Source organism: Pseudomonas sp. Pseusp3, assembly GCF_047304225.1.
In the GTDB taxonomy this organism is placed as follows: domain Bacteria; phylum Pseudomonadota; class Gammaproteobacteria; order Pseudomonadales; family Pseudomonadaceae; genus Aquipseudomonas; species Aquipseudomonas fluorescens_CD.
Genome location: NZ_JBGLYV010000022.1, coordinates 1 through 57,671, shown reverse-complemented (window position 1 = coordinate 57,671; position 57,671 = coordinate 1). Strand labels below are relative to the sequence as shown.

Genomic DNA, 57,671 nt, shown 5'->3' with positions numbered 1-57,671 from the left:
GGCCCTGGCGGCCAACGGCTTGAACCTGTCGGATGTGCGCACGCTGATCGGCGCGTCCAACGTCAACCAGCCCAAAGGCAACTTCGACGGCCCGACCCGGGTCTCGATGCTCGATGCCAACGATCAGCTGACGTCGCCCAAGGACTACGCCAACCTGATTCTGGCCTACGCCAACGGCGCGCCGTTGCGGCTCAAGGACGTCGCGGAAATCGTCGACGGCGCCGAGAACGAGCGGCTCGCTGCGTGGGCCAACGAGAACCAGGCGGTACTGCTGAACATCCAGCGTCAGCCCGGCGCCAACGTGATCGAGGTGGTGGACCGGATCAAGGCCCTGCTGCCGAGCATCACCGATAACCTGCCGGCCGGCCTCGATGTGGTGGTGCTGACCGACCGTACCCAGACCATCCGCGCCTCGGTCAAGGACGTGCAGCACGAGTTGCTGATCGCCATCGCCCTGGTGGTCATGGTCACCTTCCTGTTCCTGCGTCGCGCCAGCGCCACGATCATTCCGTCGGTGGCCGTGCCGCTGTCGCTGATCGGTACGTTCGGCGTGATGTACCTGGCAGGGTTCTCGGTCAATAACCTGACCCTGATGGCCCTGACCATCGCCACCGGTTTCGTGGTGGACGATGCGATCGTCATGCTGGAGAACATTGCGCGTTATATCGAGGAGGGCGACAGTCCGCTGAACGCGGCGCTCAAGGGCGCCAAGCAGATCGGTTTCACCTTGATCTCCCTGACGTTGTCATTGATTGCGGTGCTGATCCCGCTGCTGTTCATGGCGGATGTGGTCGGGCGGTTGTTCCGCGAGTTCGCCATCACACTCGCGGTGGCAATCCTGATTTCCCTGGTGGTTTCCCTGACCCTGACGCCGATGATGTGCGCGCGGTTGCTCAAGCGTGAACCTGAAGAAGCCGAGCAGGGCCGTTTCTACCGTGCCAGCGGTGCGTTCATCGACTGGATGATCGCCGCCTACGGGCGCAAGTTGCAGTGGGTGCTCAAGCACCAGCCGCTGACCTTGATGGTGGCCGTTGGCACTTTGGTGCTGACGGTACTCCTGTACCTGGCGGTGCCCAAGGGGTTCTTCCCGGTGCAGGACACCGGCGTTATCCAGGGCATTTCCGAAGCCCCGCAATCGATTTCCTTCGCGGCCATGAGCGAGCGCCAGCAGGAACTGGCCAAGGTCATTCTGGCCGACCCGGCCGTCGAGAGCCTGTCCTCCTACATTGGCGTGGATGGCGACAATTCGACCCTCAACAGCGGTCGGTTGCTGATCAACCTCAAGTCGCACCACGACCGCGACCTGAGCGCAACGCAAGTGATTGCCCGCTTGCAACCGGAGCTGGACAAACTGGTGGGCATCCGCCTGTTCATGCAGCCGGTGCAGGACCTGACCATTGAAGACCGGGTCAGCCGCACGCAGTACCAGTTCAGCATGTCGTCGCCGGATTCGGAGTTGCTGAGCCTGTGGAGCGGGCGTCTGGTCGAAGCCTTGGCCGACCGGCCCGAACTGACCGACGTTGCCAGCGATTTGCAGGACAAGGGCTTGCAGGTCTATCTGGTGATCGACCGCGATGCGGCGTCGCGGGTCGGGGTGTCGGTGTCGAATATCACCGATGCCTTGTACGACGCCTTCGGCCAACGGCAGATATCCACCATCTACACCCAGGCCAGCCAGTACCGCGTGGTGCTGCAATCGCAGTCCGGCGAGAAGATCGGCCCGGATGCGTTGAACCAGATTCACGTCAAGACCACCGATGGCGGTCAGGTGCGGTTGTCCAGCCTGGCGCATATCGAGGAGCGCCAGGCGCAACTGGCGATCACCCACATCGGCCAGTTCCCGGCGGTGATGATGTCGTTCAACCTGGCACCCGGCGTGGCGCTGGGGCATGCGGTGCAGATCATCGAGCAGGTGCAGAGGGACATCGGCATGCCGATTGGCGTGCAGACCCAGTTCCAGGGCGCGGCGCAGGCGTTCCAGGCCTCGTTGTCGAGCACGCTTTTGCTGATTCTGGCGGCGGTGGTGACCATGTACATCGTGCTGGGGGTGCTCTATGAGAGCTACATCCACCCGATCACCATTCTGTCGACCTTGCCTTCGGCAGCGGTGGGCGCCTTGCTGGCGTTGATCCTGAGCGGCAATGACCTGGGCATGATCGCGATCATCGGCATCATTCTGCTGATCGGCATCGTGAAGAAGAACGCGATCATGATGATCGACTTCGCCCTCGACGCCGAGCGCAATCAGGGCATGGACCCGCAGACGGCGATCTACCAGGCGGCTTTGCTGCGTTTCCGGCCGATCCTGATGACCACCCTGGCAGCCTTGTTCGGTGCCGTGCCGTTGATGCTGGCCACCGGATCCGGCGCGGAACTGCGCCAGCCGCTGGGTCTGGTGATGGTCGGCGGCCTGTTGCTCAGCCAGGTTCTGACGCTGTTCACCACGCCTGTGATCTACCTGTACTTCGACCGTCTCGGTCGGCGCTTTGGCAAGACGGGCGCTCAGGAGACGGCGGTATGACGGCATGCATGATCTGTGGGAGCGGGCTTGCTCGCGAAGGCGTCCGGTCAGTCGACAGGGATGTTGAATGCAAGGCTCTCTTCGCGAGCAAGCCCGCTCCCACAGGGGGGCAGCAGGGCTCGTGGGTTGGTGCCGGGGGCAATCATCGATGAATCTTTCCGGACCTTTCATCAAGCGCCCGGTCGCGACCATGCTGCTGAGCCTGGCGATCATGTTGCTGGGCGGCGTGAGTTTCGGCCTGTTGCCCGTGTCGCCGTTGCCACAGATGGACTTTCCGGTGATCGTGGTCCAGGCCAGCCTGCCCGGGGCCAGCCCCGAGGTGATGGCGTCGACGGTGGCCACGCCGCTGGAACGCTCTTTCGGCGTCATCGCCGGGGTCAACACCATGAGCAGCCGTTCCAGCCAGGGTTCGACCCGGGTGATCCTGCAATTCGACCTGGACCGCGACATCAACGGCGCGGCGCGGGAAGTGCAGGCGGCCATCAACGCCTCGCGCAACCTGCTGCCGAGCGGGATGCGCAGCATGCCCACCTACAAGAAGGTCAACCCGTCCCAGGCGCCAATCATGGTGCTGTCGCTGACCTCGGATGTGCTGGAAAAGGGCCAGCTCTATGACCTGGCCTCGACGATTTTGTCCCAGAGCCTGTCCCAGGTGCAGGGCGTCGGCGAGGTGCAGATCGGCGGCAGTTCCCTGCCGGCAGTACGTATCGAGCTCGAACCGCAGTCGCTGAACCAGTACGGCGTGGCCCTGGACGATGTGCGCAACACCATCGCCAATGCCAATGTGCGCCGGCCCAAGGGCTCGGTGGAAGACGATCAACGACTGTGGCAGGTCCAGGCCAACGACCAGTTGGAAAAAGCCAAGGACTACGAATCGCTGATCATCCACTACAACGGCGGCGCGGCCCTGCGCCTGAAGGATGTGGCGAAGGTCAGCGATGGCGTCGAGGACCGCTACAACAGCGGTTTCTTCAACGACGATGCGGCCGTGCTGCTGGTGATCAACCGGCAGGCCGGCGCCAACATCATCGAGACGGTCAACGAGATCAAGGCTCAGTTGCCGGCGTTGCAGGCGGTGCTGCCGGCCAGCGTCAAGCTGAACCTGGCCATGGACCGCTCGCCCGTCATCAAGGCCACGCTGCACGAAGCGGAAATGACCCTGCTGATCGCCGTGGCGCTGGTGATTCTGGTGGTGTTCCTGTTCCTCGGTAACTTCCGCGCCTCGTTGATCCCGACCCTGGCTGTGCCGGTGTCGCTGGTCGGCACCTTTGCGGTGATGTACCTCTACGGGTTTTCGCTGAACAACCTGTCGCTGATGGCGCTGATTCTGGCCACCGGGCTGGTGGTGGACGATGCCATCGTGGTGCTGGAGAACATCTCCCGGCACATCGACAAAGGCGTACGACCGATGAGGGCCGCGTACCTCGGTGCCCAGGAAGTCGGTTTTACCTTGTTGTCGATGAACGTATCGCTGGTGGCGGTGTTCCTGTCGATCCTGTTCATGGGCGGGATCATTGAAAGCCTGTTCCGCGAATTCTCCATCACCCTGGCGGCGGCCATCGTGGTCTCGCTGCTGGTCTCGCTGACCCTGACCCCGATGCTCTGCGCACGCTGGCTCAAGCCACATACGCCCGGGCAAGAGAACCGCCTGCAACGCTGGAGCCAGCGAAGCAACGACTGGATGGTCGGCAAATACGCCACCAGCCTCGACTGGGTGCTGCGCCACAAGCGTCTGACCTTGCTCAGTCTATTCGTGACAATTGGTGTGAACATTGCGCTGTATATTGTTGTTCCTAAAACGTTTTTACCGCAACAAGATACCGGCCAACTGATCGGTTTCGTGCGCGGCGACGACGGCCTGTCGTTCAGTGTGATGCAGCCGAAGATGGAGATTTTCCGCCGGGCCGTGTTGAAGGATGAGGCGGTAGAAAGCGTCGCCGGGTTCATCGGCGGCACCAACGGCACCAACAACGCCTTCATGCTGGTGCGCCTGAAGCCGATCAAGGAACGCAACATTTCCGCGCAGAAAGTCATCGAACGCCTGCGCAAGGAAATGCCCAAGGTCCCCGGTGCACAACTGATGCTCATGGCGGACCAGGACCTGCAATTCGGTGGCGGTCGTGAACAGACCACCTCGCAATACTCGTACATCCTGCAAAGCGGGGATCTCGGGGCGTTGCGCGAGTGGTATCCGAAAGTCGTCACCGCGCTCAGGGCCTTGCCGGAGCTGACGGCGATCGATGCACGGGAAGGCCGGGGCGCCCGGCAGGTGACCCTGATCGTCGACCGTGACCAGGCCAAGCGCCTCGGTGTCGACATGGAGATGGTCACGGCGGTGCTGAACAACGCCTACAGCCAGCGGCAGATTTCGACCATCTACGACAGCCTCAACCAGTATCAGGTGGTGATGGAGGTCAACCCGAAGTACGCCCAGGACCCGATCACCCTCAAGCAGGTCCAGGTGATCACCGCTGACGGCGCGCGGATCCCGCTGTCGACCATCGCGCATTACGAGAACAGTCTGGAAAACGACCGGGTCAGCCATGAAGGCCAGTTTGCTTCGGAAAGCATTGCCTTCGACATGGCCGAAGGCGTGACCGTGGAGCAGGGCGGTGCCGCCATCGAGCGGGCGATTGCCAAGGTCGGCCTGCCGGAAGACGTGATCGCGAAAATGGCCGGCACCGCCGACGCTTTCGCAGCGACTCAGAAAAGTCAGCCGTGGATGATTCTGGGGGCGCTGGTGGCGGTGTATCTGGTGCTGGGTGTGCTGTACGAAAGCTACATTCATCCGCTGACCATCCTGTCCACGTTGCCGTCGGCCGGGGTCGGCGCGTTGCTGTCGATCTATGCGCTGGGCGGCGAGTTCAGCCTGATTTCCTTGCTCGGGCTGTTTCTGTTGATCGGCGTGGTGAAGAAAAACGCCATTTTGATGATTGACCTGGCGTTGCAACTGGAGCGTCAACAGGGCATGGCGCCGCTGGAGTCGATTCGCAACGCCTGCCTGCAACGTTTGCGACCTATCCTGATGACCACCCTGGCGGCGATCCTCGGTGCCTTGCCGTTGTTGCTGAGCCGCGCCGAAGGGGCGGAAATGCGCCAGCCGCTGGGCCTGACCATCATTGGCGGGCTGATCTTCAGCCAGGTGCTGACGCTTTACACCACCCCGGTGGTTTACCTCTATCTCGACAAACTGCGCCATCGCTTCAATAAATGGCGTGGGGTGCGTACCGATGCCGCTCTGGAAACTCCGCTATGACTGAACGTTCGCTTTTCAACCTGGCTGCACCGCTGATCACGGCCCGGGGCTCGCGTCTGTTGAGCCTGTCACTGTGTGTGGCGATGCTCAGTGCCTGCGCCATCGGCCCGGATTACCAGCGCCCGCAAACCGCTGAGCCGGCGCAGTACAAGGCTGCAGAGGGCTGGCGCCAGGCCAACCCGAGCGATGCCCTGGCGCGCGGCGCGTGGTGGGAGTTGTATGGCGACCGGCAGCTCAATGACCTGATCGAAAAACTCAACAGTTCCAACCAGACCGTCGCCCAGTCCGAAGCGCAGTACCGGCAGGCCCAGGCCTTGGTACGCAGCGCTCGCGGGGCGTTTTTCCCGACGGTCGACCTGAACGTCAGCAAGAACCGTTCAAGCCAGGGCACCGGCAGCAGCAGCTCCAGTCTGAGCAGTTCATCCAGCGGTATTCGCAACACCTACTCGGCGCAGGTGGGTGTCAGTTGGGAGGCCGATGTATGGGGCAAGCTGCGCCGCGGCCTCGAAGCCGATACCGCGAATGCCCAGGCCAGCTTTGCCGATCTGGCGGCGATGCGCCTGAGCCAGCAGTCGGAACTGGTGCAGAACTACCTGCAATTGCGCGTGATCGATGGCCAGAAGCGCCTGCTCCAGGACACGGTCGAGGCTTATCAGCGATCGCTGAAGATGACCGAGAACCAGTACCGTGCCGGCGTATCCGGCAAGGACGCGGTGGCCCAGGCCCAGACGCAGCTCAAGAGCACCGAAGCGGATATGGTCGACCTGATCTGGCAACGCGCCCAGTTCGAGAACGCCATCGCCGTGTTGATCGGCTTGCCGCCAGCGGAGTTCAGCCTGGCGGAAAGCCAGGACATTCCGCAGTTGCCGCAAGTACCGCCAGCGCTGCCTTCGCAGTTGCTGGAGCGTCGCCCGGACATCGCTTCCGCCGAGCGCTCGGTGATGGCCGCCAATGCCAACATCGGTGTGGCCAAGGCCGCCTATTACCCTGACCTGACATTGAACATGAACGGAGGTTACAGCAGCAGTACCTATGCCAACTGGATCAGCCTGCCGAACCGTTTCTGGTCGGTTGGGCCGCAGTTGGCCATGACCCTGTTCGACGGCGGACAGCGCTCGGCAGAGGTCGACCGCAGTGAGGCGGCCTATGACGAAACGGTGGCCAAGTACCGCCAGACCGTGCTGGATGGATTCCGCGAAGTGGAAAACTTCCTGGTGCAGCTCAAGGTGCTTCAGGACGAAGCCGTGGTGCGCCAACAGGCACTGGACGCCGCCCGTGAATCGCTGCGCCTGACCCAGAACCAGTACAAGGCCGGTTTGATCGCATACATCGATGTGGTGGTGACCCAGGCGGCGGCGCTGAGCAATGAGCGCAGCAACCTGGACCTGTTGCAAAGCCGCCTGATTGCCAGCGTGCAATTGATTGCCGCGTTGGGGGGTGGTTGGGACGGGCAGCTTCAGGTGAGCGATAGCCAGTAGCGTCGTCGTTGAACGCTGCAATCCCTGTAGGAGCTGGCTTGCCAGCGAAGGCAGTGTGTCAGGCGACAACAATGCTGGACCTGATGACCTCTTCGCTGGCAAGCCAGCTCCTACAGGGTTTTTCGCTCGATTAGAGTTAATGTTTAACCTTAAAACAAGCGTTTCATCGGGCTGATGGCCTTTTGCTAATTTTGTGAGTGCGTTCTCAATCGGAATCAGTACAATCGCCGCATTTGCCCCCCAGCGAGAATCAATACCATTAAAGGGGGCATTCGCGAGAAGTCCCCATGCTCATCGGTAGCTATTCCCCCACCCTGGTCATCATTTCCCTCTGCGTAGCGATTCTCGCCTCATACACCGCACTCGACCTGACCGGACGCATTGCCACGGCCAAAGGCCGCGCCGTGCATTTGTGGACCGCAGGCGGGGCCGTTGCCATGGGCATCGGCATCTGGTCGATGCACTTTATCGGCATGCTCGCGTTCAAGTTGCCGATCGACCTGGGGTACGACGGCGCGATCACCCTGTTGTCGCTGCTGATCGGAGTACTCTCCAGTGGTTTTGCGCTGTGGCTGGTCAGCCAACCGCAATTGCCGGCCTGGCAACTGGCCTTTGGCGCGTTGGTCATGGGCGCCGGCATCAGCGCGATGCACTACACCGGCATGGCCGCCATGCGCATGCAACCGGGCATCGACTACGATCCGACGCTATTTGGCGCCTCGCTTCTGATCGCGGTCGGTGCATCGGGCGCGGCATTGTGGATCGCATTCCATTTGCGCCAGCACACGCCTTATGTCCGACTGATCCGTGGCGGGGCCGCCGTGATCATGGGTGTCGCCATCGTCGGCATGCACTACACCGGGATGGCCGCCGCACGCTTTGCCGATGGCAGTTTTTGCGGGGCGGCAGTCAATGGCCTGACCGGCAATGGCCTGGACAACCTGGTGCTGGTCACCACGCTGGCGGTGCTGAGCATTGCCTTGCTGACCTCGATCCTCGATGCTCGCCTGGAAGCCCGCACCGCGAGCCTGGCGCAGTCGCTGACGGAGGCCAACCGGGAACTGACCCAACTGGCCCTGCACGACACCCTGACCGGGTTGCCGAACCGGATGCTGCTCGCCGATCGAATCGATCAGGCGATGTCGCGAGTCCGGGAAGAGGGTGGCTGCTTTGCCCTGATGTTCATCGATCTGGACGGCTTCAAACCGGTCAACGATGCCTTTGGCCACCACATGGGTGATCTGCTGTTGCGCGAAGTGGCCCAGCGCCTGCGCGAAGACTTGCGCAGCCAGGACACCCTGGCGCGGATCGGCGGCGACGAGTTCGTGTTGCTGGTGCAATTGAGCGAGCAGATCGACGCCCTGAACCTCGCGGCCCGTCAGGTTGGGTTGATTGCGGGTGTGTTCCGGGTTGCCGAACATGATTTGCACATTTCAGCCAGCGTCGGCATTGCGCTCTACCCGGGTAACGGGCAGTCCGCCGACGAATTGCTGATGAACGCCGACGCGGCGATGTATCACGCCAAGGGGGCGGGCAAAAACGGCTACAGCTTTTTCGATGTCTCGATGAACAGCAATGCCCGCAAACAGCTGCAATTGCTGCAGGACTTGCGCAACGCCGTGGAACATCAGGAGTTCAGCCTGCATTACCAGCCCAAGTTCGACGCTGCCAATGGCCGGCCGGTGGGCGCCGAAGCCTTGCTGCGCTGGGAGCATCCGACGCACGGGATGCTGTTGCCGGACAAATTCATCGAGCTGGCGGAAAAGACCGGGCTGATCATTCCGATCGGCGAGTGGGTGCTCAATGAAGCGTGCCGGCAGATGCGCGAGTGGTACGTGCTGGGCTACACCGATTGGCGCATCGCGGTGAACCTATCGGCCATTCAGTTCTGTCATTCCGGGCTGGTCCAGAGTGTCGCCAAGGCCCTGGCGACTCATCATTTGCCGGCCAATAGCCTGACCCTGGAAATCACTGAAACCACCGCCATGAGTGATGCCGATGCGAGCATGACGGTGCTTCAGGAGCTGTCGGAAATGGGCGTCGACCTGTCCATCGACGATTTTGGCACTGGCTATTCGAGCCTGATGTACCTCAAGCGCCTGCCGGCCAACGAGCTGAAGATCGACCGCGGTTTTGTCCGCGACCTGGAGCGCGACAGCGATGACGCCGCCATCGTTTCGGCCATCGTGGCCCTTGGCCAGGCGCTGGGGCTGCGCATCGTCGCTGAAGGTGTGGAGACGGGTGTGCAGCAGGATTTCCTGACGCAACTCGGTTGCGATTCGTTGCAGGGTTACCTGCTGGGGCATCCGCTGCCGGCTGCAGGTTTCATGGTGGAAATCCATCGCGGGGAGCAATTGGTCGAGCAGTTGAAAGCCGGTGCCGAGCGCCAGATGTCGTTGACATGACAGCTGATGTGTAGCCATGCAAAAACCGCCAATGGCGGTTATTCTTGCCCCGACCGCTTAAGCTTTGAATTGGGGGAAAGCTCGCATGGACAAAGTCATCGTCATCACTGGCGGCAGCCGCGGCATTGGTGCCGCCACCGCCCTGTTGGCCGCCGCGCAGGGCTATCGGATCTGCATCAACTACCAGGCTGATGAACAGGCTGCACTCGGCGTGCTGGAGCAAGTCCGCGCCCTCGGTGCGCAAGCCATTGCAGTTCGGGCCGACGTCAGCATCGAAGACGAAGTCATCGCGCTGTTCAATCGGGTAGACAGTGAACTGGGCCGGGTCACCGCGCTGGTGAACAACGCCGGCACCGTCGGACAAAAGTCCCGGGTCGACGAAATGTCCGAGTTCCGCATTCTCAAAATCATGAAAACCAACGTTCTGGCGCCGATCCTCTGTGCCAAGCACGCGATCCTGCGCATGTCGCCCAAACATGGCGGGCAGGGCGGCAGCATCGTCAACGTGTCCTCGGTGGCCGCGCGTCTGGGCTCACCCAACGAGTATGTCGACTACGCCGCCTCCAAAGGCGCGCTGGACACCTTCACCATCGGCCTGTCCAAGGAAGTGGCGGGCGAGGGGATTCGCGTCAACGCCGTGCGCCCCGGCTACATCCATACCGATTTCCATGCCTTGAGCGGTGACCCGGATCGGGTCAGCAAACTGGAATCGGCGATTCCGATGGCGCGGGGCGGGCGGCCGGATGAAGTGGCGGAGGCGATTGTGTGGTTGCTGTCGGACAAGGCTTCTTATGCGACGGGGACGTTTGTCGATCTAGGTGGTGGGCGTTGACCTGAGGTTTGCGTTGTCGGTTCTGGCCTCTTCGCGAGCAAGCCCGCTCCCACATGGACAATGCAATACCTGTGGGAGCGGGCTTGCTCGCGAAGGCAATAGTGCAGGCAACATCCAACTATCAAAACGACCGCACAATCCGCCCCAACGTCTCCATCGCCTTTTCCGCAGCCTCATCCCACGGGCTGCCGTAATTCAACCGAATACAATTCCGGAACCGCTGCGCCGGGGAAAAGATCGGCCCCGGTGCAATGCTGATGCCTTGCGCCAGTGCCATCTGAAACAACTTCAGCGAATCCATCTGCTCCGGCAATTCCAGCCATAAATAGTACCCGCCTGCCGGCTGGCTGACCCGTGTCTGTGCCGGGAAATACCGGGCTATGGCGGCGAGCATGGCGCTTTGCTGGTCTTCCAGCGCGTGACGCGGTTTGCGCAGAAGCCGGTCGTAGCTCCCGTGTTACAGGTAGTCGGCAATAGCTCCATCGATCGGGACGTTTGTTGATTCAGGCGGTGGGCGCTTATCCCCGAGAGCAGTCAACAGTTGTTCCCACGTGGTGGGAACAACTGTTGACTGCCGTTCGTTTTACAACTTGTAGATGGTGATGTTGTCGAATTTTGCTCTTCCTACACCATCTGGGTACGTGCCGTTTACTAGAATATGTAGCTTGTTCAGGTCTGGTTTCTCAGCCTTCAAGGTTTTTTTACATGCAATCCATTTTCCAGTAGTTACTTTTTCGTTAGGGATTTCATTTTGCCCGAATAGCCATACATTTAGACTTGGATTTTTTATATCGCTGGAAATGAATAGCTTAAATGTGATTTCATATGTGCCTGCAAAATCCTGGTCATATTGTTTGGTGATTTGAAGATTTTGCTGCGCCGGAAACAAAAGATTAGTAATGAAAAAATTGGAGCCCTCGGACTCAAGTACTTTGTTGCCTTGCGCAAACGACCATCCATTGTACTGTTCGTCCTGAAAGTCGGTTTTGTCAATTAGTGTCTTGCGTGCTTTGCTCATTTTTTAGCCCCTGATTGTAACTGGCTGAGATGCAGAACTAGTTATGCTAACTTGACGTTAAGTTGTAGCGTTCTGAGTGTCGTCATCAGTAAATAATCAAAAAGCCAGTGCGTCTACTGTCATATATGACAGGTTTGGCTGTCATTCGTCTGGTTCAACATCTGTTGAAACTTGATCCCCAACTAAACTCATCAAAACGACCGCACAATCCGCCCCAACGTCTCCATCGCCTTCTCTGAGTCTTCAGTCCACGGGCTCCCGTAGTTCAACCGAATACAATTCCTGAACCGCTGCGCCGGGGAAAAGATCGGCCCCGGAGCGATGCTGATGCCTTGTGCCAGAGCCATCTGAAACAACTTCAGCGAATCCATCTGCTCCGGCAATTCCAGCCATAAGAAATACCCGCCCGCTGGCTGGCTTACCCGCGTTTGTGCCGGGAAATACCGGGCGATGGCGGCGAGCATGGCACTCTGTTGGTCTTCCAGCGCGTGGCGCAGTTTGCGCAGGTGCCGGTCGTAGCCCCCGTGTTGCAGGTAATCGGCGATTGCCGCCTGTGCCGGCATCGACGCGCACAGCGAGGTCATGAGTTTCAGCCGTTCGATTTTCTGCGCATAACGCCCGGCGGCGACCCAGCCAATGCGGTAACCGGGGGCCAGGCTCTTGGCGAACGAGCCGCAATGCATCACCAGGCCTTCGGTATCAAAGGCCTTGGCTGGCTTCGGAGCTTGTTGACCGTAATAGAGCTCAGCGTAGACATCATCTTCGATCAGCGGCACTTGATGGCGGCGCAGCAGTTCCACCAACTGCTGTTTCTTTGCCTCGGGCATGGTTGCGCCCATGGGGTTCTGGAAGCTGGTCATGCACCAGCAGGCCTTGATCGAGTGGCGCTCCAGGGTTTGTTCGAGCACGCCCAAGTCGATGCCATCGCGCGGGTGCACGGGGATTTCCACGGCTTTGAGCTTCAGCCGTTCAAGCACTTGCAGGCAGGCATAGAACGCCGGGGCTTCGATGGCCACCAGATCGCCAGGCTCCGTCACCGCTTGCAGACACAGGTTGAGGGCTTCCAGCGCGCCGTTGGTGATCAGCAGTTCTTCCATGGGCAGCATCAGCCCGCCGACCATGTAGCGCAGGGCGATTTGCCGACGCAGCTGCGGGTTGCCCGGCGACATGTCGGTGACGACCATGCGAGGGTCCATTTCGCGGCTGGCGCTGGCCAGGGAGCGCGACAGGCGTTGCAGGGGAAACAGTGTCGGGCTGGGGAACGCCGAGCCGAAGGGCACGGTGTTCGGGTCCTTGATCGAGTCGAGTACCGAGAACACCAGTTCGCTGACGTCGACTTCGGTGGACTCGTTGACCTGATTGCTGATCTCCGGTTCGGAAAACGGCCGTGGTGCATGGGCATTGACGAAGTAGCCGGAGCGCGGACGGGCGCGGATCAGCCCGCGACGTTCCAGCAGGTAGTAGGCCTGGAACACCGTCGACGGGCTGACACCGTAGGTCTGGCTGGCGTAGCGCACCGACGGCACACGCTGGCCCGGGCCGAGGACGCCGGTGCGGATCAGTTCTGCAATGTCGTCGGCGAATTTTTCGTAGCGTTTCATCGTTAGCCCGGATTGGTGTCATTCAGAAAAAACGAGGTGACTTCTTCGCGAGCAAGTCGAATCGTCGCACCGCCGCTCCCACATTGGATTTGTGAACACTGGAGATCCAATGTGGGAGCGGGCTTGCTCGCGAATGGCGCACCGCAGTCTAAAGCCTTAACGATTCATCGGCGCAACAAACCGGCTCTTCGCCACGCTGTAGACATCAGGCTCATCGCTGTCGACCACCTTGAAGCCAAGGCTCTGCGAACTGCTGGCCGGACGCTCCGTGAGCATCACCACCGACACCGGCACATCGACGATCTCGCCCGCTGCCAGGCTCAACCCGTTCTTGCCCTGCAACTCGAAACCGTCGGCATCGACCAGTTGCAATTGATAGTCCTGACGCTGCTGGGTCTTGTTGATCACCTTCAGACTGTAGATGTTTTCGATCTGCCCCTGGCTGTTCTCGCGGAACAGACCGCGGTCCTTGCTGACGTCGAGCGACACCATCGGCCGCTCCACCAGCGCCACCACCAGCGCGGCGATCATTACCACAAGCACGGCGGTGTAGCCGATCAGGCGCGGGCGTAGCAGGTGTGTCTTGCCACCCTGCAACTGGTGCTCGGAGGTATAGCTGATCAACCCTCGGGCGTAGCCCATCTTGTCCATGATCGAGTCGCAGGCGTCGATGCAGGCGGCGCAACCGATGCACTCCATCTGCAAGCCATCGCGAATGTCGATGCCGGTCGGGCAGACCTGTACGCACAGCTGGCAATCGATGCAATCGCCCAGGCCGACTTCGGCGGGCTTGACCTCGCGTTTGCGCGGGCCACGGTTTTCGCCTCGGGCCACGTCGTAGGAAATGGTCAGGGTGTCCTTGTCGAACATCACGCTCTGGAACCGTGCGTAGGGGCACATGTGCATGCACACCGCTTCACGCAGCCAGCCGGCATTGATGTACGTGGCGCCGGTAAAGAACAGCACCCAGAACAGGCTGACACCGCTCATTTGAAAGGTCAGCAGCTCTTCGGCCAACGGCCTGATCGGCGTGAAGTAGCCGACGAAGGTCAGGCCGGTCAGCAGGCTGATGGCCAGCCACAAGGTGTGCTTGGCCGCTCGACGCATCAGTTTGTTCAGGCCCCAGGGCGCGGCTTGCAACTTGATCCGCTGGTTGCGTTCGCCCTCGGTGATCTTCTCGCACCACATGAAGATCCAGGTCCACGAACTTTGCGGGCAGGTGTAGCCGCACCAGACCCGCCCCGCGAACACGGTGATCGCAAACAGACCGAACGCGGCAATGATCAACAGCGCCGACAGCAAGATGAAATCCTGTGGCCAGAAGGTCGCACCGAAGATGTGGAATTTACTTTCGGAAAGATCCCAGAGCACCGCCTGGCGACCGCCCCAGTTCAACCACACGGTGCCGAAGAACAGCAAAAACAGAAAACCCGCGCCGCTGATGCGCAGGTTGCGGAACAGCCCTGTGAAGCTACGGGTGTGGATCAGGTTGTCGCTGGTTTTGGCCTTCGTCTTTGGACGCGAAGGCTCGAATGTTTCTACGGTTCGGACGGGGATTCTCTCGCTCATGGTCTTTCGCTCATCAGCCTCCATCAGGCATGAGCACTATGAGCGGTGATCTGTTTGCATAACAGACTCAGGTATTGGATTAAAAAGCGGATCAGATGAAGGTGTTTGCCCGGCCTGCGACAACTTGAAGCACCTGCCGCAGCCGGGCCCGAGGGCCTGACAGAAACAGCGACGACAGGTGTTGATCAATCCCGGTCAAATCACCGAATCACTGTTGGTGGCCTTCAAGTGCCGGCGTCCATCCACCGCGCCTGCGACGGTCACGTCGGGACACAGACGAATCTGTTCGCCATTGGCGGTGGTGAAAAAGCAGGTCTGGTTCTTGATGCGCAGGTCATGGCGGAATCCTTTTTCAGTGGAAACTTAAGTTTCAGGCCGCAATCGCCGGTCATCGTTCTGTGTAACTGATTAATGGTCACGGAAGGGCTGGGGCGGGGCGATCACCGGCGGCATAGTCGTCGGTGGCTCTTTCCGTGGTGGTGGGGTGGTAGGCTTATATCTGTAGCAGTTACTGTCTGCGTTACATATCAAGCTTCATTTATCCAGGATGCTCCGCAAATATCGGCTCGGACACAGCGCGGATAAATGCTTCATCTACCGTTTTGGCCCGATAGCGTTGAATGAACTCTGACCCGCTGGCAAAGCGATGAAAGCGTTGCTGACTGATCATGTAGAAATAAGTACAGTTGTTTACTATTTCATCGACGTTATGTGATGACACCAGGATCGCCATACCATCATTAGCCGCGCCATGAAGGCACTCCCAGATATAATGGCGAAATTCAGGGTCTACACCGGCAGTAGGCTCATCGAGAATAATGAAGTCAGTGGAAATTGATAGAAGAGAAAGGGCAAAGAACCAGCGTGTCTCTCCATAGCTGCACAATGACGATTTTTTGTTCCATATGTCTTTGTATCGACTAACGATAGAGGGGCTCCAGTTACTTAGCTTTTCCAGAGCTCGTGACTGTGTCATTTTTTTATCAGAGGATAGTGCGATGACCATTTTGAAGATATCACGCATGCGCAGAGTCGGAGGGGTTGTGATTATTTGAGACAGGTAAGAGAAGTCGGGGAAGTCATTTTCAATATAACCGGATTTTATTTTTTTCAGTTCGCAGACGATATCGAAAAACGTGGTCTTTCCTGATCCATTCGGGCCTAGAATGCCTACGATGGAGCCCTGAGGAATCTCAAGAGATGCTCGGGTTAAAATCGCTTTATCGTCATAGGAAAAATCAATGAATTTTGCACTAAATCGACGCATTAGTATCTGCTCCAAACCGGGTTGATTCTTAAGTGCTTTAGTAGCGCTAAAGCCGATGCAATAGCGAATAATGCTATTATGGCGACCGTTGGCTTATTATGATTCAAGTCATTTGTCATTAAATTGGTTGCAGTTGTGAGCGGGTTTGCAAGGTTTATGATGTCCACGATGTCATTTGTTTTGCTAGCCCCAAGTACTCCCAGGATAAGCATGAAAAACGAACAAATTGACAGTAGTGTATTTGAGTTTTGAAAGTTGATTGGAAGCAGCGTAAATGCGGCGCCAAGGCTGCAAAACATGACAAAGCAAGTATAAAAGCGTAGAGTGATCCTCAGTAGCTCTTCGAGATCATAGCTACCAAATGGGATCTTTGTTGCCAAGTAAAAAATGGAGCAGTACGCAATTGAAATTAATGAGTAAGCAAAAAAGTGCGAATACAAAAATATGATTTTTGACTGTTTTGAGTAAATGAATGATCGAATAAATCCACTTTCTCTTCTTCCGATTATATAAAACGCAAATCCAAATAGCGCTACGCTTGATGAAACGTATGCATAAAACCATGCTGATGCCTCAATATACTCACTTTGAAAATAGTTGGCGTCTTGCTTTGTAGCTGCGAAGAAATAGAAAAGTGCGCAGGGGGAAAGCATTATCCAAAACAACGCAATAGGTTCTTTGAATTGCTCTTTTATGAAAATGCCTGTTAAGGTGAAGATTCTCGAATGTAAGTTATTTTTCATGATTGATAACCTTAAGGGAATGGAACCATTTGTTCTTTTCGGGCTTTATCAATTGATGTTGAAAAACGTGCCGAGTAATCGTTGATCAGATTTATGTTTTTTGAATTGTCCATGTGCATAAATAAAGACGGGGAAACGGATTTGCAAAATGTATAGCCGGTGTTTCCTATTTTGGTCGTTTTAATATATAGATATGCTTCAATATTTTGTGATTTTAAAGCCTGTATCAATCCTTGTGTGTCGAACCCGAAAGCTGTCTGTTTATTGGAGGTGGGGTTCGAAGGTTTTATGTTTGATGTTATCTCCTTAAATGTTTTGTAGGTATCACATTTCATAAAGTGACGAATATATGGGTCCTGTAGAGAATCTGGGGTTTGTCGAAAAATTCTGAACAAGTTCATGAATCTAAACGTTTGCCACAACTCTAAAATGGATTTTTCCAGTGCGGCGGTTTGGTTTATTGCATAGGACATTCCTGCGCAATAATGAACATTTCTACTCGGATTATCGCTGCCGTAAACGGTGAGTAAACATACGCCAGGAAAGCTGTCGTCGGAAATATCAATTATTGCGAGCTTTCCAGACTTCAGGAGGGCGTTATATAAGCCATATGCGGATGTTGCCTTTATTGTTTTTGATATTTGATCGGGAGTTACTAATCCAATGCATTGTTTGGTTAGCCAGAACCGAGTCAGAAACTGTCGCTCCAATAATTCTTTGATGGAGCCAAAAATGGCAGATTCGTAGCTTTTATGAAAACTACACCCACAAGTGTCTCTGCTCGGATAAATGCTATTGTCGTCCTCATTGCCGTGATGAGACAGTGAAATGCAGATGGTGGGTATGGCGCATTTTGAAAAGTCAGAAATGCGAACTACAGAGCTCATATTAAATTTTCTGCACGCCAGGTTACTCAGGTCCGCTTCCGATGAAGCAGTTTGGTCAAAGGCTTTTATGAATTTTTTTACCTCGGCAGGTCTCAAGCATTTTTCCAGGCTGGATGAGCAATCACGTAATACCTCCAAATAAAAATGACGACGTTCAAAATACTCTCCCAAGGCAGTTGTTATTGATCCTGAGCTATTACCAACTCCTGACCCAACGGTTTGCCATTGATCTCCAACCTCAACACAAAAAGGGAAATTAAATACGCAGGGGGGTTGAATAAAAATTTCTCCTGGCAGCGCCGAATTCGTATCTTTACTGAAGATATTCATTTTGTGCCTCCTATCAGCTGTACGCATGAAGGATAGAAAAGAGTAGGGTTCACCCCCATTGCCTTGCACACCATAGTGTCGGTGTATCCTGACCATTGACGGGTTTTTAGTTTTAACGTTTTGCACTGAAGGTCGATTAACATATACATTGACCCGGTTTCCATTAAGGCTAATCTGTAACCACGATAGCGATACTTGAATAACGTCTTCGGCAAATACATCATGTAAATTATGGCGTGACTAGGGTTGCCTATATTGTTTCCGGTTGGCAATATTGCTTCTATCAGGGGGTTGATGTCATGGCTGTCTTGCAGTATTTCAAGCTTTCTAGAGTTAGGAAGAAGATGCAATATTTTTTCGCGACTTGGCCATATATTTGACGTCGATAAAGAGCAAATAAAAACTTCTACAGGGTACAGGGCGCCTGCGCTTGGGTAGCCACGTTTATGGTTTTTTTTATCCTTGCTTAACAACGGACTTATAAGCTTCTTTATTGATTCAAATGTGGCGGCGCCGCCATCAAAAAAATCGCATGAAGATTCTCTATGTAGCTGGCTTGTAACGTCCAGAGCTTCTAGCGGTGGTCCGTCGACTGTAATATCCATATCTGGGTATAGTTGTAGTTCGTTGCCTGTCAAGTCGGCAAGTAGCTTTGATTGCAAATTGTGCAGGCGGGAAATATTTTTAACGCAATCATGGATGATGAAATTACCCTTGTTATGGAATTCCAATGTATCCTCGTACACTCGCGGGTCGAGAAATTTCATATAATGGTCATGCGGTATATTTTTCATTTTTTGATCTCAGGCAGTTACAGGAGTGCCAATGTGGGCTCGGTTCCTCGGTAATGGATCCTTTAATTAAGTCTACTGTCGTCGAAGTGAATACATTGTCTTGGTATCTGAATTCACTGCCATGCTCAGTGTGAAGTTTTATTTTTTTAACTATTGCACCAATCGCCATGCTTCTTTGCAATGCACTTAGTTTCTGCGACGGTAGAGTGACGTTGCGTTCTATGCAGAATCTCAAGAGCGTCGTCCAGGAGTTTTGAGAGTTGATGCATTTTTCGTAGTTTAATTGTCGATCTATCATGCAAAAGTGACAGGGGTTTCCAATGCTGGGAACGTACGGCTGGTCGATATGGAAAATATTCCCATTTAAATATGCTAGAGAGATTGCGCTACATGGAGCCGCGTCTGCCAGACTGAAATACAGTTTCTTCAACTTGATGTAGTCATACTGCATACACATTATGATGATGAAATACGAGTTGCCCTTAGCTTGCTCTGTCAGGCTTTCAATGTTCTCGCTTATTATGTACTCGCATGTTAGCTCTTGGTTTATTGTTGTTTTGAACTCTTCGATCTCTATGCAGTCATGTGCTATTAGTGCTTTTTTGAAGTATATTTCTGAAGGTTCAGGCTTTAGTCCTATCGCATTTTGTAAGAATAGGTGTGCCGCTTTTTTTTGTAGTTTTTGCTTTGAGATTGTATCATTGAGTAGTGTCTCTGTTATGGATGTTTTATTCTGTTTTTTTAACTCTTGCAGGACGCTTAATAATTTCGTTGAGGCTGTTTTGGAAACTCCGTAGCTTGATATGATCAGCGACTCGTTGGGAAGGTTTATAATGTCGTATTCTGAATAAATAAGATTCATTAAATTTCTCCTGAAGGATCTTCCATTTTTGGAAGATCCTTTCTGCCTGAAAGACAGACGGTTTAATATCACGGTGAATTACATCGCCCTGCAGCCGCCTGTTCCGCCACCACCTGTCCCTCCCGCGCCTCCACAACCACCATTACCTCCACCGCTCCCGCCACTGCAACCACCACCACCGCCACACCCTCCACTGCCACCACAACCTCCTTGTCCCCCAGATCCACCAGCCATCTGTGGATGGGTGTTTGAGCCAAATTCATTTCTGAAGTTAAAAAGCACTTCGCCAAGTTTTTCGTTTTTCATTTGTTTTTACTCGTCGTAGTTGCCGCTCGGAATTGAGTGGCGTTGTTAGATTTAGAAGGTTGTAGCCGTTACTGCAAGTCTGCGAGCAATTGCATGTAGGAATAGTCGCTCGCGTGTCAAAGAACGGTCTTACAAGCTTTTTGGAAGTTTCTTTTGGTTGTTTAATTTCTGAGAGAGGGCGCAGCTAAATCATGTCTAGAATTTTCTATTAGAAAACTTTGCTTTAGTTTTTGTAAATGTCACATGTATGAGTCTGTGGTAGGCAAACTCGTCTGTAGGACTAAACATGCGAGAATTTTTGTGGCGGGGAAATTTTTCTGAAAAAAGGCGACAGGCGGTAGTCGAAATAATGAGACTGATCAGCTGGAGCACCCCTTCAATGAAGATGCCTACCCTGAATTTATTGCCAAGGTTGCCTATAACCTTGACCGGAGGTTCTTGACTCGTAGGGGGATCCAGCCTTTCGTTGACCCCGAACTGCGTTAGGGGCCTGTTTCGGTTCCGGATCCTGTGGGTAGCAGAGTTGGATTGTCGAATTCCGGATAGGGAGCTTTTCCTGGTAATGAATTGGTCATTGGTCCAGTCGACAGTGGCACATGGCGTGAGTCGTGCTTAAGTTGGTTGATCCCAGCACGGGGGATTTGATTCCAGCCAATTGCTCTGAACTTTGCCGATGTCCATCGCTCGGAACCTAAGTGAGTTCATTCGGCGAGGGATCTACCGATGTGGATGGCAACCCGACACAAGCGCGTCCATGGGGCGTAAAGGAGAGAGGCTCGATGACGGCTGAAAAACCGACTGAGTTGAGCTACAACCCGCACATGCCGCTGTCGCAGGCGCTGTTGCTGCCGCGTATTGTCATAGAAAACATCATGCCGACCCTTGAAGGCGGGCAGTTCGCGGTCAAAGCCGTGGTGGGGCAGGACGTGGTGGTGACGGCCAAGGTCTTCGCCGACGGGCATGACAAGTTGGCGGTTCGCGTGCGCTGGCGGGCCGACGACGAGGACGTCTGGCAAAGCGCTGTCATGCTCGACCTGGGCAACAACGGTTGGCAAGGGCAGTTCCGTGTCGACAGCCAGGGCCGGTATCTGTTCTGTATCGAAGCCTGGATCGATCAGTTTGCCAGTTTTCGTTATGAGCTGGAAAAGAAGCATGCGGCTGCCGTTCCGGTAAGCCTGGAACTGCAGGAAGGGCGGATTCATGTGCAACAAGCCGCCGAACGCAGCGAAGGGCAACTCAGTGAGCAACTGGCAGCCTTGCACCATGAACTGTCAGGACTGCTTGAAGCCGAGCAGGTCGCACTGTTTTTGCACCAACGTAGTGCCGACCTCATGGCCCGCGTCGAACACCGTGCGTATTTGAGCCTGAGCCCGGAGTGCCCGGTGGATGTGGAACGCGAGCTGGCGCAGTTCGCCAGTTGGTATGAGTTGTTCCCGCGTTCGATCACCGACGATCCTGCACGCCATGGCACTTTCAATGACGTGCATTCACGGCTGGCGATGATCCAGGACATGGGCTTCGATGTGCTGTATTTCCCGCCGATCCATCCGATCGGGCGCAGTTACCGCAAAGGCCCGAACAACGCCCTGACAGCGGGGCCCGATGATCCGGGCAGCCCTTATGCGATCGGCAGCGAGGAGGGCGGGCATGAGGCGATTCATTCGCAGTTGGGTACCCGCGACGACTTCCGGCGACTGGTGGCGGCCGCTGCCGCCCATGGCCTGGAAATCGCCCTCGATTTCGCCATCCAGTGTTCCCAGGACCATCCGTGGCTCAAGCAACACCCTGGCTGGTTCAACTGGCGGCCTGACGGCACGATCAAGTACGCGGAGAATCCGCCGAAGAAGTACCAGGACATCGTCAACGTCGACTTCTATACCCCCGAGGCGATTCCGAGCCTGTGGGTGGAGTTGCGCGATATCGTGGTGGGCTGGGTCGAGGAGGGCGTGAAGATCTTCCGCGTCGATAACCCGCACACCAAGCCGTTGCCGTTCTGGCAATGGTTGATCGCCGATGTACGGGCGTTGTACCCCGAGGTGATCTTCCTCGCCGAAGCCTTTACCACCCCGGCAATGATGGCGCGCCTGGGCAAGGTCGGTTATTCCCAGAGTTACACCTATTTCACCTGGCGCAACACCAAGGCCGAACTGGCGAGCTACTTCAGCGAACTCAACGAATCGCCCTGGCGCGAGTGCTACCGGCCGAATTTTTTCGTCAATACACCGGACATCAACCCCGCGTTCCTGCATGAGTCCGGGCGTCCCGGATTCCTCATTCGCGCTGTGCTGGCGACCATGGGCTCGGGCTTGTGGGGCATGTATTCGGGGTTCGAGCTGTGCGAGTCGGCGCCGGTGCCGGGCAAGGAAGAGTACCTCGACTCCGAGAAGTACGAAATCCGCCCCAGGGACTTCAATGCGCCGGGCAACATCATTGCCGAGATCGCCCAGCTCAACCGCATTCGCCGACAGAACCCGGCGTTGCACACGCATCTGGGCCTGAAGGTCTACAACGCCTGGAACGACAACATCCTGTATTTCGGTAAACGCAGCTTTGACGGCAGCAACTTTATCCTGGTGGCGGTCAGTCTCGATCCGCACAACGTGCAGGAAGCGAACTTCGAGTTGCCGCTATGGGAATTGGGCCTGCCCGACGACGCCAGCACCCAGGGCGAAGACTTGATGAATGGCCATCGCTGGACCTGGCACGGCAAAAACCAGTTCATGCGCATCGACCCGGCGTATCAGCCGTTCGGTATCTGGAGAATCACCGCATAGACCAGAAGGCTCCCTCGCCACAGAGAGTCTCATCCTGTGGCCAAGTCGAATTGACCAGGAGTTTCAAATGGCGAAGAAACCCAAGGCAGCCACGTTCATCAAGGACCCGCTCTGGTACAAGGACGCGGTGATCTATCAAGTTCACGTCAAATCGTATTTCGACTCCAACAACGACGGGATCGGCGACTTTCCCGGCCTCATCGCCAAGCTCGACTACATCGCCGACCTGGGCGTCAACACCATCTGGCTGTTGCCGTTCTATCCCTCGCCACGGCGTGACGACGGTTATGACATCGCCGAGTACCGCGGCGTGCACAGTGACTACGGCTCCATGGCCGATGCCCGGCGTTTCATTGCCGAGGCGCACAAGCGCGGCCTGCGGGTGATCACCGAGCTGGTCATCAACCACACGTCCGACCAGCACCCGTGGTTCCAGCGCGCACGCAAGGCCAAGCCCGGTTCGGCCGCGCGGGACTTCTACGTGTGGTCCGATGACGATCAGAAATACGACGGCACCCGCATCATTTTCCTCGACACGGAAAAGTCCAACTGGACCTGGGACCCCGTCGCCGGCCAATACTTCTGGCACCGTTTCTACTCCCACCAGCCGGACCTGAATTTCGATAACCCGCAAGTCATGAAAGCGGTGCTGTCGGTGATGCGTTACTGGCTCGACATGGGCATCGACGGCTTGCGTCTGGACGCGATTCCCTACCTGATCGAGCGCGACGGCACCAACAACGAGAACTTGCCGGAAACCCATGACGTCCTGAAAAGGATCCGCGCGGAAATCGACGCCAACTACCCCGACCGCATGCTGCTGGCCGAGGCCAATCAGTGGCCGGAGGACACCCGGTTGTACTTCGGCGAAACCGATAAGAAAGGCCTGAACGGCGACGAATGCCATATGGCTTTTCACTTCCCGTTGATGCCGCGCATGTACATGGCGCTGGCCCAGGAAGATCGCTTCCCGATCACCGATATTCTGCGCCAGACCCCGGATATTCCCGCCAACTGTCAGTGGGCAATCTTCCTGCGCAACCACGATGAGCTGACCCTGGAAATGGTCACCGACAAGGAACGCGACTACCTGTGGAATTACTATGCCGCCGACCGTCGCGCGCGGATCAATCTGGGGATTCGCCGTCGTCTGGCGCCATTGGTGGAGCGCGATCGCCGTCGGGTCGAGCTGCTCAACAGCCTGCTGCTGTCCATGCCCGGCACGCCGACCCTGTATTACGGCGACGAAATCGGCATGGGCGACAACATCTACCTCGGCGACCGCGACGGCGTGCGTACGCCGATGCAATGGTCCATCGACCGCAACGGCGGATTCTCCCGCGCCGACCCGGCCAGCCTGGTGCTGCCGCCGATCATGGACCCGCAATATGGCTACCTGTCGGTCAACGTCGAAACCCAGGCCGGCGACCCGCATTCGCTGTTGAACTGGACCCGGCGCCTGCTCGCCGTGCGCAAGCAATCCAAGGTTTTCGGGCGCGGTACGTTGAAGATGCTTTCGCCCAGCAACCGGCGGATTCTGGCCTACACCCGTGAATACACCGGGGTGGACGGCAAGCACGAAGTCATTCTGTGCGTGGCCAACGTATCGCGCAGTGCCCAGGCCGCCGAGCTGGATTTGTCGGCCTACGTCGGCATGGTGCCGGTGGAAATGCTCGGGGGTAACGCGTTCCCGCCCATCGGCCAGCTGAATTTCCTCCTGACGCTGGCACCTTACGGCTTTTACTGGTTCGGCCTCGCCGCGGAAAACCAGATGCCGAGCTGGCACGTGGAGCCCGCGCAAAGCCTGCCGGACTTCACTACGCTGGTGCTGAAAAAGCGCATGGAAGAACTGCTCGAAGCACCGTCAAGGACCACGCTGGAGCAAAGCATCCTGCCGAACTGGTTGCAGAACAGACGCTGGTTTGCGGGCAAGGACGCTGCCATCGAACAGGTCGATCTGGCCTATGGCGTGCGTTTCGGCGATCCGCAGCACCCGGTGCTGTTCAGTGAGATCAATGTCACCAGTGGTGGCCAGAGCAGTCGCTACCAGTTGCCGTTCGGCTTTATCCCGGAAGACCAGGTCGGTACGCCGCTGCCGCAGCAATTGGCGCTATCGCGGGTACGGCGCGGACGCCAGGTCGGCCTGATCACCGATGCCTTCAGCCTGGAAGCTTTTGTGCATGCCGTATTGCAGGGCATTCAGGCCGGCACCGTATTGGCTTCCAGCGATGGCGACATCCGCTTCGAGCCCACCGCCGAGCTGGAAAAACTCGGCCTCAATGCCGAGTCGCCGGTGCGCTACCTGTCCGCGGAGCAGTCCAACAGCTCAGTGGTGATCGGCAACAGCCTGGTGCTGAAGTTGATCCGCAAGGTCGCTTCCGGGGTGCATCCTGAACTGGAAATGAGTGCGTATCTGACTGAAGCCGGGTTCGGCAATGTTTCGCCATTGCTGGGGGCCGTGGTGCGTCGGGATGCAGCGGGTCAAGACAACTTGCTGATGATTGCCCAAGGCTACCTGAGTAATCAGGGTGATGCCTGGGAGTGGACCCAGAACAATCTCGAACGGGCGCTTCGCGATGAGTTGGCTGACGCGGTGTCCGAGCAGGAGCAACATTACAACGCGCTCGGCGAACTGAAAGATTTCGCCGCTATGCTCGGTCAGCGCCTGGGGGAAATGCATCAGGTACTGGCAGCGCCGGGTACCCCCCCGGATTTCTTGCCGCAGGTCACTACACAGAAGGAAGCGCTGGCCTCGGCCAAGGATGTCGCGGCGCAAATCGAGCATGCGCTGAACTTGCTCAAGCAACATGAAAATCAACTGAATACGGCGGACCAGACTCTGGTCAGCCATTTGCTGGACAACAAAAAAACCATTCTTGGTCATGTGCAAGAGTTGGGCAAAAAGACCGCGGGCGGATTGCGCATTCGTGTGCACGGCGACCTGCATTTGGGGCAGGTGCTGGTGATCAAGGGCGATGCCTATCTGATCGACTTTGAAGGTGAACCGGCACGACCGTTGCAAGAACGACGGGGCAAGCACAGCCCGTACAAGGATGTCAGTGGCGTGCTGCGCTCCTTCGACTATGCGGCGGCGATGGCGATCAACGTGCAGAGCATCGACAACACGGCTGCGGCCGCTGCTGCGCGTTTGCGGGTCACCGAGCGCTACTTGAGCGAAGCGCGGCAAGCATTTGTCGACGCTTATCGGCTGGCGGCAGCTAGTCTTGCCCATGCATGGCAAGATCCCGAAGGCGAGGACGCCGCGCTGGCGTTGTTCGGTCTGGAGAAGGCGGCGTATGAAGTGGCCTATGAGGCGGAAAATCGCCCCACCTGGTTGCCCGTGCCGTTGCACGGTTTATATGGATTATTGAGTGGGCTAAAACCCTTTTCCGATCTTGGTGGAGAGTAGTCATGAGTGTCTCGAACAAGGAACAGGGTCATCACAAAGAAGCGCTACTGCCCAGCGCGCGGGATATCGATGCATTGGTGCGTGCCGAGCATATCGATCCTTTCGCCATTCTCGGCCCACACGGCGATGGCGCCGGCGGGCTGTTCATTCGTGCTTATCTGCCGGGCGCCCTGAGTGTAGAAGTGCTGGCCAGGGATTCGGGCGAAGAGCTTGGAAAGCTTGAAGCCACAGAGACGCCGGGGTTGTTTGTCGGGCATTTCGACCGTGCGCAAGGGTACCTGCTGCGCACCCGTTGGGCCGGCGGCGAGCAAACGGCCGAAGACCCTTACAGCTTCGGCCCGTTGCTGGGCGAAATGGACTTGTACCTGTTTGCCGAAGGCAATCACCGTGACCTCAGCGCATGCCTTGGCGCACAACTCAAGACCGTGGACAGCGTCGACGGTGTGCGTTTCGCTGTGTGGGCGCCGAATGCCCGGCGGGTGTCGGTGGTCGGTGATTTCAACGTCTGGGACGGACGCCGGCATCCGATGCGCCTGCGTCATCCCACCGGTGTCTGGGAGTTGTTCATCCCGCGCCTGCAAGCGGGCGACGCCTACAAATACGAGATTCTCGGCGCCCACGGCATTCTGCCGTTGAAGGCTGATCCCATGGCGCTGGCCACCAGCCTGCCACCGGACACCGCTTCGAAAGTCGCTTCCCCCTTGAAAGTCGACTGGCAGGATCAGGACTGGATGATGGGCCGGGGCGATCGCCAGCGGGTGACCGCGCCATTGTCGATCTACGAATTGCACGCCGGCTCGTGGCAATGCGAGCTGGACGACCTGGGCGAAGTGGCTCGCCAGTACACCTGGCCCGAACTGACCGAGCGGCTGATTCCCTATGTAAAAGACCTCGGCTTCACCCACATCGAACTGATGCCGATCATGGAGCACCCGTTTGGCGGCTCGTGGGGTTATCAGTTGCTGTCGCAATTCGCGCCGAGTGCGCGATATGGCACGCCGGACGAGTTCGCCGCGTTCGTCAACGCCTGCCATGTGGCCGGGCTCGGGGTGATTCTTGACTGGGTACCGGCGCATTTCCCCACCGATACCCACGGCCTGGCCCAGTTCGACGGCACGGCGCTGTACGAGTATGGCAACCCGCAGGAGGGCTTCCACCAGGATTGGGACACGCTGATCTACAACCTGGGACGCACCGAAGTGCACGGCTACATGCTGGCGTCGGCGCTGCACTGGCTCAAGCATTTCCATGTCGACGGCCTGCGGGTCGACGCGGTGGCCTCGATGCTGTACCGCGACTACTCGCGCAAGGCCGGCGAGTGGGTGCCGAACCGCCATGGCGGGCGGGAGAACCTCGAAGCCATCGACTTCCTGCGCCACCTCAACGATGTGGTGGCCCTGGAAGCGCCTGGTGCACTGGTCATCGCCGAAGAATCCACTGCATGGCCGGGCGTCAGCCAGGGTACGCAACAGGGCGGCCTGGGTTTCGCCTATAAATGGAACATGGGCTGGATGCACGATTCGCTGCATTACATCCAGCAGGACCCGGTCTACCGCGCCCATCACCACAACGAGTTGAGTTTCGGCCTGGTGTACGCCTGGTCCGAGCGCTTCATCCTGCCGATCTCCCATGACGAAGTGGTGCACGGCAAGCACTCGCTGATCGACAAGATGCCCGGCGACCGCTGGCAGAAATTCGCCAACCTGCGGGCCTACCTGAGTTTCATGTGGGCACATCCGGGCAAGAAACTGCTGTTCATGGGCTGCGAGTTCGGCCAGTGGCGCGAGTGGAACCATGACCAGCAACTGGACTGGTACCTGTTGCAATACTCCGAGCACAAGGGCGTGCAGAAACTGGTGGCCGACCTCAACCGCCTGTACCGCGAAGAGCCGGCGCTGCATGAGCAGGACGATGTGCCGCAGGGTTTCCAATGGCTGATCGGCGATGACGCGATCAACAGCGTTTATGCGTGGCTGCGCTGGAGCAAGGACGGCAAGCCGCTGCTGGTGGTGGCCAACTTTACGCCGGTGCCGCGTGAGGCTTATCGGGTTGGCGTGCCGTTTGCCGGGCAGTGGAACGAGGTGCTCAACAGCGATTCGTCGATCTATGCCGGTTCCAACTACGGCAATAGCGGCGGGGCGGTGGCCGAGGAGACGCCGAGCCATGGGCAGGCGTTGTCGTTGGTGTTGAATTTGCCGCCGTTGGCGGTTTTGATGTTGAGGCTGGAGGAATAACAGACGCCTGACTGAAAAGGCGGTGATGTATGACGAACGTGTCGCACTGAGGCTGTGAAGCCTGATACTTACGTTTTATCGTCATAATCAGTGCCCTTTCGGCTGTTTTAATGAGGCATGACAGTTCGACTGCCAGTGTGACCCCGGGCTTCTTTGAGTCTAATCACAAATTGATTGTTGTTGGTTTCTCTTCTGCTGACCGCGGTTACCGTAAAGTCTGCATGAGGAGTGAATAAATAACCCTGTACCTCTGACGCGGAATAGCTTGAAATCACGCTTGAGGCACTAAATCCTTCTATGATGAAAAGAGCCGAGTTTTCTTTGCGCATAAAATCTTCGGCGCCTTTTTTTCTTTCAGTACCGAAAGAAAGCTCTTCGAGTAAATTACGGATCCGTCATTCCGGGCCGCGATGAACGCCTGTAATCCTGACTCGGTTATGCTCTGGCCTCGATAGTAGGTTTGCATTGATTTGTTATTTTGTTGATAGAGTTGGTAGCTTACCTGCATAGCGCGTTCTGTATCGAAGACGGAAGCAGAGGTCTGAATGTTTTTTTTCTTTTCTTTTCCGTCTCTACCTGAAAATAGCTGATCTCCGTGGGTGTCTTCTAGCTGTCTGATTACTTTTTTTTCATTAATGGATATTTCTTTTCCGGTTCTCATTGCAGTGTTAATTGCGTTAGAGGCCTCGGTTGTTGCGTAAAAAGCTTTGAATTCACGCATGTACTTATATTCTTGGGGTGGTTTGTCAATTGCTTTTTTAGGTGTTGCGATTGCTAAGTTGCTTATCTGTGTCGTTGCTTCTTCAAGCGGTGAGTCCATTTTCATTCGAATTCTTTCTATAGCTTTTTTAATAATCCTTTCGGAAAGTCCACGCGTCTTAGCAACATGTGCCACGAATTCCAGAACCCTTTCAGGATTTGCTGGGTACTCTTTATGAAAACTTTCGGATCTCAATGTTTCTCGCGCCAGATCCCCTTCTGGTGACAAACCATTTGAATCATATAGCGCAATGGGATTATTCCTGACCATCCGATAGAAGTTTATGCCATCAATCGCCCCCGCGGGATCCGGATTAATCCACCGCTGCAACCACGGTGCGTAATACCGGAACCCGTAATAATAAAGCCCCGTCGCATCCCGCTCCTTGCCCGAATATCGCACAGTCTTGTATCGGGCTTCTGTGGCCGAGCGTGCTGCGAAACAAGCCGTCCCCCCAAACGGGTAATACCATTCCTGGCTGATCAGGTCGGCGTTCTGGTCCAGTTCCAGTGCGCTGGAATTCAGGTGGTCGTTGAGGCTGTAACGCACCTGGTCGTTGGCGATGTCATCCGGCTTTCGGGTGACCCAGTGCAGCACCTGGACGCTGTTGCTGCCGGCGCTGGCATTGATCACGTGAAGGATTTCGCCCGTGCCGTCGTGACGACGGATTTCCACACCGGGCAGGTAGCGCACTTCGCTGATCAGGGTGCGGGCGTTGGTCTGGCTAGAGCGCAGTTTGCGCAGCCGTTGCCCGCCACCGTCGTAGAGGTAGTGTTCATAGTCATCACTGCCATCGTCGCGGACCACCGGACGCACGCTGGACAGTTGATTGCGCAGGTCCCAGCCGAGCGATTGGCCCGCTTGCAACTCACGCAAATTTCCGTTGGCGTCGAAACCGGCGACCAGTTCGGCTTCAGTCGGCGGCCGGCCGTTGCGTTCGGGCAGGCAGCGGTTGCTGTAACGGGCGCGGGTCAAGGTGCGGCCATGGGCCTGAGAGCCGACGTGCACCAAATCCAGGAGATTGCCGCCGGCGTCGTAGTGAAAGGTCTGGCTGTACCGGGCGACCTGGTTGGGGTCGAGGGGCAAGGGTTGCAGGTCGGGCAGGGCAGGACCGCCATGGCCGGTCTTGGCTTCCCATCCTGTGGCTTCGATCAGTTGATCGAGGGTGTCGTAGTGATAGGTCTTGATCGGTTCGATGCGCTGGTTGTTGAAGTAGCGGATCGGCTGGGCAGCATCTTCCAGGCTCAGTACGTTGCCGACCGCGTCGTAGCTATATTTCAGGTCCTGCAGTGGCGTGCCGTTGGCCTTGTGTGCGCTCAGGCCGATGAGGCGGCCATCCGCCGGATCGTAGCGGTGACGGGTGAGGACGCCGTTGCCGGCGGTTTCCGACTCGATCTGACCGGAGGCGCTGTAGTGAAGATCGCTGACCAGCGTCAGCTCTTTTTGATCGTCACCGGCCAGGGTCAGGTGCGTGCCCTTCAATTCGCCGGCGACGGTATAGGCAAAACGTTGACGATTGCCCAGCGCGTCGATTTGGCTGAGCAGTTCACCGCTGGCGGCATGGTGCAGCGCGGTGGTGGCGCCCTCAGCGGGCTCAAGCAACGCATCGCGAGCGGCCACGCTGTCGGGCCAGTTCACCGGCAAGGTATCCAATAAAAAATGCCGGGTCTGTTGCAGCGCGGCGCCAGCGATCCCGAGTTCGCGCAGGTGCAAGGTGCCGGCCGGGTCGTCATGGCGAATCAATTGACCGCACAGATTGCGCGAGGCCGCGTCGGCATCGACGCTCGCATACGTAAATCGCTCGAGGACGTGCGCGGCGACATCTTCACCACGTTCATGTACGGCCACCGGCCGCAGCAGTTCATCGAACTCAGTCCGGGAATGGCTGCCACGGCCGTCCCAAGCCTCGACGCGTTGCCCGGCAGCACTGTGCAACGCCACCCGCCAACCCGCGTCCACGCTGTCACTCGACAAGGGTGCACCAGACAGGCTGTACACCTGGCCCAAGTTCGCCGGCACCGACGCATCGTTCTGCGCCAAGGCAAACAGATACGGATCCCTGCTGGCCACCGCCCGGCCGGCGGCATCGAACCGTTGATGCGTCACTCGTGTATCAACCGGATCAGCCGCTAGCCGCCGATGGTATTGAATGGCCCTGATCGCCAAGCCACGCGGATCTGAAACCGCAAGGTTCGGTGTGCCGTGGTGCGCAGAATTCAATGGCATGAGTGATGGTCTCGATCAGAGTGCCCCGCCATTACAATGCATCACCCGCAGAGCCGTGGATACTGTAAGAAATACCAGTTTTTACCAGCGCATCCGCACACCCAGACTACCAATCAAGCCATTCAAGTCGTTGTCATCCACATCGCTGCTGTAATCGGCGCTGACGTAAAAACTCACGGTCGGCGTGACTCTGGCGACCAGGCCCAGGCCCAGTTCGACGGTCGTGGAATTGCGGCTGCTGCTGATCTTGTCGACCTGATCGAGGGTCACGCTGTTGCCGGAGTACGCCGTGTGCCACAAGTTGGTCCGCACGTAAGGTTCGACCAGCAGGCCGCTGATGTCGTAACTGCCTTTCAAGTGCGCACCGACCCGGCCACTCCACGAAGTCAGATCGGTGGAAGACGCGTTGCCCGAACCGGCATACGGGGTGTCCAGAGAGATGCGCTGATTGATCAACTGTGCCTGGGGTTCAACCACCCAGTTTTCGCCAAGGCCGATGGGAATGCCACCTTCTACCGACAGTGTGACCGCGCTGCCCTCGGTGGCTCTTCGGGTCCCTTGCTCGTTGCGGCTGAAGCCGTTGACCCGACCACCGCTGGCGGTCAGGTCGACGTGCCAGCCTTGTGGTCCGGTCAGGCTCCAGTAGGCGCCGAGGCTTTGTCCCTGGAGGTTGAGCGTGTCGCTATTGGGGTTGGACATTACCGGGGTGATCTGCGTGCCGTTGTTGTTGAGCTGGAACTGGCTCGTGCCGCCGACCAGCCCGACCCTCTGCGTATGGCCGCTGGCGCTTTGCAGGGTGAAGATCGCCGGGCCTTTGACTTCGTGGGTGCCGGGAACGGCCAGCTCCAGGGAAAGGAAATCGGTTTGTGCCTGGCGAGAGGGCTGGCCGTAGAGTTGGTCCCAGGCCGTGGGCGCGGCGTCTTCGGTAGTCAGGCTGGAACTTCGCAGATCGGGATGAGCGTTGAACTGACCGGGGTACGTTACTGCAAGGGTAGACAGACTGAGCGTCGGGATGTCCTGTCGATACCACGGGGTTGTTTCTTGTTCGGCAGGGGCGGCTTGTATTTCCAGGGAGGAACACAGCAGGAGTGAACTCGACACGGTGCAAAAAGCGACTTTGATCTCTTCTGGGGTGAGTGAAGTTTTCATGGAGGTCTACCTTGCAGGCGCATGTAGCATCTCGCTCTGGCGTCTCTCCTACCCCGAATGAGGGGCGACCGAATGGGATAGGACTCGCCACCGGCTGCCCGTTTTTACGGGAGTCCGAGGCGGGTCCTGATGGCATATCCGGGGGTAGTAAAGTGAAGTCAAGAAGAGCGAAATGGTCGCGTCAAGAGGATGGCCGATAAGTGGTAATGGTTTAAGTGCCTGATTTATGACGTGTCTCTAAGTTCTTGTTTGTTCGTCGGATCGTCAAAAAAAAACCGGGATAGAATGGTTGTCGATCCTCACCACTTCACCCGCACCCCCACGTTACCGAATGTTCCCCGTTGCTGGGTGCTGTCGATATTGCTGCTGTAGTCGACGCCGGCATACACACTGACGGATGTCGCGACGCTCAGCACCATCCCGATACCGAGGTCGGCGGACGAGGTTCGTTGTTGGGATTCGACCTGATCGACATGGTCAAAGGTGACGGTATCGGTACCGGTAAAGGTGTGCCAGATATTGGCCCGCAGATACGGCTCAAGCGGCCTGCCGCCGACTTCGTAGCGACCTTTGAGTCGAGCGCCGACGCGGCCGGTCCAGGCGCTGTCGGAATCGAACGAGACATGGGAGATGCCGTCGTCCTGACTGTCGAGTCTGACCTTCTGGTAAATCGCCTGGGCCTGGGGTTCGATCACCCAGCCAGCAGCCACCGCGATCGGGTATCCGACCTCTGCCGATAAGGTCGTGACGTGACCGTCATTGTCGATCTTCAGGCCGCTTTGCGAGTGGTTGTCACCGTTGAGCCAGGTGTACATGGCCACGGTATCGAGATAGGCGCCGGCAGGATCGGTCAGGGTCCAGTAAACGCCAAGACTGTCGCCTTGCAATTCCACCTTGCCGGAGCGTTTGCCTTCGAAGCCCTCGTTGAAACCGTCGACATCACCTTGCAGGCGGCTGTGGCCGACAAAGAAACCACTGCGCTGGGTCTGTCCACTCGCCAGTTGTGAACTGAACAGGTCATTGCCGACCTGGAAGCCATTGAGCGAGCCGTCCAGTCTTGGCGTGACGGTGCCGGCCCAGGTCTGCTCGAGATTCTTGCCGTAGACCCGGCCCCAACCAGCGCCCAAGGCCCCGGTTTCTGTCAGCAGGCGCTGGTCGCCTTGACGATCATGGAACGTGCCCAGCGCCGTCAGGCTCAATTGTGCGGCAGCGGGAGGCACCACCGACCAGGTGGGAACCGCCTCGCGGTACAGCGGGATCGGTGCCGCGCCCGGGACAGCGGCGGGTAACACCGGGGTTTCGACTGTGACAACCCCTTCACCCCCCGGAACTCCGGGAACCCCGGAAACCTTAACAACCGGGGCGGCCACCGGTACTGCCACCAAAGGCGCCAGCGTCGGCGGCAAGGCGGGATCCGGGTTGGCGACGGAGACCAATGGCGGCGCCACAACCGAGGAGCGCAAGTACCAACTGTTTTCGCTGCCCGGTGTAATACCGCCTTTGAACAGGCGGTAATCGAAGGCACCGACCGAGACCGGGGCTTTGAGGGCAAATGCGGTGTTGTCGCTGACCGCCGTGCCTTGGGCCTGGACCAACTGGATGCCGTTCTGCTGCGTCAGTGCGCCTGTGCCACCGATGTTGCTGACCGTAATCAGGGTATTGCCGGTCAGCGTCCCATTGTTCACGACCAGTTTGTCACTGGGGGAGCTGTCATCGCCCACCGTGCTTTGCAAATGCAACTGACCGCCATTACCCGCGTAATTACCCTCAACAGTCAGGGTGTCATTGGTGCGTGAGTTACCACTGGCGAGATCGATGACCCCGCTGTTGTTCAAGGTTGCGAGCCGGCCTGCGGTCAATGGCGTAATGCTGCCTTGCACCGAGGTCAGCGTACTGCTGCCGTCGATATTGAATACGCCCGTGCCGGTGGTGGTGTCCCCCAGTTGAAAGTTGCCATCCAGGTCGAAGCGCGAGCCATTGCCCAAGTTGACGGTTTCCCAGTTGATGTACCGGGCGGCGCCCGATGAGGTGGTGTGATCGAAGGTCAGCAGGTCATTGCCGATACCGCCATCGGTGCCCGGGGTCAGCGCGAGGGTGCTTTCGGTCAGATTGCGCAAGGCGGCGCGGTCGTCGCCCGCCTGCAGGAGGATTGGCGAGCGGATGATCCCGCCGCCGTCCCAGACTAGGGTGTCATCGCCGTTGCCGGTGCGGATTTCGCCAACGATTTCCCCGCCCGTGACCGTGATGCTGTCGTTGCCGTTGCTGACACTGATATTGCCGCCGATTCGGCCACCGGAAACGATGATGGTGTCGGTGCCTAAACCCGTCACCAGATTGCCGAGGATCTGCCCGGCGGACATATCGAAAATATTGTTATCGAGTTTCATGTCGACGCGGCCAATGGTGCCGCCGGTCATTTTGGCGACGTCGCCATCTTCGAAGGCTCCGACGATGGTGCCGGCGGTCATCAGGAAGGTATCGCGACCATCCCCTTGGGCCAGGGACTGAATGGTCCCGCCCGACATGACGAAGTGATCGATGCCATTGCCCTGGCTGACCGCCCCGGTGACTTGCCCGGCGCTGATCGTAAAGCTGTCCGCCCCGTCGCCCTGATCCACGGTGCCGGCCACGATGCCGGAAGCCATGTCCACAGTGTCGGCGCCGGCGCCGAAGGTCACGTTGCCGTTGATCCTGCCGCTGCCATCGGCGGGGAAGGTCAGGGTGTTATTGCCTGCCAAATCGCTCAGCGGGCCGCTGGTAGCGCTGTCGCAGACAAAGTTGTCGTTGCCGGCGGTGGGGATGAGTGTGCAGGCTGCGTGGGCGGGCTGGGACCAGTTCGCACACAACCAGATCGAAAACAGGCACGCACCATGACGGTACCTGGACAGGTCTGTCGAAAACTCCATGTTGCCTCCGCGATGGGATCAACTTCCGTTCCCTGGGCCGTCATGAGTGGCCAGGAATCCGGCGTATTCGGCAGCGCGAGTTGCAAGACAGCATCGGGAAAAACAGCGACCCGTGTATACCTTCAGCAACCAAGACGCTACGTATGTGGTGCAAGCCCCTGCAGACATCCGGCGGAGCATCACCAACGTAGCAGTCATTGATTCAACGTGGCTACTGTCAGAAATAACAGGTGGGGGACGATTTTTCGCTACTTCGCGCGGATTGGCCGCGATTCAGAGGTGCACTTCCACCGCCAACGGCAAATGGTCGGAAAGGTGCGTCCACGGCTTGTGCCCGAGTATTTTCGGCTCATGGCTACTGGCGTTGCGCAGGTAGACACGATCGAGGCGCAACAGGGGAAACCGCGCGGGGTAGGTTTTGGCCGGACGACCAAGGTGGCGTTCGAAAGCTTCGTGCAAATCATCGCGGCGGACCAGGGCGGCATTGCCTTGCATCTGCCAGTCGTTGAAGTCACCGGCAATGATTACCGGCGCCTGCTCAGGCAGGGACTCAAGGAGCTGACAGAGCAACTGCAATTGCAACTGACGATGGCTTTCCAGCAGGCTGAGGTGCACGCAGATGGCATGGACTTCGCTATGCCCCGGCACGTCCAGCACGCAGTGCAGCAAGCCGCGACGTTCCGGGCCGGTAATGGAAACATCCAGGTTTCGGTACTCGCGGATCGGGTACTTCGACAGCAGGGCGTTGCCATGATGACCGTCGGGGTAGACGGCGTTGCGCCCATAGGCGAAGTCGCTCCACATGCTGTCGGCAAGGAATTCATATTGCGAGGTTTGCGGCCAGTCGTTGTAGCGAGAGGAGTGGCGGTCGTGCTCGCCGACGACCTCTTGCAGGAACACCAGGTCTGCCGACGTACTGCGCACCGCTTCACGCAACTCGGGGAGGATGAAGCGCCGGTTGAGTGCGGTAAAACCCTTGTGGGTGTTGACCGTCAGCACACGAAGCCGATGAATCGCCGCAGGCGTGTTCAATGGCATTGATTCGGCTTCCTGGCGTTTTGAATGACTGGCCACATGCACTCCACTGATTCAGGGCTGCTTATGTATGCGACTGATGCGCCAGCAGGCAGTTCAGTCTGATGGGCTGCACTTTCAAACCAGCACGATTTCATAAGACAAACGGATACGCTCCAGCAGCGTGCGGGGCAGCAATGGCGCAAGGCCGATGGCCGGTTCGCCGTCGAGTTGGCTGGCATAGGCGTGGATGGCGTGGCTCTTGCGGGCGATGGTCCAGGTATCGAGGCGCACCTTGCGTGCACGATGCCAGGGGATCAGCTCCCGGTCCCGTGCCGGCCAGTGCCAGGCCCAGAGCGGTATGTCGTTATAGGTTGCCCCTGCGCTGGCCGCCGCCCGGGCGCTGGCGCGACCAACAGTGTCGTGGTCGGCGTTGCCGTCCTCGCGCCAGGTGCTGAACACCACATCGCCGGGGCGCAGGTAACGCGTGATGAATCGGGTGATCTGTTCTTCGTGTTCCACCAGGGCGTTGTCGGTAAACCCGCCCCGTATCCACTTCAGGCTGTGCATCGGCAATCCGAGTCGGCGTATGGCTTCGACGCTTTCCTGGGGACGGAATACGCTGAGGCGTTTTTCCGACCACTGCACAGAGCCCGGATGGCTGGCGCTGCCGTCGGTGATCGAGATCAGTTGCAGTGGGTGGCCCAGGTTGCTGAGCAATTGCAGCAGGCCGCCGCAAGTCACGACTTCATCGCCGGGGTGGGGGGCAATGAGCACTGCGCGTGCGCCAGTGGGTACCAGGGATTGGGGGCTGATGACCGGAATGCTGTCCAGTTGCGGGGCACTGTTCCAGATCTGTGCTGGCAGGCTGGTTTCACTGACGGAAACGGATTTCATGGGCATTACGTCCTTGTTCTGCTTCGCCTTCAGTCGTGCGCGATCCAGGCCCGGCAGACCCGTGAGGGCTCGTTGATAACAATGTGCGCCAAGCCAAACCCTGGATTGCCGCGCATCGAGTATTACTCATGTAACGCTATTCGTCGCATCGCGAACCTGACCAATATTATTTTTCCGCTCTACGGCAGTGGCGCCGTGAATTCCCGAACCTCGTCGCTACTCTTCATCTTCATGCTGTAACTCGAACAACAGCAACGAGCGGCCGGTGATCGAGTACTCGTGGCCAAACTCGAAGCGCTCCTGGCCGCGGATCGACGGCTGGTTGGTGTCGATCATGCATGTCCAGAAACCACCGTCGGGCACTTCCGGCAGTCGGAAATTGACGATGTCGTGATGCGCGTTGACCACCAGCATCAACGTCGCGTCGGCGCCTTTGCGGCGAATGCCGGTTTCCTGGGCGCGACCATCGAGCAGCATGCCCAGGCATCGATTGTGCGCGTCGTGCCAATGCTCGGTGCTCATTTCCTTACCGTCCGGCGCCAGCCAGGTCACGTCCTTGACGCCGATGTCCTCGTTGTAATTACCCACCAGAAAACGTCCACGGCGCAGGATCGGGTACGTCAGGCGCAACTTGATCAGGCGTTTGACGAACTTGAGCAGGGTCTTGCCGTCTTCGCTGAGATCCCAGTTGACCCAGCCGATCTCGCTGTCCTGGCAGTACGCATTGTTGTTGCCGTCCTGGGTGCGGGCGAACTCGTCGCCAGCCACCAGCATCGGCGTGCCCTGGGCCAGCAGCAGGGTGGCGAAGAAATTGCGCATCTGCCGATGGCGCAGCGCATTGATCTCGGGGTCGTCAGTGGGGCCTTCGACGCCGTGGTTCCAGGACAGGTTGTTGTTGCTGCCGTCCTGATTGTTTTCGTCGTTGGCTTCGTTGTGCTTTTCGTTGTACGACACCAGGTCATTGAGGGTAAAGCCGTCATGGGCGGTGACGAAGTTCACCGACGAGTAGGGACGGCGGCCACGTTGATTGAACATTTCGCCCGAAGCGGTCAGGCGGCTGGCAAAGTCCGCCAGTTGCCCGTCGTCGCCTTTCCAGAAGGCGCGCACGGTGTCGCGGAACTTGTCGTTCCACTCGACCCAGCCCGGCGGGAAATTGCCGACCTGATAACCGCCGGGGCCACAGTCCCAAGGCTCGGCGATCAGTTTGACCTGGCGCAGTACCGGGTCCTGGCGGCAGGCGACGAGGAAACTGTGGCGCTCATCGAAACCGTCGTGATAGCGCCCGAGGATGGTTGCCAGGTCGAAACGAAAACCGTCCACGTGCATTTCCGTGGCCCAGTAGCGCAGGGAGTCGGTGACCATTTGCAGCACGCACGGGTGGCTCAGGTCCAGGGTGTTGCCGGTGCCGGAATCGTTGATATAGAAACGCTTGTCATCCGGCTTCAGGCGGTAGTAGGACGCATTGTCGATGCCGCGCATGGACAGGGTCGGGCCTTGTTCGTTGCCCTCGGCGGTGTGGTTGTAGACCACGTCGAGGATCACCTCCAGATTGGCTTCGTGCAGGTGAGCGACCATTTCCTTGAATTCGGCAATCTTGCCGCTGGCCAGGTAACGTGGGTCGGGGGCGAAGAACGCGATGCTGTTGTAGCCCCAATAATTGGTCATGCCCTTGTGCAACAAATGCTGGTCATTGACAAACGCGTGGATCGGCAGCAACTCCACGGTCGACACGCCGAGCTTGCGGATGTGCTCCATCACGTCATCGACCATCAACCCGGCAAACGTCCCGCGCACGTTTTCGGGAACCGAGGGATGACGCATGGTGAAGCCGCGCACATGGGTTTCGTAAATGATCGTCTTGTCCCACGGCACGCTGACACGGTGGTCGTGGCCCCAGGTGTGCGCGGGGTCGATGACCTTGCATTTGGGCACGAAGGGCGCGCTGTCCCGTTCATCGAAGCTGAGGTCGGCGTCGCGGTGGCCAATGGTGTAGCCGAACAGTGCTTCGGACCATTTGAGCTTGCCCACCAGTTGTTTGGCGTAGGGGTCGATCAGCAGTTTGTTGGGGTTGAAGCGGTGGCCGTTGGCCGGGTCGTACGGACCGTACACGCGATATCCGTAGATCAGCCCCGGATGAGCGTCGGGCAAGTAGCCGTGATAGATCTCGTCGGTGTATTCGGGCAGTTCGATGCGTTCGAGCTCCACCTCGCCGGTGTCGTCGAACAGGCACAGTTCAACCTTGGTGGCGTGGGCGGAAAACAGGGCGAAGTTGACTCCCAGGCCATCCCAGGTGGCACCCAGCGGGAAGGGCAGCCCTTCACGGATTCGTGTGGTTTCGGCACGAGGGGCTGGCGCGGCGGCTTTCTTCGGACTGGTCATGAATGCTCCTGGGTACAAAAAAAACTCGCTGGATCAGCACTGCATCCTGTGGGAGCGGGCTTGCTCGCGAAAGCGGCGTGTCAGACAACACAAATGTTGAATGCCAGACCGCATTCGCGAGCAAGCCCGCTCCCACAGGTATGTTTTGGGCCTGATCAGACCGCCGGTGGTTTTCGCGGCGCCCGGGGCTTTTTCTCGACGGCCTTTTCTCCCGGCGGGATCACTTTTGAAGCCGCCGCCGGTTTGGCTTTGGTTTTCGGCACGGCGGTCTTGCCGTTGAGTGTCTTGTCGGTGGTGAGTTTGCCGTCGCCGGTTTTCTTCGGCGCGGCTTTGCTGGCGGCGACCTTCGGTGATTTGCTTGGGGCCAGGGCTTCGGCTTCTGCCAGCTTGCGCGCCATCTCCCAGTGGCGGGCTTCCTGACCTTCGGGTTTTCCTTCGGATTCCCAGATCTGATAAGCGAATTCGCGGATGCGTTTTTCGTCGGTACTCATTGCAATGCTCCTTAACTGAACTCAAGTGCGGGTAGTTTGAATAATGAGATTGACCGGGAAATCCCCCAGCGCGGCGCTGACCAGCAGCTCCCTGTGTTTTGTGACTGTGATGCCGGAAAAAAGTCCCTTCAGATGTTCGTCAGGGCCGGTGAACGGCAATTTGATCCGGGTATCGCCCCACAGCGGCGCGTGGACCTGTGGTTCGGCACCGTTTTCCAGCAGTTCGGCACAGCGTATCGGCACAATCACGATGGCGCGTTTTCCCTCCCGTTCACGGATAAAGCCCAGCACTCGATGGGCCTCGCCGCCCACCACTTCCAGGGCCTGGTAAGTGCCACGCCGGAACAGCTCGGCATGCTCGGCCCGCAGGCCCAGGGTGCGTGCAATCAAGGCCTGCTTGATGCGCCCGTCACGCCAGTTCGCCAGCAGATCAGGCAGATCCTGAGGTTGCTGCATCGCCTGCTGGCGACGGGTGTAATCCACCGCTCGACGGTTGTCCGGATCGACCAGGCTGAAGTCCCAGAAATCGTTGCCCTGATAAAGGTCCGGCACGCCGGGCACTGTCATGCGCAGCAAGGTTTGCGCCAAACCGTTGAGCGCTCCGGGGATGGCAATCGATCGGACGGCTTTGCCGAGGGCAGCACGCAACAGTTCGCCTTCGGGGCTGAGCAGCAAGCGTTGGATGAAGTCCTCGGTCGCTTGCTCGTAAGCGTCATTGGGTGCGCTCCAGCTGCTTTGCAGTTTGGCTTCGCGCAGGGCCTTGCGTTGCCACTGCCAGAGGCGTTTTGCGTAGGCCTCGAGAGCCGGTCGATGATCGATATCGAGGTCCAGCGGCCAACTGCCAAGGATCGCTTGATACAGGATCAATTCATCGCCCGCTGACGGCACTTGATCGTCATTGCGCAATGGCCGGGCGAGGGTGCGCCACAGACCGATCTGCCCGGCGTACCAGTGGCTGCGTTCGCTCAATACCGCCAGCCGCGCGCGTGAATCTTCGCCACGCTTGTGGTCGTGGGTGGCGCTGGCCAGCAGATTGTCCGGGAAGGTGTCGAGACGCTGGATGCAGGCCTGGTGAAAGTCGGCAACCGGCGCACTGAACTGTTCGGTGCCAAACCCCACGTCATTGCGCGAGAGCAGGACTGCCGAACGATAGAACGCGGTGTCTTCCACCGCTTTCGCCGCAGCTGGCGAAGTCAGTTGCTGGAAACGAACGCAGGCGTGCTTGAGGCGCTTGCGCTGACGACCGGCCGGACGTAGCCGCCAGGGCTCACCGCCGAGCCAACCGGCCAGGCAGTCGAGCACTGGCCAGTCTGCTTCGCCCAGGGTTTGACGGGCGCCGTCCATGGCCTGCTGGAAAAACACCTCGTCCCGGGCTGACCGGCCGAGGGGGCTGATGTAGGTGCGGTACACCGGGAAATGCACGATCAGCGCCTGCAAGGCCCGGCGAATGGCGCCGAGGGTCAGGTCGCGGGTCATGAGATTGTCCCGGGCCACTTGCAGCAGGGCCTGGGCGACGCTTTCGAAATCCCCGGCCAGGGAACTGCTGAGGATTTGCTGGCGGGCCAGCTGTGCTTCCACGGAGAAATCGGCGGGCCGCTGGCTGTGACGATGCCAGAGATCGGCCAGTGGCTGCGCGCCCCGTGGATCATGTTGCAGGAGTGACAACTGGTTCATGAATTCGTAGCCGGTGGTGCCATCCACTGACCAGTCGCGATGCAGGGTTTCGCCTTCGCCGAGGATCTTTTCGACATGGATGGGCAGGTGACGGCCCGGAGACAGGCGGTCGACCCGGCGACGCAGTTTTCGGCAGTAGCCCCGCGGGTCGGCGAGGCCGTCGATGTGGTCGATGCGCAATCCGTCGATCAGCCCTTCAGCCACCAACTGGAAGATCTTCGCGTGGGTGGCTTCGAACACGGCTGGACGCTCGACACGCAGACCACCAAGTTCATTGATATCAAAGAAGCGCCGCCAGTTGATGTCATCGGCCGCCGTGCGCCAGCTGGCAAGGCGATAGTTCTGGCGTTCCAGCAGGCTGTGCAGGCGCTGGAAGCCTTCGCCGGTCACTGAGTCGTAGTTTTTAAGGTGTTGCTCGATGGCCTGGGCAATGGCCGGATCGCTGACCAGGTCGCGCAATTCTGCTTTCAGCGGGATGGCCAGGCTGTGGGCGTCGCTCTGGTAGCTCAGGGTGCTGAAGCGATCGGCCAGGGATTTGAGTTGTTCGGCCTGTTGCGTATCGAGCGGTGCATCGGTCTTGAGCAGTTCGCCGTAATCGCAGGGGCAAACGGGAAAGCGGTGTTCATAGTGCTCGACATGGAAAGTGCCGTGCCAGGCATCGAATCGCAAGGGCAGGGTGCCTTCCTGCAACGCGACACCGTAGTCGCTGCCCAGAAACGGCAGGAGCAACTGGCCTTCCATCAACGGATCGGAAGAGTGCCACTGAATATCGAAAAACTCGCCGTAGGGGCTCAGGCGCCCCCACTCCAACAAATCCAGCCACCAGGGATTATCACTGCCGCCGACCGCCATGTGGTTGGAGACCACATCGAGGATCAAGCCCATGTTCTGCCCGTGCAAGGCACTGACCAGGCTGCGCAGCGCCGCCTCGCCGCCCAGTTCCGGATTGACCCTGGTCGGGTCCACCACGTCATAGCCATGCATTGACCCGGCACGGGCGCGCAACAGCGGGGAGGCGTAGACATGGCTGATGCCGAGGCGGGCGAAATACGGCACCAGTGGCACTGCATCTTCCAGGGTGAAGCCTTTATGAAATTGCAGGCGCAAGGTGGCGCGCAGCGGTCGGGTCGGCACTTGAGTCATCGATCACGCTCGGCCGCCTGAAGTCGCGCACAGGCGAGCAGTTCCAGGCGCCGCGCGGCATCCGCCCCATCGAGCAAGGCTTCGCTGTATCCGGGCAAGCGCCGCGACCAGTTCGGGTGCGTGTCGATGGTGCCCGGCAGGTTGGCCTGTTGTTCGACGCCAAGGGCATCTTCCAGCGGCAGCAGTACCAACGGCGCCCGGGTATGGCCGAGAAAGCGCACGCTGGCATCGAGCACCTGGTCGGTTTCGTGGGACTCTTCGCGGAAGTTCTGCGGGTCCTGGCTCAACGCCCGGCGCAGGCCCTCGCGCTCGCGCTCGCGGTGCTGGCGCCATTCGATTTCACCGCTGGCATCGACCATGCCGAGCCGGGCGTTCCAGTCGATGTCCCGGCCATGCCACCAGCCGTTGAGGGTGGGCAGGTCATGGGTGCTGGTGGTCGCCAGGGCATTGTCCGGCCAGTCGAGGATTGGCTTGAAGTGAGTGTTGTCCTGCTCGAACAGCAATACCCGCATGCCGAGCATCGAGCGGGCGACGAGTTTTTCCCGCAGGCCGTCCGGCACGGTGCCGAGGTCTTCGCCGAGGACGATGGCCTGGTGACGATGGGATTCGAGGGTCAACAGACGCAGCAGGTCGTCCACCGGGTAGTACAGGTAAGCGCCGTCGGCCGGTGGCGAGCCGTTGGGGATCACCCACAAACGCTGCAGCCCCATGACGTGATCGATACGCAAGCCACCGCAATGGGCGAAATTGGCCCGCAGCATTTCGATGAAGGCACGGAAACCATTGCGTACCAGGCCTTCAGGGGAAAATGCGGAAATTCCCCAACCCTGGCCACTGCGGTTGAGAATGTCCGGTGGCGCACCAACGGTCAGGGCGGCGAGCAGCTCGTCCTGACGGCTCCAGGCCTGGCTGCCGCCACCATCGGCACCGACGGCCAGATCGGCGATCAGGCCGATACTCATGCCACTGGCGCGGGCGGTGGCTTGCGCGCGCTCCAGACAGCGAGCGATCAGCCACTGACAGAAAGCAAAGAAACCGATGCGCACGGCATTGTCTTCGGCAAATGCCGCCAGTTCGGCGCTGCGCGGGTTGCGCCAGGGTTCAGGCCACAGCCGCCAGTCGAGGTGTTCACCGCGGGCGGCACGAGCCTCCTGGATGGCTTCGAAGCGGCAATGGTTTTCCAGCGCTTCGCCGGCAGCGTGACGAAAACTGCTGAAGTCTTCATGCAACGGGTGTTCACCCTGGACGAAGCCTTCATACAGTGCCTGCAGCAATCGATACTTGGCTTCGGCAGCGGCCGGCCAGTCAATCAGCGGGCGTTCTTCCAGCGCTTTGAGTTCAATGGCCAGCCCGGTTGCATCGATGGCGGTACGCAGGGCGCGTTCGCCGAGAATGGTGCCGGGGGCGCAGTAAAGGCTGTTGAGAAACAAACGGCTGGACGGCGAATACGGGCTGTAGCGTTGCGTGTCACTGGAAAACATCGCATGCAACGGGCTGATCGCCAAAGCCTCGGCGCCCCGTTCACCGGCGACCCGGGCGAGGTCCTCCAGCGCCTGGGTGTCACCAAACCCGCCATCGCCGGGGCGGCGCAATCCATACAATTGCACGCTCAGGCCCCAGGCACGCGGGATCGGGTTATCCACGGCATCGGCCACGCTGTAACAACGGGCGGGGGCCACCGCCAGAGTGAAAGTTTGTCCGTCGATGCTGACCTGTTGATAGCCGACCGGTACCAGCCCCGGCAGCACCGAATTTGCGTCCAGCTTCAGGTTGAGCCGCGAACCGTCCTCGAGGTGGATTTCGCAAGGGGTTTGAGGCTCGAAGTAACGCGCCAGGTCCAGGCCGCCCCCCTCATCGGCAGTCATCAATGGCGGCAAGCGGTGTGTTTGTTGCACCGCCTGTAACTCCAGCAGGCTGGCGTCGATTTCCTGGGCACTGCCAGCCGGGTGGCCCAGGCCGGTCAGCACGTTGCGCAACACTGAAGGCGCGACTTTTTGCGGGCGGCCGTTGGCGTCGATCCAGTCGACCGCGAGGCCGGCACGGCTGGCCAGAATTTCCAGTTGCGCATCACTCATGGACGCTCTCCATACGGGGTAGCAAAGGGGACTGCTGTGGCGGCAAGGCTGACGAGCGCGCAATACGGAGCAAGGGTGCCGTGGTCCAGCAGGCCGGCGCTCTCTGGCGGGTATTCGAACAACCACATGGCACCGCTGTGTGTGGTGTGGTCTACGGGTTTGTCGCTGAGGTTCAGGTCTATGCGCAGTTGGCTGCCATCGCCCAAACGCCAGGATGCACTCACCGCACCATCGCCCAGCACGTCGGTGCCCAGGGCCTGGGCGCCCGGCAGGCGCGGGATGATGAGTCGATGGCGGATCTGCAGCAGTCGGCAATACAGGTCGTGCATCTCTGAATGACCGGTCGATGGCAGGACCGGGCGGGATGCTGCAAACGTCTGCGGATCATTCGGGTCCGGAATGTGTTCGCGTTGACGAGGGTCGGCAAACGCGCTGAACGCGGCGAACTCGTTACGTCGGCCCTCGCGGACCTGCTTTGCCAATTCGCCATGATGGCTGGTGAAAAACAGGAAGGGTTGTTCGACGGCGAACTCGTCACCCATGAACAGCAGCGGAATCATCGGCGACAACAGCAGCAACACCGTCGCCGCCCGCAGCGCTTGCGGGTGGGCGAGTTGATGCAGGCGCTCGCCGAAGGCCCGATTGCCGATCTGGTCATGGTTCTGCAGGAACAGGATGAACGCACCGGGCGGCAAATGCCCGCTGGGTTCACCGCGTGCAACACCATGGCGGTTGAGATCGCCCTGGAACACGAAGCCTTCGCTCAGGCAGCGCGCCAGTTGTTCGGTGGGGTTTTGTGCGTAGTCGGCGTAATAGGCGTCGGTTTCGCCGGTCAACAACACATGCAGGGCGTTGTGGCCGTCGTCATTCCATTGTGCGTCGTAACCGTATTCCAGCAGGCTGGCCTGGTTGTGTTCGTTCTCGACCATCAGCCAGACATGCCGCGCCGCCCCCGTCTGCTGGCGCACCCGTTGCGCCAGTTCCTCAAGGAAATCCGGGTCTTCGATGGCGTGTACCGCGTCCAGGCGCAAACCGTCGAAACGGTATTCCAGGAGCCACATCAAGGCGTTTTCGATGAAGAAGTCCCGTACTTCGCGACGGCGCAAGTCGATGGCTGCGCCCCACGGCGTGTGTTTGTCTTCGCGAAAAAACCCCTTGGCATAACGATGCAGGTAATTGCCGTCCGGGCCGAAGTGGTTGTAGACCACGTCGAGGATCACCGCCAGGCCGTGGCCATGGGCGGTGTCGATCAAGTGCTTGAGCTGCTCGGGTGAGCCGTATGAAGCCTGGGGCGCGTAGGGCAGGACGCCGTCATAACCCCAATTGCGCTCACCGGGAAACTGCGCGATAGGCATCAGTTCGATCGCGGTGACGCCCAGTTCCACCAGGCGTGCCAGATGCTGCTCGACGGCACTGAAGCCGCCGAGCGCACCGACATGCAATTCGTAGATCACCGCTTCGTTCCACGGTCGTCCCAGCCAGGTACTGTGTTGCCACGCATAGGCCAGCGGATCGACCACCACGCTGTATCGGTCAATATCGCCGGCCTGGGCGCGTGAGGCCGGGTCGGGCACCTCCAGCTCGCCATCGATGCTGTAGCGGTAACGCGTGCCCGCCGGGCATCGGGTGTTGCTCACGAACCAGCCGTCGGCCTGGGGCAGTAACGGCAAGGACTGTCCATTTTCCAGTTCGACACTGACGTAAAACGCATCTGGCGCCCACAACGCGAATCGCGTGTGCTCTGCGTCCAGCATGATTGCGCCGTGGGGCCAGGTCTCAAGGGTCCGTAACGGCATCTTGCAAGCCTCTACTGTTTGTTCGATTTCCCCAACGCTTTCGCCACAAGCTGCTCGTAGAGCTCGGCGTAGGGTTCGACCGCCTTGCACCAGTTGAACGGTGCAGCCATGGCCCGGCAGCGCATGGCGTGCAGCAGGTCGGGGAAGGCAAACACCTTGAACGCGCGGCTCAGGGCTTCCTGGTAGCTCTGCACCGTGGATTCATCGAACAGGAACCCGGTCACGCCGTTTTCGATGGTGTCGGCCAGGCCGCCGGTATTGCGTGCCACCGGCAACGAGCCGAAGCGCTGGGCGTACATCTGGCTCAAGCCGCATGGCTCGTAACGCGAAGGCATCAGCAGGAAGTCGCTGCCGGCGAACATGCGCCGGGCATCGGTTTCGTTAAAGCCAATGCGCACGCCGATCTGCCCGGGGAAGCGCAGGGCCAGTTCGCGCATCGACTGTTCTTCTTCCGGCTCGCCACGGCCGATGATCGCGATCTGGCCACCGGATTTGACGATGTATTCGGAGACCGCTTCGGTCAGGTCCAGGCCTTTCTGGTAGACCAGGCGTGAAACCACTGCAAACAGCGGCCCTTCGGAGTCTTGCAGGCCGAACAGCTCGCGGACATGGGCGGCGTTCACCGCCTTGCCATCCCAGTCGCCGATGCTGAACGGGCAGAACAGGTGCGGATCAGTCGCCGCATCCCAGCTTTCATCAATGCCGTTGGGTATCCCGCTGAGCAGGCCTTGCTGGGTCTTGGCGGCGAGGAAACCGTCGAGACCGCAGCCGAAATCCGGGGTGGTGATTTCCTGGGCGTAGGTCGCACTGACGGTGGTGATGTGGCTCGAATAGGCCATGCCGGCCTTGAGGAACGACATCTTGCCGTAGAACTCCATGCCTTCCTGTTGCAGCGCGTGATGGGGAATACCCAGTTCGGGGCACGAGCCCAGGCTGGTCACGCCTTGATACGCCAGGTTGTGAATGGTGAACAGCGTCGGCGTACGCTGCCCACGCCAGTGCATGTAGGCCGGGGCCAGGCCCGCGGGCCAGTCGTGGGCGTGCACCAGGTCCGGGCACCAGTGGATTTGTGCGAGGTTGGCGGCAATGTCGGCGGCCGCCAGGCCCAGGCGGGCGAAACGGATATGGTTGTCCGGCCAGTCGCGGCCGTTGTTGGCGCCGTAGGGCGAACCTTCGCGCTCGTAGAGTTCGGGGCAGATCAACACGTAAATGACCAGACCATCGGGCATGTCCATGCGCCCGATCTTGCACGGTGGCAGCGCAGCATGCCCGCCAAGCTCACCGATGATATGAATGGGGTTCTCGCTGTGCAGCACCTGCGGGTAACCCGGGATCAACACCCGCACATCGTGCAGGTGGGCCATGGCCCGTGGCAGCGCCGCAGATACGTCGCCCAGGCCACCGGTTTTCACCAGGTCGGCAATTTCCGAGGTGACAAACAACACTTTTTTACGGTTCGGATTCTGGTTGGCCGCCGGGGTCAGCATCCTGGTGCCAGGAACGCTGACGGGTTGGGTGTTTGCGGCAGTTACGGCGATCGAATCGCCGACCTGATGAGCACGCTCTCCCTGTATTTCCAAAGCCGTACTGATCATATGAATCTCCCGTGTTGTTGATCTAATTCTTAGGTCTGGCAAACGGTGTTTCATGGCCAATTCCGCTGGCCGGGCGCAATCGCGCTACGCATCAGTGAGCAAGCGCTGCCCGATGCGTCGAAGCAAAAGGGGTGAATGAGCCGTTGCAAGGATTGCACCAGTCGCAACGCACCTTCTTGTCAGAGGACCGATCGGGATTGGAAAAAGTTTCGACTTTTTTTCCACTTTGTGACCGACCGGTTTCGTCTCAAGAAAATGAGTCTAGGCCAGAACTTAGAGCGGTAAAGGGCAGATGGCAAAATTGTTCGACAATCGGTTTGTAGCGGTACGGACGTGCCTGATCGAGGTGCAGGTGCCCCGACGAAGTGCATGTTTTTTTGCGTTTTGGCTGCAAAAAGTCACCGGGCAGTCACATAAATGTGCGAGGTGATCGGGCGGCTATGCACTGTTTTGGTGCGTGCGGTGAGTCCCGCATTTGGCTGAACCGCTGCCTTACTGCCGGTCGCGATGCCTTGTTATAGTTCGGGCCTCATTTTTGCCCGCAAAAGGATCACTGGCATGTCTCGGTACACTGCGTTCAACGTCGAACTGGTCGATAAAATCGCCCATGTGCAGATCAACCGCCCGGAGAAGATCAACTCGATGAACGCTGCGTTCTGGAGCGAGATCGTCGAGATTTTCCAGTGGATCGACGAAACCGATGAAGTGCGCGTGGTGGTCCTCAGCGGGGCAGGCAAGCATTTCTCCTCGGGTATCGACCTGATGATGCTGGCCGGCGTGGCCAATGAACTGGGCAAGGACGTCGGGCGCAATGCGCGCCTGTTGCGACGCAAGATTCTCACCCTGCAAGCGTCGTTCAATGCGGTCGATAACTGCCGCAAACCGGTGCTCGCGGCCATACAGGGTTACTGCCTGGGTGGCGCCATCGACCTGATTGCCGCGTGCGACATGCGTTATGCCGCCACAGACGCACAGTTTTCAATCAAGGAAATCGACATCGGCATGGCCGCCGACGTCGGCACATTGCAACGCTTGCCGCGAATCATCGGTGACGGCATGCTGCGTGAACTGGCTTACACTGGTCGCACCTTTGGTGCCGATGAAGCACGGGACATGGGCCTGGTCAATCGCGTCTACAGCGACAACGCCAGCCTGCTTGACGGCGTCATGGGCATCGCCCGCGAAATCGCCGGAAAGTCGCCGATCGCCGTCACCGGTACCAAAGAGATGATCAGTTACATGCGTGACCATCGCATCGATGACGGCCTCGAATACATCGCTACCTGGAACGCCGCCATGCTGCAATCCACCGATCTGCGCGTGGCCATGGCCGCCCATATGAGCAAACAGAAACCCGAATTTCTGGATTGATTAACCATGATTCCTCGCTGGACCACGGCAGTACTGGACACCGATCAACCTGGCGGCTGGGCCGTTGCGCGCAGCCCCGAAGGCTTTCTGTTCGATGACAACGGCGCGTTGTTTCCCCGCGAATGGCTCAAGCGTCAGGATCTGTCGATTCTTGCCGAGCATGGCATCGGTCATCTCGATGGCGAGCCTGTCTATCTGCTGGAGCTGCGCAGTCACAGCGAGGTGCCGGGTTGCAACTGGAAAGGCCTGCGGGCGTTCATGCTGGAAGGCGATCACACGGTCTACAAGGTGCTCGGTTACGCCGCACAGATCGGCACTTGGGCCCGCGAGCACCGTTTTTGCGGCAATTGCGGGCAGGCGACCCATCAGGTGGTGCGTGAACGGGCTATGTACTGCGAGCCGTGTGACTTGCGCTATTACCCGCGCATTTCACCGAGCATGATCGTGCTGGTGACCCGCGGCGACGAGATTCTGCTGGGACGTTCGCCGCGTTTTGTGCCGGGTGTCTACAGCACCCTGGCCGGGTTTGCCGAGCCGGGCGAATCGGCCGAGGACTGCCTGATTCGCGAGGTTCGCGAAGAGGTGAGCATCGAGGTCAGGAACATCCAGTACATGGGCAGCCAGTGCTGGCCGTTCCCGCACTCGATGATGCTCGGCTTTCATGCCGAATACGCCGGTGGCGAGATCGTCTGTCAGGAAGACGAGATCGAGGATGCCCAGTGGTTCAACGTGCACGAGCTGCCGCCGTTGCCGGCGTCACGCTCGATTGCCCGTTACCTGATCGACCTCTATGTGGCGCGGCGTTTAGGCCACGCTGAACCAGTGCTGCCAGGCTAGACGCACGGTCAGGCCCAGCACCACGGTGATGAACACCGGGCGAATGAATTTCGCGCCGCCGCTGATGGCGGTGCGGGCGCCGAAGAACGCGCCGACCATCAGCGACGAGCCCATGCACAGGCCGATGATCCAGTCCACCTGACCGGAAAAGATGAAGATCGACAGCGCCGCCGCGTTGCTGACGAAATTCATGCTGCGCGCCACTCCGCTGGCCTTCACCAGGTCGATGGGGTACAGCAGCAGGCTGCTCACGGTCCAGAACGCGCCCGTGCCGGGACCGGCCACGCCGTCATAGAAGCCGAGGCTGAAGCCTTGGGTCGATTGCCACGTTTTCTTGATCGGTGCGTCGCTGTCCGTTGGCGCTTTCGGCGTGCCGCCAAACAATAGATAGACCCCGCAAGCGAAGACGATCACTGGCAGCATCTTGTTCAACCATTCTGCCGGCAGATAATGCGCGACCACGGCACCGGTCAGTGCGCCGACCAGGGTACCGACGATGGCGTGCACCCATTGCGCGGGGTGGAACAGCTTGCGGCGGTAGAAGGTGAAACTGGCAATCGCCGAACCGAAGGTCGAACTGAGTTTGTTGGTGCCCAGCACCAGATGCGGCGGCAGGCCGGCGGTCAACAGGGCCGGGGTGGTCAACAGACCACCGCCACCGGCGATGGCGTCGATGAAACCGGCAACAAAAGCGACAAGGGCCAGGATGGCCAGGGTGGAGAGGTCAACGCTGAGTTCGAAAGGCATGGGATCGGCTTATTCGGCGGGTGCAGAAAGAGGCTGCAGGGAAGGGCAGCATCTTAACCACCTGCACAACACAAAACCATTGTGGGAGCGGGCTTGCTCGCGAAGAGGAAGTCAGATCCAGCATAAATGTTGGCTGACGCACCGCTTTCGCGAGCAAGTCGGATCGCCGCACCGCCGCTCCCACAATTGATATCGGTGAATCTACAGGCCCAGGTCCGACAGGCTCGGGTGATCGTCAGGACGGCGCCCCAGCGGCCAGTGGAACTTGCGCTCGCTTTCCTTGATCGGCATGTCGTTGATGCAGGCGAAGCGGCGGGCCATCAGGCCGTCCTCGTTGAACTCCCAGTTTTCGTTGCCGTAGGAACGGAACCAGTTGCCCGAGTCGTCGTGCCATTCATAGGCATAACGCACGGCGATGCGGTTGCCGGTAAAGGCCCAGAGTTCCTTGATCAGTCGATAATCCAGTTCCTTGGCCCATTTGCGGGTCAGGAAGCCCTTGGCTTCTTCGCGGTTGTAGGCGAACTCGGCACGATTGCGCCATTGGGTGTCCAGGGTGTAGGCCAGGGACACGCGCTCCGGGTCGCGGGAGTTCCAGCCATCTTCAGCCAGGCGAACTTTTTCAATGGCCGATTCACGGGTGAAAGGGGGTAATGGCGGACGAACTTCGGCATTGGACATTTCAAGTCTCCGTATCAAGTTAAAGTTCAAACACAATGTCGAGCTTGATTAAGTTGCTACAGGCCCAATAACTTTCGCGCCATGCATTGCGCATTATCGGCGGCACTGTGATCACCCATTACAAGCGCCACGGTAATGGCACCGTCGATCAGGATCAGCAGCTGTCTGGCCAGCATCTGCGGATCCTCGGCACCATATTCGGTACACAGCTCGCACACGTAGTCGAGCAGCTTCTGTTTATGTTCTTTGGCGACCAGGCGCACCGGGTCTTGCGGGTCGCCGGTTTCGCCGCTGGTGTTGATGAAGGCGCAGCCGCGGAAGCCTTCGCAGGCGAACCACGACTTGAGTACGGTAAACAGGTTGAGCAGTCGCTCGGCCGGGGTTTCGGCCTGGCCGACTTCCTCGCGGTACCAGTGCATCCAGCGCTGGTCGCGGCGTTGCAGGGCGGCCACAACCAGTTCGTCCTTGTTGGCGAAGTAGCGATAAATGCTTTTTCTGGAGACGCCGGCGGTTTTCACCAGAAGATCCATGCCAGTGGCGGCTATGCCACTTTTGTAGATCAACTTTTCGGTGACATCCAGAATGATGTCGCGTGTGTCAGTGCTAGTGATTTCGTTCATGTGGCTAACAGTAGAACGATCGTTCTCCTTGGTCAATTAATATTTTTGCAGTGCCTGATAAATGGCCTTCGCTGGCAAGCCAGCTCCTACAGGGGGAATGCGGTCAATCCGTAGGAGCTGGCTTGCCAGCGATGGCGTCATTACAGACAGTAACAAGACCCGAACCCATCGATGGTGTAAGCTCTCGGGTTCTTCGGATTCGACCCTTTGCGAGCCCTATGCCGTTGCTTTTCAAACGCTCCCTGCTGCCCAAACTGCGCAGTTTCCCGCTGACGGCCGATGCCGTCGGCATCCTCAGTGGCGCTGCCGAATTCCGTCGTTGCCTGCTGGAGAAAATCGCCAGCGCGACCCGGCGCATTTACATCGTTGCGCTGTACCTGCAACAGGATGAAGCCGGCCAGGAAATCCTCGATGCCTTGCACGCGGCCAAACTGGCGCGTCCGGAACTGGACGTGGTGGTGGTCGTCGACTGGCTGCGCGCCCAGCGCGGCCTGATCGGTGCCGGCAAGCAACCGGGCAACTCCGCCTGGTATCAGGAAATGACCCGCACCCGTGAAAGTGTCGTGCCGATCTACGGCGTCCCGGTACAAACCCGCGAACTGTTTGGTGTGCTGCACCTCAAAGGCTTCGTGATCGATGACTGTGTGATCTACAGCGGCGCGAGCCTGAACAACGTCTATCTGCACAAGTTCGACAAGTACCGCTACGACCGCTATCACCTGCTGCACAATCGCGACCTGGCCGATTCGATGCAGCACCTGGTGCAGCACGGCCTTGTGGCCTCAAAAGCGGTGCACCGCCTCGACCTGCCGAACCTGCCGACCACCCGCAGCCTGCGCAATGACATCGGTGACCTGCGCAGCCGTCTCAAGCACGCGGCGTACGACACCACGCGGGGCACCACCGACAGGGCAGGCTTGTCAGTCAGCCCGTTGCTTGGCGTCGGCAAGAACAATCCGCTGAACCGGGTGATCTGTGAGCTGATCGCCAGCGCCCGGCAGCAACTGACCATTTGTACTCCGTACTTCAACCTGCCGCTGGCGATCATCCGCGAGATCAACCGTGCGCTGGCCCGTGGGGTGAAGATCGACATTGTGGTCGGCGACAAGACTGCCAACGACTTCTACATTCCGCCGAGCGAACCGTTCCGGGTCATTTCGGCGTTGCCGTACCTGTACGAAATCAGCTTGCGCCGGTTTGCCAAGCGCCATCAGCGCAACATCGACAGCGGTCAGTTGAACCTGCACCTGTGGCGTGATGGCGACAACTCCTATCACCTCAAGGGCATGTGGATCGATCAGCGCTATACCTTGCTGACTGGCAACAACCTCAACCCGCGGGCGTTTCGACTCGACCTGGAAAACGCCTTGTTGATCGATGATCCCCATGGCGAACTGCTGGAGCCGCGTCGCAACGAGCTGACAGAGATCTTCCAGCACACCCGTCGAATCGAGCATTTCCAGAACCTGGAAACCCTCGCCGAGTACCCGATGGGCGTTGCCAAGTTCCTCAAGCGCGTGAGTCGCGTGCGGATCGAGCGCTTGCTTTACCGTATCCTCTGAGGCCTGAAAAAGCTTCGCTGGCAAGCCAGCTCCTACAGGTCAATCGCATTTTTCCTGTAGGAGCTGGCTTGCCAGCGAAGGGGCCCGCTCAGACGCTGAAAACTAGTTCAAACCCAGTTTCCCACGCAGCGTCGACAGATCTTCAGCCAGGGTGTTGACCGGGCCCACGAGCGCCTTGCGGTCGGCGTCCTTCACTTTGTCGTAGGTCTCGAAACCACCGTCACCGGTCTTGTACTTGGCCAGGATCTTGTCCACGGTGGCGAAGTTCTTGTCGACCTTGGCCACGAACGCTGCATCCTGTTTTTCGATCTGCGGACGGAACAGGTCGACGATTTTCTTCGCGCCGTCGATGTTGCCCTGGAAGTCATACAGGTCAGTGTGGCTGTAGCGATCTTCTTCACCGGAGATCTTGGTTGCCGCGACTTCTTCGAGCAGCGCAGCAGCACCGCCCACGACTTTCTCGGGCGGGAAGGTCAGGCCGGCCACGCGGGTCTGCAGGTCTTTCACGTCTTTGTTCAAGCCGTCAGCCAGTTCGCCCAGGTCATTGCTGCTCTTTTCCGAGAACAGCGAGTATTCGAGGCGGTGGAAGCCGGTGAAGTCTTCGGCCTTCACGCCTTTTTCGTGATCGTCGACGCGGGAGTCGATGGACGCATCCAGATCACTGAACAGCTCGGCAATCGGCTCGATCGACTCGTAGTAGACGCGAGTCGGCGCGTAGAGTTTTTTCGCGGTGGCCAGGTCGCCTTTTTTCACGGCGTCAGTGAATTGTTGGGTGTGGCTGGCCAGTTCATCCAGTTGCCCGGTCACGTAGATCTTGTAGTCCGAGACCGGCCCCACCAGGTCCATCGGCGCTGTCGCTGCGAATGCCGAAAGCGAAGTGTTGAGCAAACCAAGGGTCAGCATTAACGCGAGGGGTGACTTCTTCATGGGGCTGTTCCGTGAGGGTTGTTGTGGTCAGGCGGTAGTTTTTGATGGATGAGCGGGTTGTGTCGCATCAAGCAGCGAGCGACCGATGAAATCCTGGTCGCCGATGACACCGGGCAAGGTGAAGAAATAGCCGCCGCCGACCGGCTTGAGATATTCCTCCAGTGGTTCGCCGTTGAGCCGGGTTTGCACGGTGATGAAGCCTTTTTCCAGGTCGGCCTGGTAGCAGATGAACAGCAGGCCCATGTCGAGTTGGCCGTTCTTGTTCACGCCGTTGGAGTAGTTGAACGGCCGGCGCAGGATCAGGTTGGCCCGGGTCGCGGCAGTGCGCGGGTTGGCCAGGCGAATGTGCGCGTCGAGCCGGGTCAGCTTGCCTTGCGGATCCTTGTTGTAGTCCGGCACCTCGGATTCGTGGGCACCGCCCATGGGTGCACCGGTGCTTTTGACCCGGCCGAGAATGCTTTCCTGTTCCTGCAACGGCGTGCGGTCCCAGCGTTCGACAAAGTTGCGGATGATGCGCACGGCCTGGTAGCTGCCGTTGGCTGCCCACGCTGGCTCATCGCTGCCGGGCTGCACCCAGACGATGCTGTCCATGGCCTTGGCGTCGTTGGAATCGGGGTTGGCCGAACCGTCGCGGAAACCGAGGAAATTGCGCGCGCTCTGTGCTGGCGCACCAGGTTTCGCCGGGGCCTGGGGCGGCACGCTGCCTTCCTGTTTCCAGCGTACCAGCAGCAAGTCCGGCAGGTTTTTCACGATGTCACGCAGCGCATGGATGTTGGTGTCGGTGGTGTTGGCGCAGAACTGGATACTCAAGTCACCATGGCAGCAATCAGGTTCCAGCGCGTCGTTGGGGAAGCCGACCATGCGTGTCAGCCGCTTGGGCTTGGCGTCGGCCAGGCCGAAGCGCTCATCGAACAGCGATTCGCCCACCGACACCGTAACGGTCAGGTTATCCGGGGTCACGACCGGCCCGAGGATGCCCGAGTCCAGAGGTGGCAGCTTCGGATCGACCTGGGTCACCGGGCCGCCCGTCATCAGGAACGCAATGCGCTGGTTCAGGGTGCGAAATAGCCGCTCAAGGTCTTCACGGTCGCTGGCCAACACATCGAAGGACACCAGCATGCCGGCCGCCGGGCGCGGCGTGACAATGCCGGTCTGGTGCTGGCCATGGAACTCGTGGCGGTCAGCGGTTTTGTCGCTGCTCGGCGCTTGCGTGACTTGCGCGGGGCTGGCGGCCATGGCCGGGCAACTGAGGGCCGAGCCGGCAAGGGCGACACCGGCGGCGCCCATGCCCATCAGTACACGGCGGCGCTGGAGGTTGAATTGCTCTGGATCGTTCATCGGTTTGCGTCTTCTGCTAACAGGCCGGAAAGGCCAAGGGCGGGATCGATTTCATTGAGTGCGGTGGCCAGTGCCCTGGCCTTGTCGGCGATCTGTTTGCGCTGCTCGGCGCTGACGCTGTCGTAACTGGCGTAACCGTCGCCCACCTTGAAACCATTGAGTTCGGCGTCGAAGGCGATGAGGGCGCTGTCGATTGTCGGCAGCAACCCGGCCGCGGATTTGCTCAGCAACGGACGCAACAGGTCGACGACTTTGCGCGTGGCGTCGAGGTTGGCGGCGAAGCCGTTCAGGTCGCCATGGCTGTAGCGTTCCTCTTCGCCGCTGCTGGCGCGTACATCGGCGATGCCGTTGAGATTGCGCACCATGATGCTCACCAGTTGCTCCGGCGGCAGTGACTGGGCCAGCAACTGTTGTTTGAGGGTGGTGACGTCCGTCAGTAGTCGCTGGGCAATCGGCGTCAGGTCCGCGAGGGTGCGTTGTTGGAACAGTGCGTATTCGATGCGGTGGAAACCCGTGAAGCCCGGGTCCTGCTCGCGTTTTTCGAAATAGTCGGCGCGGGCATTGATGGCGTTGTCCAGTTCCGCCAGGCGTTGAGCGGCAGGCGCGACACGCTGATACGCCGCGCGCGCCGGCCCATACAAGGCTTGCGCCTGGCTCAGGTCACCGGACAAGATGGCTTGCTGGAGGGCGGTGACGGCTTTGATCAGCGCGGTGCCCTGGCTGTTCAGGTACACGCGGTATTCCGAAAGCGGCCCGACAAAGGCGACCATCGACGGCCTGGCTTTGGCGGCCGCGTCGGAGGCCACTGTCGGCGTGACATGCAAGGTGCCACGCGGGTTGCTCAGCAGTCCGCAAGTGATGCTGTAGTCGCCGGGCAGCAGGTTGGCGTTGATGACCTGGCTCAAACCGGGTGCGATGTTTTCCCGTTCTTCGAGCACCAGCACGCCGTCGAGGATTTCCCATTCCACGGCGCGGTCGGAGCGGTTGACGATACGGAAGCTGGCGCGCCCGGCCGGGACGGTGAGGGCATTGGGTTCGCAGCTGTGCGGGTGGATGGTCACCACCACTTCATCGTGGTTTGCCTGACGCTTGGTCGCCGCCAGCTGCGCGGCGTAGTAGAACAGGCCGCCGGCGGCGATCATGACGATCACCGAGCCGGCCACCGCCCAGCGCAAGGCGCGGGGTGGGGAAGCCTGGGGG

The 57,671-nt window shown here is 58.9% G+C and carries 37 protein-coding genes and 1 pseudogene (1 of these 38 running past the window's edge); 12 read left to right on the top strand and 26 right to left on the bottom strand.

What is annotated here, in order from left to right; translation table 11 throughout:
* The 5 genes from ACCD00_RS10175 to ACCD00_RS10155 form a co-directional block, all read left to right on the top strand.
* Nucleotides 1-2,521: the 3' portion of an MdtB/MuxB family multidrug efflux RND transporter permease subunit gene (locus ACCD00_RS10175; RefSeq protein WP_413424104.1), read on the top strand. 575 nt of this gene lie to the left of the window's left edge; the window shows 2,521 of its 3,096 coding nt (coding positions 576-3,096); its start codon lies off the left edge, out of view; its stop codon occupies nucleotides 2,519-2,521.
* Nucleotides 2,522-2,669: 148 nt separating this feature from the next.
* On the top strand, nucleotides 2,670-5,777 hold the full coding sequence (locus ACCD00_RS10170; protein ID WP_413424102.1) for an efflux RND transporter permease subunit: 3,108 nt from the start codon (nucleotides 2,670-2,672) through the stop codon (nucleotides 5,775-5,777).
* Entirely contained in the window at nucleotides 5,774-7,255 is a 1,482-nt protein-coding gene (locus tag ACCD00_RS10165) for an efflux transporter outer membrane subunit (protein ID WP_413424100.1), read from the top strand. Before ACCD00_RS10170 ends, ACCD00_RS10165 begins: the two co-directional genes overlap by 4 nt.
* Before the next feature lie 287 nt (nucleotides 7,256-7,542).
* On the top strand, nucleotides 7,543-9,660 hold the full coding sequence (locus ACCD00_RS10160) for a putative bifunctional diguanylate cyclase/phosphodiesterase (RefSeq protein ID WP_413424098.1): 2,118 nt from the start codon (nucleotides 7,543-7,545) through the stop codon (nucleotides 9,658-9,660).
* A gap of 85 nt (nucleotides 9,661-9,745) precedes the next feature.
* Nucleotides 9,746-10,492, top strand: coding sequence for an SDR family oxidoreductase (locus tag ACCD00_RS10155; protein WP_057397634.1), 747 nt, complete (start codon nucleotides 9,746-9,748; stop codon nucleotides 10,490-10,492).
* A gap of 121 nt (nucleotides 10,493-10,613) precedes the next feature.
* On the opposite strand, the pseudogene ACCD00_RS10150 reads toward ACCD00_RS10155, so the two are convergent.
* From ACCD00_RS10150 to ccoG, 4 genes and pseudogenes are all read right to left on the bottom strand, one after another.
* A pseudogene (locus ACCD00_RS10150) lies at nucleotides 10,614-10,976 on the bottom strand (PLP-dependent aminotransferase family protein); the annotation flags it as partial.
* Between the two features lie 99 nt (nucleotides 10,977-11,075).
* Nucleotides 11,076-11,510 carry a hypothetical protein gene (locus tag ACCD00_RS10145; RefSeq protein ID WP_413424096.1) on the bottom strand — a complete coding sequence of 145 codons (435 nt, stop codon included), beginning with the start codon at nucleotides 11,508-11,510 and terminating at the stop codon, nucleotides 11,076-11,078.
* Nucleotides 11,511-11,701: 191 nt separating this feature from the next.
* Complete coding sequence (gene mapR / locus ACCD00_RS10140; RefSeq protein WP_413424094.1) at nucleotides 11,702-13,111, bottom strand: GntR family transcriptional regulator MpaR; 1,410 nt, start codon at nucleotides 13,109-13,111, stop codon at nucleotides 11,702-11,704.
* A 156-nt stretch (nucleotides 13,112-13,267) separates the two neighbouring features.
* The gene (ccoG, locus tag ACCD00_RS10135; protein WP_413424092.1) at nucleotides 13,268-14,680 is read right to left on the bottom strand and encodes a cytochrome c oxidase accessory protein CcoG; all 1,413 of its coding nucleotides are present in this window, start codon (nucleotides 14,678-14,680) and stop codon (nucleotides 13,268-13,270) included.
* A 228-nt stretch (nucleotides 14,681-14,908) separates the two neighbouring features.
* On the opposite strand from ccoG, the gene ACCD00_RS10130 reads away from it, so the two are divergent.
* Entirely contained in the window at nucleotides 14,909-15,088 is a 180-nt protein-coding gene (locus tag ACCD00_RS10130) for a hypothetical protein (RefSeq protein ID WP_413424090.1), read from the top strand.
* A gap of 130 nt (nucleotides 15,089-15,218) precedes the next feature.
* Here the strand turns inward: ACCD00_RS10130 and ACCD00_RS10125 are convergent, their stop codons facing one another.
* From ACCD00_RS10125 to ACCD00_RS10105, 5 genes are read right to left on the bottom strand one after another with little or no spacing between them, the layout of a single operon-like run.
* On the bottom strand, nucleotides 15,219-15,947 hold the full coding sequence (locus ACCD00_RS10125; protein ID WP_413424088.1) for an ATP-binding cassette domain-containing protein: 729 nt from the start codon (nucleotides 15,945-15,947) through the stop codon (nucleotides 15,219-15,221).
* Entirely contained in the window at nucleotides 15,947-16,690 is a 744-nt protein-coding gene (locus tag ACCD00_RS10120; RefSeq protein ID WP_413424086.1) for an ABC transporter permease, read from the bottom strand. The genes ACCD00_RS10125 and ACCD00_RS10120 overlap by 1 nt, the downstream gene beginning before the upstream one ends.
* Before the next feature lie 11 nt (nucleotides 16,691-16,701).
* On the bottom strand, nucleotides 16,702-17,907 hold the full coding sequence (locus ACCD00_RS10115) for a YcaO-like family protein (protein WP_413424084.1): 1,206 nt from the start codon (nucleotides 17,905-17,907) through the stop codon (nucleotides 16,702-16,704).
* The gene (locus ACCD00_RS10110) at nucleotides 17,904-18,674 is read right to left on the bottom strand and encodes a SagB/ThcOx family dehydrogenase (protein WP_413424082.1); all 771 of its coding nucleotides are present in this window, start codon (nucleotides 18,672-18,674) and stop codon (nucleotides 17,904-17,906) included. The genes ACCD00_RS10115 and ACCD00_RS10110 overlap by 4 nt, the downstream gene beginning before the upstream one ends.
* Before the next feature lie 7 nt (nucleotides 18,675-18,681).
* Nucleotides 18,682-19,563, bottom strand: coding sequence for an McbB family protein (locus tag ACCD00_RS10105; protein ID WP_413424080.1), 882 nt, complete (start codon nucleotides 19,561-19,563; stop codon nucleotides 18,682-18,684).
* Nucleotides 19,564-20,648: 1,085 nt separating this feature from the next.
* On the opposite strand from ACCD00_RS10105, the gene ACCD00_RS10100 reads away from it, so the two are divergent.
* The 3 genes from ACCD00_RS10100 to glgB all read left to right on the top strand — a co-directional run bounded on the left by ACCD00_RS10100 (nucleotide 20,649) and on the right by glgB (nucleotide 28,286).
* Nucleotides 20,649-22,643, top strand: coding sequence for an alpha-1,4-glucan--maltose-1-phosphate maltosyltransferase (locus ACCD00_RS10100; RefSeq protein WP_413424078.1), 1,995 nt, complete (start codon nucleotides 20,649-20,651; stop codon nucleotides 22,641-22,643).
* 67 nt (nucleotides 22,644-22,710) lie between these two features.
* The gene (gene treS / locus ACCD00_RS10095; protein WP_413424076.1) at nucleotides 22,711-26,052 is read left to right on the top strand and encodes a maltose alpha-D-glucosyltransferase; all 3,342 of its coding nucleotides are present in this window, start codon (nucleotides 22,711-22,713) and stop codon (nucleotides 26,050-26,052) included.
* Nucleotides 26,053-26,054: 2 nt separating this feature from the next.
* On the top strand, nucleotides 26,055-28,286 hold the full coding sequence (glgB, locus tag ACCD00_RS10090) for a 1,4-alpha-glucan branching protein GlgB (protein WP_413424074.1): 2,232 nt from the start codon (nucleotides 26,055-26,057) through the stop codon (nucleotides 28,284-28,286).
* Between the two features lie 295 nt (nucleotides 28,287-28,581).
* On the opposite strand, the gene ACCD00_RS10085 is transcribed toward glgB, so the two are convergent.
* The 11 genes from ACCD00_RS10085 to glgA form a co-directional block, all read right to left on the bottom strand.
* Nucleotides 28,582-31,272: an RHS repeat domain-containing protein gene (locus ACCD00_RS10085; protein WP_413424072.1), complete on the bottom strand. Its 2,691-nt coding sequence runs from the start codon at nucleotides 31,270-31,272 to the stop codon at nucleotides 28,582-28,584.
* Nucleotides 31,273-31,353: 81 nt separating this feature from the next.
* Nucleotides 31,354-32,421 carry an autotransporter domain-containing protein gene (locus tag ACCD00_RS10080; protein ID WP_413424070.1) on the bottom strand — a complete coding sequence of 356 codons (1,068 nt, stop codon included), beginning with the start codon at nucleotides 32,419-32,421 and terminating at the stop codon, nucleotides 31,354-31,356.
* Between the two features lie 299 nt (nucleotides 32,422-32,720).
* Nucleotides 32,721-35,327, bottom strand: coding sequence for an autotransporter outer membrane beta-barrel domain-containing protein (locus ACCD00_RS10075; RefSeq protein WP_413424068.1), 2,607 nt, complete (start codon nucleotides 35,325-35,327; stop codon nucleotides 32,721-32,723).
* 273 nt (nucleotides 35,328-35,600) lie between these two features.
* The gene (locus ACCD00_RS10070) at nucleotides 35,601-36,365 is read right to left on the bottom strand and encodes an endonuclease/exonuclease/phosphatase family protein (protein WP_052037668.1); all 765 of its coding nucleotides are present in this window, start codon (nucleotides 36,363-36,365) and stop codon (nucleotides 35,601-35,603) included.
* A gap of 114 nt (nucleotides 36,366-36,479) precedes the next feature.
* Nucleotides 36,480-37,238 (bottom strand): PIG-L deacetylase family protein, encoded by a 759-nt coding sequence (locus ACCD00_RS10065; protein ID WP_413424065.1) that lies wholly within the window; start codon nucleotides 37,236-37,238, stop codon nucleotides 36,480-36,482.
* Nucleotides 37,239-37,454: 216 nt separating this feature from the next.
* Entirely contained in the window at nucleotides 37,455-39,617 is a 2,163-nt protein-coding gene (gene glgX / locus ACCD00_RS10060) for a glycogen debranching protein GlgX (RefSeq protein WP_413424063.1), read from the bottom strand.
* A 155-nt stretch (nucleotides 39,618-39,772) separates the two neighbouring features.
* Nucleotides 39,773-40,108 (bottom strand): DUF2934 domain-containing protein, encoded by a 336-nt coding sequence (locus ACCD00_RS10055; RefSeq protein ID WP_413424061.1) that lies wholly within the window; start codon nucleotides 40,106-40,108, stop codon nucleotides 39,773-39,775.
* Nucleotides 40,109-40,129: 21 nt separating this feature from the next.
* Complete coding sequence (locus tag ACCD00_RS10050) at nucleotides 40,130-42,925, bottom strand: malto-oligosyltrehalose synthase (protein ID WP_413424059.1); 2,796 nt, start codon at nucleotides 42,923-42,925, stop codon at nucleotides 40,130-40,132.
* The gene (malQ, locus tag ACCD00_RS10045) at nucleotides 42,922-45,000 is read right to left on the bottom strand and encodes a 4-alpha-glucanotransferase (protein ID WP_413424057.1); all 2,079 of its coding nucleotides are present in this window, start codon (nucleotides 44,998-45,000) and stop codon (nucleotides 42,922-42,924) included. Before malQ ends, ACCD00_RS10050 begins: the two co-directional genes overlap by 4 nt.
* Nucleotides 44,997-46,796 carry a malto-oligosyltrehalose trehalohydrolase gene (treZ, locus tag ACCD00_RS10040; protein ID WP_413424055.1) on the bottom strand — a complete coding sequence of 600 codons (1,800 nt, stop codon included), beginning with the start codon at nucleotides 46,794-46,796 and terminating at the stop codon, nucleotides 44,997-44,999. The genes malQ and treZ overlap by 4 nt, the downstream gene beginning before the upstream one ends.
* A gap of 11 nt (nucleotides 46,797-46,807) precedes the next feature.
* Nucleotides 46,808-48,391 carry a glycogen synthase GlgA gene (gene glgA / locus ACCD00_RS10035; protein ID WP_413424053.1) on the bottom strand — a complete coding sequence of 528 codons (1,584 nt, stop codon included), beginning with the start codon at nucleotides 48,389-48,391 and terminating at the stop codon, nucleotides 46,808-46,810.
* A gap of 558 nt (nucleotides 48,392-48,949) precedes the next feature.
* On the opposite strand from glgA, the gene ACCD00_RS10030 reads away from it, so the two are divergent.
* Nucleotides 48,950-49,762 (top strand): crotonase/enoyl-CoA hydratase family protein, encoded by an 813-nt coding sequence (locus tag ACCD00_RS10030; RefSeq protein ID WP_413424051.1) that lies wholly within the window; start codon nucleotides 48,950-48,952, stop codon nucleotides 49,760-49,762.
* A gap of 6 nt (nucleotides 49,763-49,768) precedes the next feature.
* On the top strand, nucleotides 49,769-50,599 hold the full coding sequence (gene nudC, locus ACCD00_RS10025) for an NAD(+) diphosphatase (RefSeq protein ID WP_413424049.1): 831 nt from the start codon (nucleotides 49,769-49,771) through the stop codon (nucleotides 50,597-50,599).
* On the opposite strand, the gene ACCD00_RS10020 is transcribed toward nudC, so the two are convergent.
* The 3 genes from ACCD00_RS10020 to ACCD00_RS10010 all read right to left on the bottom strand — a co-directional run bounded on the left by ACCD00_RS10020 (nucleotide 50,567) and on the right by ACCD00_RS10010 (nucleotide 52,644).
* Entirely contained in the window at nucleotides 50,567-51,346 is a 780-nt protein-coding gene (locus ACCD00_RS10020; protein ID WP_007974280.1) for a TSUP family transporter, read from the bottom strand. The genes nudC and ACCD00_RS10020 overlap by 33 nt on opposite strands.
* 201 nt (nucleotides 51,347-51,547) lie before the next feature.
* Nucleotides 51,548-52,024: a DUF1348 family protein gene (locus tag ACCD00_RS10015; RefSeq protein ID WP_413424047.1), complete on the bottom strand. Its 477-nt coding sequence runs from the start codon at nucleotides 52,022-52,024 to the stop codon at nucleotides 51,548-51,550.
* 56 nt (nucleotides 52,025-52,080) lie between these two features.
* Nucleotides 52,081-52,644, bottom strand: coding sequence for a TetR/AcrR family transcriptional regulator (locus tag ACCD00_RS10010; protein WP_413424044.1), 564 nt, complete (start codon nucleotides 52,642-52,644; stop codon nucleotides 52,081-52,083).
* A 218-nt stretch (nucleotides 52,645-52,862) separates the two neighbouring features.
* On the opposite strand from ACCD00_RS10010, the gene pssA reads away from it, so the two are divergent.
* Nucleotides 52,863-54,206 (top strand): CDP-diacylglycerol--serine O-phosphatidyltransferase, encoded by a 1,344-nt coding sequence (gene pssA, locus ACCD00_RS10005; protein ID WP_413424042.1) that lies wholly within the window; start codon nucleotides 52,863-52,865, stop codon nucleotides 54,204-54,206.
* 102 nt (nucleotides 54,207-54,308) lie between these two features.
* On the opposite strand, the gene efeO (ACCD00_RS10000) is transcribed toward pssA, so the two are convergent.
* The 3 genes from efeO (ACCD00_RS10000) to efeO (ACCD00_RS09990) all read right to left on the bottom strand — a co-directional run.
* Nucleotides 54,309-55,133: an iron uptake system protein EfeO gene (efeO, locus tag ACCD00_RS10000; protein ID WP_413424040.1), complete on the bottom strand. Its 825-nt coding sequence runs from the start codon at nucleotides 55,131-55,133 to the stop codon at nucleotides 54,309-54,311.
* Between the two features lie 27 nt (nucleotides 55,134-55,160).
* Nucleotides 55,161-56,471: an iron uptake transporter deferrochelatase/peroxidase subunit gene (gene efeB, locus ACCD00_RS09995; RefSeq protein WP_413424038.1), complete on the bottom strand. Its 1,311-nt coding sequence runs from the start codon at nucleotides 56,469-56,471 to the stop codon at nucleotides 55,161-55,163.
* A partial coding sequence (efeO, locus tag ACCD00_RS09990) for an iron uptake system protein EfeO (RefSeq protein WP_413424036.1) occupies nucleotides 56,468-57,671 on the bottom strand: 1,204 nt, incomplete at its 5' end. The genes efeB and efeO (ACCD00_RS09990), both read right to left, overlap by 4 nt.

What these genes read in the sequence shown, in the direction of transcription:
- ACCD00_RS10170 (WP_413424102.1), top strand. Translation starts at nt 2,670, where the DNA reads ATGAATCTTTCCGGACCTTTCATCAAGCGCCCGGTCGCGACCATGCTG.
- ACCD00_RS10165 (WP_413424100.1), top strand. Translation starts at nt 5,774, where the DNA reads ATGACTGAACGTTCGCTTTTCAACCTGGCTGCACCGCTGATCACGGCC.
- ACCD00_RS10160 (WP_413424098.1), top strand. Translation starts at nt 7,543, where the DNA reads ATGCTCATCGGTAGCTATTCCCCCACCCTGGTCATCATTTCCCTCTGC.
- ACCD00_RS10155 (WP_057397634.1), top strand. Translation starts at nt 9,746, where the DNA reads ATGGACAAAGTCATCGTCATCACTGGCGGCAGCCGCGGCATTGGTGCC.
- ACCD00_RS10145 (WP_413424096.1), bottom strand. Translation starts at nt 11,510, where the DNA reads ATGAGCAAAGCACGCAAGACACTAATTGACAAAACCGACTTTCAGGAC.
- mapR (WP_413424094.1), bottom strand. Translation starts at nt 13,111, where the DNA reads ATGAAACGCTACGAAAAATTCGCCGACGACATTGCAGAACTGATCCGC.
- ccoG (WP_413424092.1), bottom strand. Translation starts at nt 14,680, where the DNA reads ATGAGCGAGAGAATCCCCGTCCGAACCGTAGAAACATTCGAGCCTTCG.
- ACCD00_RS10125 (WP_413424088.1), bottom strand. Translation starts at nt 15,947, where the DNA reads ATGCGTCGATTTAGTGCAAAATTCATTGATTTTTCCTATGACGATAAA.
- ACCD00_RS10120 (WP_413424086.1), bottom strand. Translation starts at nt 16,690, where the DNA reads ATGAAAAATAACTTACATTCGAGAATCTTCACCTTAACAGGCATTTTC.
- ACCD00_RS10115 (WP_413424084.1), bottom strand. Translation starts at nt 17,907, where the DNA reads ATGAATATCTTCAGTAAAGATACGAATTCGGCGCTGCCAGGAGAAATT.
- ACCD00_RS10110 (WP_413424082.1), bottom strand. Translation starts at nt 18,674, where the DNA reads ATGAAATTTCTCGACCCGCGAGTGTACGAGGATACATTGGAATTCCAT.
- ACCD00_RS10105 (WP_413424080.1), bottom strand. Translation starts at nt 19,563, where the DNA reads ATGAATCTTATTTATTCAGAATACGACATTATAAACCTTCCCAACGAG.
- ACCD00_RS10100 (WP_413424078.1), top strand. Translation starts at nt 20,649, where the DNA reads ATGACGGCTGAAAAACCGACTGAGTTGAGCTACAACCCGCACATGCCG.
- treS (WP_413424076.1), top strand. Translation starts at nt 22,711, where the DNA reads ATGGCGAAGAAACCCAAGGCAGCCACGTTCATCAAGGACCCGCTCTGG.
- glgB (WP_413424074.1), top strand. Translation starts at nt 26,055, where the DNA reads ATGAGTGTCTCGAACAAGGAACAGGGTCATCACAAAGAAGCGCTACTG.
- ACCD00_RS10085 (WP_413424072.1), bottom strand. Translation starts at nt 31,272, where the DNA reads ATGCCATTGAATTCTGCGCACCACGGCACACCGAACCTTGCGGTTTCA.
- ACCD00_RS10080 (WP_413424070.1), bottom strand. Translation starts at nt 32,421, where the DNA reads ATGAAAACTTCACTCACCCCAGAAGAGATCAAAGTCGCTTTTTGCACC.
- ACCD00_RS10075 (WP_413424068.1), bottom strand. Translation starts at nt 35,327, where the DNA reads ATGGAGTTTTCGACAGACCTGTCCAGGTACCGTCATGGTGCGTGCCTG.
- ACCD00_RS10070 (WP_052037668.1), bottom strand. Translation starts at nt 36,365, where the DNA reads ATGCCATTGAACACGCCTGCGGCGATTCATCGGCTTCGTGTGCTGACG.
- ACCD00_RS10065 (WP_413424065.1), bottom strand. Translation starts at nt 37,238, where the DNA reads ATGAAATCCGTTTCCGTCAGTGAAACCAGCCTGCCAGCACAGATCTGG.
- glgX (WP_413424063.1), bottom strand. Translation starts at nt 39,617, where the DNA reads ATGACCAGTCCGAAGAAAGCCGCCGCGCCAGCCCCTCGTGCCGAAACC.
- ACCD00_RS10055 (WP_413424061.1), bottom strand. Translation starts at nt 40,108, where the DNA reads ATGAGTACCGACGAAAAACGCATCCGCGAATTCGCTTATCAGATCTGG.
- ACCD00_RS10050 (WP_413424059.1), bottom strand. Translation starts at nt 42,925, where the DNA reads ATGACTCAAGTGCCGACCCGACCGCTGCGCGCCACCTTGCGCCTGCAA.
- malQ (WP_413424057.1), bottom strand. Translation starts at nt 45,000, where the DNA reads ATGAGTGATGCGCAACTGGAAATTCTGGCCAGCCGTGCCGGCCTCGCG.
- treZ (WP_413424055.1), bottom strand. Translation starts at nt 46,796, where the DNA reads ATGCCGTTACGGACCCTTGAGACCTGGCCCCACGGCGCAATCATGCTG.
- glgA (WP_413424053.1), bottom strand. Translation starts at nt 48,391, where the DNA reads ATGATCAGTACGGCTTTGGAAATACAGGGAGAGCGTGCTCATCAGGTC.
- ACCD00_RS10030 (WP_413424051.1), top strand. Translation starts at nt 48,950, where the DNA reads ATGTCTCGGTACACTGCGTTCAACGTCGAACTGGTCGATAAAATCGCC.
- nudC (WP_413424049.1), top strand. Translation starts at nt 49,769, where the DNA reads ATGATTCCTCGCTGGACCACGGCAGTACTGGACACCGATCAACCTGGC.
- ACCD00_RS10020 (WP_007974280.1), bottom strand. Translation starts at nt 51,346, where the DNA reads ATGCCTTTCGAACTCAGCGTTGACCTCTCCACCCTGGCCATCCTGGCC.
- ACCD00_RS10015 (WP_413424047.1), bottom strand. Translation starts at nt 52,024, where the DNA reads ATGTCCAATGCCGAAGTTCGTCCGCCATTACCCCCTTTCACCCGTGAA.
- ACCD00_RS10010 (WP_413424044.1), bottom strand. Translation starts at nt 52,644, where the DNA reads ATGAACGAAATCACTAGCACTGACACACGCGACATCATTCTGGATGTC.
- pssA (WP_413424042.1), top strand. Translation starts at nt 52,863, where the DNA reads ATGCCGTTGCTTTTCAAACGCTCCCTGCTGCCCAAACTGCGCAGTTTC.
- efeO (WP_413424040.1), bottom strand. Translation starts at nt 55,133, where the DNA reads ATGAAGAAGTCACCCCTCGCGTTAATGCTGACCCTTGGTTTGCTCAAC.
- efeB (WP_413424038.1), bottom strand. Translation starts at nt 56,471, where the DNA reads ATGAACGATCCAGAGCAATTCAACCTCCAGCGCCGCCGTGTACTGATG.